The sequence below is a fragment of the Amycolatopsis sp. NBC_01488 genome (genome assembly GCF_036227105.1).
Classification (GTDB): domain Bacteria; phylum Actinomycetota; class Actinomycetes; order Mycobacteriales; family Pseudonocardiaceae; genus Amycolatopsis.
Window position 1 is genome coordinate 4670975 of the sequence record NZ_CP109434.1, and the last position, 56453, is coordinate 4727427.

Annotated in this window: 52 protein-coding genes (2 of these 52 running past the window's edge); 22 read left to right on the top strand and 30 right to left on the bottom strand. The window is 71.3% G+C overall.

Annotation, left to right across the window (positions count from 1 at the left end; genetic code table 11):
• The 3 genes in view from OG738_RS22665 to OG738_RS22675 are tightly spaced (each overlapping or abutting the next) and all read right to left on the bottom strand, a layout consistent with a single transcriptional unit that may run on beyond the window.
• Positions 1-560, bottom strand: partial view of an SDR family NAD(P)-dependent oxidoreductase gene (locus OG738_RS22665; protein WP_329056400.1) — the 5' portion only. Its footprint begins 133 nt before the window's first position; the window shows 560 of its 693 coding nt (coding positions 1-560); it begins with the start codon at positions 558-560; its stop codon lies beyond the left edge, outside the window.
• Entirely contained in the window at positions 557-2071 is a 1515-nt protein-coding gene (locus OG738_RS22670; RefSeq protein WP_329056402.1) for a benzoate-CoA ligase family protein, read from the bottom strand. The genes OG738_RS22665 and OG738_RS22670 overlap by 4 nt, the downstream gene beginning before the upstream one ends.
• On the bottom strand, positions 2064-2816 hold the full coding sequence (locus tag OG738_RS22675; protein WP_329056403.1) for a creatininase family protein: 753 nt from the start codon (positions 2814-2816) through the stop codon (positions 2064-2066). Before OG738_RS22675 ends, OG738_RS22670 begins: the two co-directional genes overlap by 8 nt.
• A 48-nt stretch (positions 2817-2864) precedes the next feature.
• On the opposite strand from OG738_RS22675, the gene OG738_RS22680 reads away from it, so the two are divergent.
• The 5 genes from OG738_RS22680 (at position 2865) to OG738_RS22700 (ending at position 7712) form a co-directional block, all read left to right on the top strand.
• Positions 2865-3680 (top strand): PaaX family transcriptional regulator, encoded by an 816-nt coding sequence (locus tag OG738_RS22680; protein ID WP_329056405.1) that lies wholly within the window; start codon positions 2865-2867, stop codon positions 3678-3680.
• Positions 3677-4471: a tryptophan 2,3-dioxygenase gene (locus tag OG738_RS22685; RefSeq protein ID WP_329056406.1), complete on the top strand. Its 795-nt coding sequence runs from the start codon at positions 3677-3679 to the stop codon at positions 4469-4471. Before OG738_RS22680 ends, OG738_RS22685 begins: the two co-directional genes overlap by 4 nt.
• Positions 4468-5661: a kynureninase gene (locus OG738_RS22690; protein ID WP_329056407.1), complete on the top strand. Its 1194-nt coding sequence runs from the start codon at positions 4468-4470 to the stop codon at positions 5659-5661. The genes OG738_RS22685 and OG738_RS22690 overlap by 4 nt, the downstream gene beginning before the upstream one ends.
• Before the next feature lie 171 nt (positions 5662-5832).
• Positions 5833-6906 (top strand): Glu/Leu/Phe/Val dehydrogenase dimerization domain-containing protein, encoded by a 1074-nt coding sequence (locus tag OG738_RS22695; RefSeq protein ID WP_329056408.1) that lies wholly within the window; start codon positions 5833-5835, stop codon positions 6904-6906.
• Positions 6903-7712, top strand: a complete 810-nt coding sequence (locus tag OG738_RS22700) for a serine hydrolase (RefSeq protein ID WP_329056409.1) — start codon at positions 6903-6905, stop codon at positions 7710-7712. Before OG738_RS22695 ends, OG738_RS22700 begins: the two co-directional genes overlap by 4 nt.
• On the opposite strand, the gene OG738_RS22705 is transcribed toward OG738_RS22700, so the two are convergent.
• Positions 7697-8641 (bottom strand): LysR substrate-binding domain-containing protein, encoded by a 945-nt coding sequence (locus OG738_RS22705; protein ID WP_329056410.1) that lies wholly within the window; start codon positions 8639-8641, stop codon positions 7697-7699. The genes OG738_RS22700 and OG738_RS22705 overlap by 16 nt on opposite strands.
• An 83-nt stretch (positions 8642-8724) precedes the next feature.
• Here OG738_RS22705 and OG738_RS22710 point away from each other — a divergent pair, with 83 nt between their 5' ends.
• Entirely contained in the window at positions 8725-9693 is a 969-nt protein-coding gene (locus OG738_RS22710) for an MBL fold metallo-hydrolase (protein WP_329056411.1), read from the top strand.
• A gap of 51 nt (positions 9694-9744) precedes the next feature.
• Here OG738_RS22710 and OG738_RS22715 read toward each other — a convergent pair whose 3' ends face one another.
• Both OG738_RS22715 and OG738_RS22720 read right to left on the bottom strand, forming a co-directional pair.
• On the bottom strand, positions 9745-9930 hold the full coding sequence (locus OG738_RS22715; RefSeq protein ID WP_329056412.1) for a DUF5302 domain-containing protein: 186 nt from the start codon (positions 9928-9930) through the stop codon (positions 9745-9747).
• An 82-nt stretch (positions 9931-10012) separates the two neighbouring features.
• Positions 10013-10969, bottom strand: coding sequence for a winged helix-turn-helix transcriptional regulator (locus OG738_RS22720; RefSeq protein ID WP_329056413.1), 957 nt, complete (start codon positions 10967-10969; stop codon positions 10013-10015).
• Positions 10970-11109: 140 nt separating this feature from the next.
• Between OG738_RS22720 and OG738_RS22725 the strand changes: the two genes are divergently transcribed.
• From OG738_RS22725 to OG738_RS22745, 5 genes are all read left to right on the top strand, one after another.
• A complete protein-coding gene (locus tag OG738_RS22725) occupies positions 11110-12582 on the top strand; it encodes a carotenoid oxygenase family protein (RefSeq protein WP_329056414.1) in 1473 nt (490 codons plus the stop codon).
• A 74-nt stretch (positions 12583-12656) separates the two neighbouring features.
• A complete protein-coding gene (locus OG738_RS22730) occupies positions 12657-14276 on the top strand; it encodes a class I adenylate-forming enzyme family protein (protein ID WP_442875919.1) in 1620 nt (539 codons plus the stop codon).
• Positions 14277-14280: 4 nt separating this feature from the next.
• Positions 14281-15474: an acetyl-CoA acetyltransferase gene (locus OG738_RS22735; RefSeq protein ID WP_329056417.1), complete on the top strand. Its 1194-nt coding sequence runs from the start codon at positions 14281-14283 to the stop codon at positions 15472-15474.
• Positions 15471-16442: an LLM class F420-dependent oxidoreductase gene (locus tag OG738_RS22740; protein WP_329056419.1), complete on the top strand. Its 972-nt coding sequence runs from the start codon at positions 15471-15473 to the stop codon at positions 16440-16442. Before OG738_RS22735 ends, OG738_RS22740 begins: the two co-directional genes overlap by 4 nt.
• A gap of 309 nt (positions 16443-16751) precedes the next feature.
• The gene (locus OG738_RS22745) at positions 16752-17270 is read left to right on the top strand and encodes a pyridoxamine 5'-phosphate oxidase family protein (RefSeq protein WP_329056420.1); all 519 of its coding nucleotides are present in this window, start codon (positions 16752-16754) and stop codon (positions 17268-17270) included.
• 104 nt (positions 17271-17374) lie between these two features.
• Here the strand turns inward: OG738_RS22745 and OG738_RS22750 are convergent, their stop codons facing one another.
• Entirely contained in the window at positions 17375-18217 is an 843-nt protein-coding gene (locus OG738_RS22750; RefSeq protein ID WP_329056799.1) for an SGNH/GDSL hydrolase family protein, read from the bottom strand.
• A 111-nt stretch (positions 18218-18328) separates the two neighbouring features.
• Here OG738_RS22750 and OG738_RS22755 point away from each other — a divergent pair, with 111 nt between their 5' ends.
• A complete protein-coding gene (locus OG738_RS22755; RefSeq protein ID WP_329056421.1) occupies positions 18329-19564 on the top strand; it encodes a PucR family transcriptional regulator in 1236 nt (411 codons plus the stop codon).
• 140 nt (positions 19565-19704) lie between these two features.
• Here the strand turns inward: OG738_RS22755 and OG738_RS22760 are convergent, their stop codons facing one another.
• The 3 genes from OG738_RS22760 to OG738_RS22770 all read right to left on the bottom strand — a co-directional run bounded on the left by OG738_RS22760 (position 19705) and on the right by OG738_RS22770 (position 22487).
• A complete protein-coding gene (locus tag OG738_RS22760; protein ID WP_329051158.1) occupies positions 19705-21000 on the bottom strand; it encodes an IS256 family transposase in 1296 nt (431 codons plus the stop codon).
• A 118-nt stretch (positions 21001-21118) separates the two neighbouring features.
• The gene (locus tag OG738_RS22765) at positions 21119-21574 is read right to left on the bottom strand and encodes a hypothetical protein (RefSeq protein ID WP_329056422.1); all 456 of its coding nucleotides are present in this window, start codon (positions 21572-21574) and stop codon (positions 21119-21121) included.
• A 46-nt stretch (positions 21575-21620) separates the two neighbouring features.
• Positions 21621-22487 carry an alpha/beta fold hydrolase gene (locus tag OG738_RS22770; RefSeq protein WP_329056423.1) on the bottom strand — a complete coding sequence of 289 codons (867 nt, stop codon included), beginning with the start codon at positions 22485-22487 and terminating at the stop codon, positions 21621-21623.
• A 66-nt stretch (positions 22488-22553) separates the two neighbouring features.
• On the opposite strand from OG738_RS22770, the gene OG738_RS22775 reads away from it, so the two are divergent.
• Positions 22554-23285 carry a TetR/AcrR family transcriptional regulator gene (locus tag OG738_RS22775; RefSeq protein ID WP_329056424.1) on the top strand — a complete coding sequence of 244 codons (732 nt, stop codon included), beginning with the start codon at positions 22554-22556 and terminating at the stop codon, positions 23283-23285.
• 108 nt (positions 23286-23393) lie between these two features.
• On the opposite strand, the gene OG738_RS22780 is transcribed toward OG738_RS22775, so the two are convergent.
• The 10 genes from OG738_RS22780 to OG738_RS22825 form a co-directional block, all read right to left on the bottom strand.
• Entirely contained in the window at positions 23394-24038 is a 645-nt protein-coding gene (locus OG738_RS22780; protein WP_329056425.1) for a TetR/AcrR family transcriptional regulator, read from the bottom strand.
• Between the two features lie 69 nt (positions 24039-24107).
• Positions 24108-25799 carry a flavin monoamine oxidase family protein gene (locus OG738_RS22785; RefSeq protein WP_329056800.1) on the bottom strand — a complete coding sequence of 564 codons (1692 nt, stop codon included), beginning with the start codon at positions 25797-25799 and terminating at the stop codon, positions 24108-24110.
• Between the two features lie 8 nt (positions 25800-25807).
• Positions 25808-26563, bottom strand: coding sequence for a carbon-nitrogen hydrolase family protein (locus tag OG738_RS22790; RefSeq protein WP_329056426.1), 756 nt, complete (start codon positions 26561-26563; stop codon positions 25808-25810).
• A complete protein-coding gene (locus OG738_RS22795) occupies positions 26560-27951 on the bottom strand; it encodes an amino acid permease (protein ID WP_329056427.1) in 1392 nt (463 codons plus the stop codon). Before OG738_RS22795 ends, OG738_RS22790 begins: the two co-directional genes overlap by 4 nt.
• Positions 27952-28206: 255 nt before the next feature.
• Positions 28207-29496, bottom strand: coding sequence for a sensor histidine kinase (locus OG738_RS22800; RefSeq protein ID WP_329056429.1), 1290 nt, complete (start codon positions 29494-29496; stop codon positions 28207-28209).
• Between the two features lie 2 nt (positions 29497-29498).
• Positions 29499-30209 carry a response regulator transcription factor gene (locus tag OG738_RS22805; protein ID WP_329056430.1) on the bottom strand — a complete coding sequence of 237 codons (711 nt, stop codon included), beginning with the start codon at positions 30207-30209 and terminating at the stop codon, positions 29499-29501.
• Between the two features lie 16 nt (positions 30210-30225).
• Positions 30226-30888, bottom strand: a complete 663-nt coding sequence (locus OG738_RS22810) for an IclR family transcriptional regulator (protein WP_329056431.1) — start codon at positions 30886-30888, stop codon at positions 30226-30228.
• 46 nt (positions 30889-30934) lie between these two features.
• Positions 30935-31747 carry a sugar phosphate isomerase/epimerase family protein gene (locus tag OG738_RS22815; RefSeq protein ID WP_329056432.1) on the bottom strand — a complete coding sequence of 271 codons (813 nt, stop codon included), beginning with the start codon at positions 31745-31747 and terminating at the stop codon, positions 30935-30937.
• Positions 31747-32880, bottom strand: coding sequence for a DUF993 family protein (locus OG738_RS22820; RefSeq protein ID WP_329056433.1), 1134 nt, complete (start codon positions 32878-32880; stop codon positions 31747-31749). The genes OG738_RS22815 and OG738_RS22820 overlap by 1 nt, the downstream gene beginning before the upstream one ends.
• 81 nt (positions 32881-32961) lie before the next feature.
• Positions 32962-34002 (bottom strand): LacI family DNA-binding transcriptional regulator, encoded by a 1041-nt coding sequence (locus OG738_RS22825; RefSeq protein ID WP_329056434.1) that lies wholly within the window; start codon positions 34000-34002, stop codon positions 32962-32964.
• A 217-nt stretch (positions 34003-34219) separates the two neighbouring features.
• On the opposite strand from OG738_RS22825, the gene OG738_RS22830 reads away from it, so the two are divergent.
• The 3 genes from OG738_RS22830 to lpdA are packed head-to-tail and all read left to right on the top strand — an operon-like array spanning position 34220 to position 36890.
• Positions 34220-34624 (top strand): nitroreductase family deazaflavin-dependent oxidoreductase, encoded by a 405-nt coding sequence (locus OG738_RS22830; RefSeq protein WP_329056435.1) that lies wholly within the window; start codon positions 34220-34222, stop codon positions 34622-34624.
• 54 nt (positions 34625-34678) lie between these two features.
• Complete coding sequence (locus OG738_RS22835; protein WP_329056436.1) at positions 34679-35449, top strand: lysophospholipid acyltransferase family protein; 771 nt, start codon at positions 34679-34681, stop codon at positions 35447-35449.
• 49 nt (positions 35450-35498) lie between these two features.
• Positions 35499-36890: a dihydrolipoyl dehydrogenase gene (lpdA, locus tag OG738_RS22840; RefSeq protein WP_329056438.1), complete on the top strand. Its 1392-nt coding sequence runs from the start codon at positions 35499-35501 to the stop codon at positions 36888-36890.
• Here the strand turns inward: lpdA and OG738_RS22845 are convergent.
• Positions 36880-37332, bottom strand: a complete 453-nt coding sequence (locus OG738_RS22845; protein ID WP_329056439.1) for a GNAT family N-acetyltransferase — start codon at positions 37330-37332, stop codon at positions 36880-36882. The genes lpdA and OG738_RS22845 overlap by 11 nt on opposite strands.
• Positions 37333-37355: 23 nt before the next feature.
• Here OG738_RS22845 and OG738_RS22850 point away from each other — a divergent pair, with 23 nt between their 5' ends.
• From OG738_RS22850 to OG738_RS22865, 4 genes are all read left to right on the top strand, one after another.
• Positions 37356-37928 (top strand): nucleotidyltransferase family protein, encoded by a 573-nt coding sequence (locus tag OG738_RS22850; RefSeq protein WP_329056441.1) that lies wholly within the window; start codon positions 37356-37358, stop codon positions 37926-37928.
• Positions 37929-38096: 168 nt separating this feature from the next.
• Positions 38097-40016: a S8 family serine peptidase gene (locus tag OG738_RS22855; RefSeq protein WP_329056442.1), complete on the top strand. Its 1920-nt coding sequence runs from the start codon at positions 38097-38099 to the stop codon at positions 40014-40016.
• 287 nt (positions 40017-40303) lie between these two features.
• Positions 40304-41038 carry an SDR family oxidoreductase gene (locus OG738_RS22860; protein WP_329056443.1) on the top strand — a complete coding sequence of 245 codons (735 nt, stop codon included), beginning with the start codon at positions 40304-40306 and terminating at the stop codon, positions 41036-41038.
• Positions 41039-41139: 101 nt separating this feature from the next.
• On the top strand, positions 41140-44130 hold the full coding sequence (locus OG738_RS22865; protein WP_329056445.1) for an NACHT domain-containing protein: 2991 nt from the start codon (positions 41140-41142) through the stop codon (positions 44128-44130).
• On the opposite strand, the gene OG738_RS22870 is transcribed toward OG738_RS22865, so the two are convergent.
• Positions 44127-45131: an SDR family oxidoreductase gene (locus OG738_RS22870; protein ID WP_329056446.1), complete on the bottom strand. Its 1005-nt coding sequence runs from the start codon at positions 45129-45131 to the stop codon at positions 44127-44129. The genes OG738_RS22865 and OG738_RS22870 overlap by 4 nt on opposite strands.
• 70 nt (positions 45132-45201) lie before the next feature.
• Here OG738_RS22870 and OG738_RS22875 point away from each other — a divergent pair, with 70 nt between their 5' ends.
• Positions 45202-46080: a LysR family transcriptional regulator gene (locus OG738_RS22875; RefSeq protein ID WP_329056449.1), complete on the top strand. Its 879-nt coding sequence runs from the start codon at positions 45202-45204 to the stop codon at positions 46078-46080.
• Here the strand turns inward: OG738_RS22875 and OG738_RS22880 are convergent.
• Positions 46077-46658, bottom strand: coding sequence for a nucleotidyltransferase domain-containing protein (locus tag OG738_RS22880; protein WP_329056451.1), 582 nt, complete (start codon positions 46656-46658; stop codon positions 46077-46079). The two genes, OG738_RS22875 and OG738_RS22880, sit on opposite strands and share 4 nt — an antisense overlap.
• Positions 46655-48109 carry a peptide ABC transporter substrate-binding protein gene (locus tag OG738_RS22885; RefSeq protein ID WP_329056453.1) on the bottom strand — a complete coding sequence of 485 codons (1455 nt, stop codon included), beginning with the start codon at positions 48107-48109 and terminating at the stop codon, positions 46655-46657. Before OG738_RS22885 ends, OG738_RS22880 begins: the two co-directional genes overlap by 4 nt.
• Positions 48110-48213: 104 nt before the next feature.
• Between OG738_RS22885 and OG738_RS22890 the strand changes: the two genes are divergently transcribed.
• Entirely contained in the window at positions 48214-49548 is a 1335-nt protein-coding gene (locus OG738_RS22890) for an LVIVD repeat-containing protein (RefSeq protein ID WP_329056455.1), read from the top strand.
• Positions 49549-49606: 58 nt separating this feature from the next.
• On the opposite strand, the gene OG738_RS22895 is transcribed toward OG738_RS22890, so the two are convergent.
• From OG738_RS22895 to OG738_RS22920, 6 genes are all read right to left on the bottom strand, one after another.
• Positions 49607-51211 (bottom strand): glycoside hydrolase family 13 protein, encoded by a 1605-nt coding sequence (locus OG738_RS22895; RefSeq protein ID WP_329056457.1) that lies wholly within the window; start codon positions 51209-51211, stop codon positions 49607-49609.
• 41 nt (positions 51212-51252) lie between these two features.
• Positions 51253-52122, bottom strand: a complete 870-nt coding sequence (locus OG738_RS22900; RefSeq protein WP_329056459.1) for a carbohydrate ABC transporter permease — start codon at positions 52120-52122, stop codon at positions 51253-51255.
• The gene (locus tag OG738_RS22905) at positions 52119-53093 is read right to left on the bottom strand and encodes a carbohydrate ABC transporter permease (RefSeq protein ID WP_329056461.1); all 975 of its coding nucleotides are present in this window, start codon (positions 53091-53093) and stop codon (positions 52119-52121) included. Before OG738_RS22905 ends, OG738_RS22900 begins: the two co-directional genes overlap by 4 nt.
• A complete protein-coding gene (locus tag OG738_RS22910) occupies positions 53071-54447 on the bottom strand; it encodes an ABC transporter substrate-binding protein (RefSeq protein WP_329056463.1) in 1377 nt (458 codons plus the stop codon). Before OG738_RS22910 ends, OG738_RS22905 begins: the two co-directional genes overlap by 23 nt.
• Positions 54448-54791: 344 nt before the next feature.
• Entirely contained in the window at positions 54792-55799 is a 1008-nt protein-coding gene (locus OG738_RS22915; RefSeq protein ID WP_329056465.1) for a LacI family DNA-binding transcriptional regulator, read from the bottom strand.
• A gap of 87 nt (positions 55800-55886) precedes the next feature.
• A protein-coding gene (locus OG738_RS22920) for a discoidin domain-containing protein (protein WP_329056801.1) crosses the window boundary here: on the bottom strand, positions 55887-56453 show its 3' end. 1623 nt of this gene lie beyond the right edge of the window; only the last 567 of its 2190 coding nucleotides appear in the window; its start codon lies off the right edge, out of view; the stop codon is at positions 55887-55889.

Here is a 56453-nt window from a genome sequence, read left to right on the forward strand (position 1 = left end):
GCCAGCGCGGACTCGGCGTCGCCGACAGAGCGTCCCGTCCGTTCCTGGATGCGCGCCACCGAGGTCGCCGTCATGTCGGTGCGGACGAACGCCGGGCAGACCGCGTTCGCCGTGACGCCGGTGCCCGCCAGCTCCGCCGCGACCGCGCGCATCAGCCCGGCCGCCGCGTGCTTCGACGCCGTGTACCCGGCCGTGTACCGGTAGCCGACGTGCGACGCCGTCGACGCCACCGTGACGATCCGGCCGCGGTCGCGCTCGCGCATCCCTGGCAGCACCGCCCGGGTGCACAGGAACGCGCCGGTCGCGTTGACCTCGATCTGCGACCGCCAGTCGTCGAGCGGAGTCTTCGAAAGCGGTGCGCTGGACGAGATCCCGGCGTTGTTCACCAGCACGTCCACCGGCCCGGCGGACGCGAAGTAGGCGGCGACGGCGTCCTCGTCGGTGACGTCGCACTCGGCACGACCCGGCGCGAGCACCTCGTCTCCGGCGGCGCGGAAGCGCGAGGCGATCGCCGCGCCGATGCCGCGGGTGCCGCCGGTGACCACGACCAGGCGGCTCATGCCCGGCCCGCCAGGGCGCGCCGGTCGAGCTTTCCGTTGGCAGTGCGGGGAAGTTCCGTCATGAACACCACTTCGCGGGGGTACTTGTGCTTGGCCAGGTGGGCTTTCGCGTGGTCCTTGAGCTCGTCCGCGGACACCGGGGCGCGCACCACGACGTACGCGCGCGGCACGACCAAGCCGTCGACCTCCTGGCCGACCACCGCGCAGTCGATCACGGACGGGTGCCCGAGCAGGCAGTCCTCGATCTCGCCGGGCGCGACGAACACCCCGCCGACCTTCAGCAGCGCGTCGGCACGCCCGTGATGGCGGAAGAAGCCGTCCGAGTCGCGGCTGAAGAGGTCACTCGACGTCAGCGTGTCGCCGTCGAACGTCTTCGCGGACTTTTCGGCATCCCCGAAGTACTCCAGCGCGATCGTCGGCCCGGTGACCCGCAGCGGCCCGATTTCCCCGTCGGGCAACGGGTTTCCCAGCTCGTCGACGACCTGAGCGTGGTAGCCGGGCACCTCGGTGCCGAGCGTGCCGATCCGCGCCGCACCCGGCCGGTTCGACAGGTAGATGTGGTAGGCCTCGGACGAGCCGATCCCGTCCACCACCGGCACGCCGAACATCGCGTCCCACTTGCGGTGCAGCTCCGAGGGCAGCGCTTCGCCCGCGGACGTCGTCATCCGCAGGCAGCTCAGGTCCTGCTCGGCGGCGGCCGGGTGCGCGACCATCGCGCTCATCATCGTCGGCACGTTGACCAGGACGGTCGGGCGGTGGCGTGCGATCAACTCGAACATCAGGTCCGCCGTGCTGCGCTCGGGGAACGCGATCCCGGCCGCGCCGACGCCGAACGGGAACAGGGCCACCAGGTCGCGCGCGTAGCCGAAGAACAGCTTGGGCACGGCGAGCACGCGGTCGTCCTCCCGCAGCCCGAGCACCTGGACGGCGTACCGCTCGAAGCTCTCTTTCGGACTGCGCAAGGGGTGCACGCACGCCTTGGGCGCGCCGGTGCTGCCGGTGGTGAACTTCCAGATCCCGGTGTCGTCCACTGTGGTCGGTGCGGCGTCGAGGGTGTCCGGTGCGGCGTCGACGAGTGTCCGGAATGGACGCTCGCCGGGCCGTAGCTCGCTTTCCGGCACGCCGGTGACCAGCAGCCTGGTAGCGTCCGCCGTGCGCAACGCGGGCAGCGTGACGGCGTCGGCGACGACCGCGACGGCTTCGGTGTAGCCGAGGTAGTACGCGTAGTCCTTGGGCTGCAGGAACGGGTAGACCTCGGCGGTGACCGCGCCGATCTTCTGCGCGCCGTACCAGGTCGCGACGAACTCGTCGCCGTCGCTCAGCGCCAGCAGCACGCGCTGTCCTCTTCGGACTCCGGCATCGAGCAGCACGTTTCCGACGCGGTTGGCCAGCCGCGCCAGCTCGTCGTAGGTGACCGTGCGGTCCCCGGCGAACAGGGCGATCCGGTCGCCGCGGCCCGAAGCCACGTGCCGGTCGAGGAAGTGCGTGGCGAGGTTGAACGGCTCACTCACGGGCCAGCTCCCGGATCGCTTCCACCAGCAGGTCGGTCAACGTCGAGAACGTCTCGGCGCCTTCTTCCGCGGTCGCCTCGGCGGGCGCGCCGCAGTACGCGTCGGTCATCCCCAGCTCGAGAAAGCCATCTTCGGAAGGCGCCGAAGCCAAGCTGACCGGCACGTGCGGCAACGTCCGCATCAGCGGCTGGTCGACCAGCTCCGGCCGGTCGGCGAGCACGAGCGACGTCTCGTACCGCCCCGCGTGGCATTCGCCGGACCGGAACTCGTCCGTCAACCGCTGCGCGTGCCGCCGCCGGACCAGGTCGAGCAGCGCGACCCGGCCGTCGTAGGCGAAGTTCAACGTCTCCACCGCGCGCCGCAGCGTGACCAGGTGCGCGGGCTCGAAGTGGTTGTTGACCAGCAGGATCCGGCCGAGTCGTTGAGCGATCAGCGCCGAGCCGATGTCGACGAGCAGGGAGTGCAGCGTCTCCTCGCCGATGTGCACGCCGCCGGCGAACCCGGCCGCGAAGCGCGTCACGCCGTAGGGCACCTCGGGCAGCACCAGGACGTGGACGTCCTCATCGGCGGCCAGCCGGTCGGCCGCGCGCTCGCACATCCCGCGTGAGATCAGCGGGTCGGTGCCCAGCGGCGCGTGCGGGCCGTGCGGCTCGATCGCGCCCAGCGGGAGCAGCAGCACGGGGACGCGTGAGCCGTCCGCCAGGGCCGCGACCTGCCGCGAGCTGAGGTCCGCGAAGTACGTCACGCAAATCAAGCTACACCGCAGCGGCCTGGGGTGTATAGAGTTGCGGGCATGCCCGCCGACGCGTTCGAAGCCAGCCCTCAGGAGCTGGTCGTGACGTTGCTGGGCAGCTACGTGCACCCGCGCGAGACCCGGCGGGTGTGGTCGGGCGGCCTGGTCGCGGCGCTCGCCGAGCTGGGCTTTTCCGACGGCGCGGCCCGGATCGCGCTCACCCGCGTCGTGCGCCGCGGCCTCCTCCAGCGTCACCGCGAGGGCCGCACCGTGCACTACTCGCTGACGCGCCGCACCATCGCGCTGCTCGCCGACGGCGATCACCGGATCTTCTCCCTCGGCCGCCGCGAACGCGCCGCCGGCGAGTGGACCGTGCTCTGGCAGAGCATCCCGGAGAGCCGCCGCCAGGCGCGGGAACGCCTGGTCAGGCGGTTGAGGTTCCTCGGGTTCGGGCCGTACCAGGACGGCACCTGGATCGCCCCGCACGACCGCGAGGCCGAGGTCGTCGCCCTGCTCGCCGAGCTGGACGTCACCGAGCACGCCGGCTTGCTGCTGGGCCGGCCGTCGGCCGCGCTCGACGTCCGCCGCTTCGCCGGCCGGGCCTGGGACCTCGACGACCTGGCCGCGCGCTACACCGCGTTCGCCGGCCAGTTCGGCGGGTACGCGGGGAAGGACCTGCCGGACGCCGAAGCCTTCGACGTCCGGACCCGCCTGGTGCACACCTTCCGCGCGTTCCCGTCGCTGGACCCCGAACTGCCCGCCGACCTGGTGCGCGCACCGGAGCACCGGGCGGCCGCGGTCGAGCTGTTCCACGATATGTACGCCGCGCTCGCGAAACCCGCTCAGCGCCATTTCGACGAGGTGACCCGAGGATGACCGAACCCAGCCAAGCCACGCAGGAAGCCCTGAGCTACACCTCGTACCTCGCGCTGGACGAGGTGCTGAACGCCCAGCGGACGCGGTCGGACGAGCACGACGAGCTGCTGTTCATCGTGATCCACCAGGTGTACGAGCTGTGGTTCAAGCAGATCCTGCACGAAGCCGAGTTCCTCCAGGAGAACCTCGCCGCGGGCAACACCGCGCACTCGATCCGGATCCTGCGCCGGATCCTGACGATCCTCAAGGTCGCCGTCGCGCAGATCGACGTCCTGGAAACCATGACCCCCAGCCAGTTCACGAGCTTCCGCACCCGTTTGGACGCTTCGAGCGGCTTCCAGTCGGCCCAGTTCCGCGAGCTGGAGGCGGTGCTGGGGCGGCGTGACGAGCGCGTCTTCGCGCACTACCCCGAAGGCGGCGAGCAGCGGAAACGCATTGCCGAAGCGATGGCGCGACCATCCTTGTTCGACTCTTTTCTCGCGTACCTCAAGGCTTCTGGCTATTCCGTGGAGTGTGACCGAGACGTCACTCGACCGGTGGAGCCGTCCCCGGCCTTGCAGGCGATATTGCTGGACGTGTACAGCGACGACGGCGGACCGTCGGTCGTCGCGGAATGTCTGGTGGATCTCGACGAAGGGATGCAGGAGTGGCGCTACCGGCACGTGAAGATGGTCGAACGCACCATCGGCGACAAGACCGGGACGGGGGGATCGTCCGGCGCGACCTACCTGCGTACCACGCTCTTCCAGCCGATGTTCCCGGATCTCTGGGCCGTACGGAGCCAACTGTGACCACTTTGGACGACCTGCGAGCCGACCACAACGCGCTCGCCCCGCACTACTCCCGCTTCGGGGTCGCCGAACGCCTGCTGCTGTCCGGGCACTCCCACCAGGCGTGGCCCGACGTCGCGGAGGAAGGCTTGCGGGAGTCCTTCGCGGACGCCGCCCGCGACGTCGACGAGAAGTGGGAGCGTGCCTTCGCGAAGGCCGACGAGGTGCGCGCGGGGTTCCGCCTGCTGCTCGGCGACCCGCACGGCGAGTACGCGCTCGGCGCGTCCACGCACGACCTCGTGCTGCGCTTCCTCTCGGCGATGGAGCTGCCGCGAAGACCGCGCCTGGTCACCACCGACGGCGAGTTCCACACGCTGCGCCGCCAGCTCACCCGCCTCGAGGAGGAGGGCGTCGAGGTCGTGCGGGTGCCGCTGGACCCGGTGACGACGCTCGCCGAGCGCGTCGCCGCCGAGGTCGACGACCACACCGCCGCGGTGCTCGTGTCGGCCGTGCTGTTCGAGACGTCCCGGCTGGTGCCGGGGCTCGCGCACCTGGCCGACTCCTGCCGCGCCCGGTCGATCGAGCTGGTCGTCGACGCCTACCACGCGCTCGGCGTCGTGCCGGTCGCGCTGCACGACCTCGGGCTCACCAACGCCTGGGTGCTCGGCGGCGGGTACAAGTACCTGCAGCTCGGCGAGGGCAACTGCTTCCTGCGGCTGCCCGCGCACGCCCAGGAGCTGCGCCCGGTGATCACCGGCTGGTACGCCGAATTCGGCGCGCTCGCCGACGAGCGCCACCCGGGCGCGGTGCCGTACGCCACCGGCGGCGACCGCTTCGCCGGCGCCACCTACGACCCGGCCAGCCACTACCGCGGCGTCCGGGTCCAGCGGTTCTTCGCCGAACAGGGCCTCACGCCGGAATTCCTGCGCGAGGTTTCGCAGCACCAGGTGGGGCTGCTCGCGTCGGTGTTCGACTCGCTCGACCTGCCGGAAGACGTCGTCACGCGGGATCGTTCGGTGGAGCTGGACCGGATCGGCGGATTCCTCTCGCTGCGCTGCGCCGACGCCGCCGGGCTGCAGGCGGCGCTGGCCGCCCAGGGCGTCCGGACCGACAGCCGGGGGCACCACCTGCGCTTCGGGCCCGCGCCGTACCTCTCCGACACCCAGCTCGAGACGGCGATGGCCGTCCTCGGCAAGGTGGTCCGCGGCTGATCTCCGCGTTACCCGTCCGTATCCCGGGACCTCCACTGGTCCGGTGTCCGGAGGGGATCTAGGTTGGTGCCGGGAACCCACGTCGCGGACGACCTCCGCACGCGGCTCCCGCCACCCCGTGAAGCGCGTCCCGGCCACGAACCGGGCGCGGGAGACAAAGGAGTCACCACCGTGACCGAAGGAGTGTTCGCCCGGGGCACCGGGCACGAACAGGTCGTGTACTGCCACGACGAAGCCAGTGGCCTGAAGGCCATCATCGGCATCTACTCCACCGCGCTCGGACCCGCTTTGGGCGGGACGCGCTTCCACCCCTACGCCACCGAAGCGGACGCGCTCGACGACGTGCTCGCGCTGTCCAAGGGCATGGCGTACAAGAACGCGCTGGCCGGGCTCGACCTCGGCGGCGGCAAGGCCGTGATCATCGGCGACCCGAAGACGCTCAAGTCCGAAGCGCTCCTGCGCGCGTACGGGCGCTTCGTGCAGTCCCTCGGCGGCCGCTACATCACGGCGTGCGACGTGGGCACGTACGTGCAGGACATGGACGTCGTGGCCCGGGAATCCCGGTACGTCACCGGCCGCTCGCCGGAAGACGGCGGGGCCGGCGACTCGTCCGTGCTCACGGCGTTCGGCGTCTTCCAGGGCATGCGGGCCTCGGCCGAGCACCTCTGGGGCAGCCCGGACCTGGCGGGCAGGCGCGTCGGCGTGGCCGGCGTCGGCAAGGTCGGGCACATCCTCGTCGGGCACCTCGTGGACGCCGGCGCGCAGGTGACGATCACCGACGTCTACGCGCCCGCGATCTCACGCACGCTCGAGAGCTACCCGAACGTCCAGGTCGTGTCCGATGTGGACACCCTGCTGCGCACCGAGCTGGACGTCTTCGCGCCGTGCGCGCTGGGTGGCGTGCTGAACGACGAGACGGTGCCGGTGCTCGGCGCGCGCGTCGTCTGCGGCGCGGCCAACAACCAGCTCGCGCACGCCGGCATCGACAAGCAGCTCGCCGACCGCGGGGTGCTGTACGCGCCGGACTACCTGGTCAACGCGGGCGGCGTGATCCAGGTCGACGACGAGCGCCACGGCTTCGACTTCGCGCGCGCCAAGCGCAAGACGACGGCCATCTTCGACACGACGAAGGCGGTGTTCGCCCTGGCGGACGCCGACGGCGTGCCCCCGGCGACGGCGGCCGACCGCCTGGCCGAGCGCCGGATGGCGGAGGTCGGGCGGCTGCGGTCCATCATGACGGGGTGAGCCTTCCTCCCGAAGAGATCTTTCTCGCGGCGGGCGTGCGGGGTTTCCTGCACGCCCGCCGTCTCGGTTCCGCAGGCGAGCTGGGCGTCGACGCCGACGCGCCCGTCGTGCTGGCGTCGGTGGTGAAGGTGCCGCTGGCTTTCGAGTTCGCCAGGCAGGTGGCGGCGGGCCAGCTCGACCCGGCGGACCGCGTCCGCGCCACGGCGGCCGACCGGCTCGGCGGCAGCGGTTCGTCGGGTTTCGCCGACGACGTTTCCTACAGCCTGCGGGATGCGGCGCTGCTCGCCCTGTCGGTGTCGGACAACACGGCCGCGGACCTGCTGTTCGACCGGGTCGGGGTGGAGAACGTGCGGTCTCTGCTGCTCGAGCTGGGGCTGACGCGCACCACCGTCATCGGCGCCCCGCGCGACCTGCTGCGCACGATCATCGACGACACCGCGGCCGGGCTTCCGTTGCGTGCCTTGGATCCCTTGCGGACTTCCGCGACCACCCCGCGCGAGATGACCTCTTTGCTGTCGGCGGTGGCGAACGACCCCGGGCCCGGCGCTCAGGTCCTGGAGTGGATGTCGGCGCAGGTGAGCTGGCACCGGCTGACCGCGGGGTTCCCACCGGAGGTCGCGGTGGCGGCCAAGACGGGCACGATGCCGGGGATCCGCAACGAGATCGGGATCGTGACGTACCCGGACGGGGACGCGTACGCGGTGGCGGTGTTCACGGTGGGTGGAGCGGAGACGCTGCGCCGTCCGGACATCGACCGCGCGATCGGCGCCGCGGCCCGGGCGGCGGTGGATCAGCTCCGGTCGTAGAACACGTCCCACGGCCGGGCCCCGCGCGGCTCCGTCACGAGCCGCGAAACGCCGTCGTCGCGCAGGACCTCCGCCGCGATCTCCGCCAGCTTCGCCGCCTGCGGGTGTGGGTCCGACGACGGCCAGGCGAACGCCGTCCGCGCCCGCAGCACCTCGCCTTCCAGCGGTCGCCACACCACTCGCGGTTCCTTGCGGGGCCGCGCCTCGAACGCCACGCCGTGCCCCGCCAAGACCAAGCCCAGCACGAACTCCGGGTTGCGCGCGTGCCGGATCGAAGCCGGGCGGAAGCCGTGGTCCCAGCACGTGCGCAGCAACGCGTCGTAGCTCCCCGGCGCCGCCGCGCGCGGTGCGTGCACCAGGCCTTCGCCGGCGAGGTCGGCCAGCGCCAGCGAAGCGCGGCGGGCCAGTGGCGAGTCGCGGGGGAGGACCACGCCCAGCGGCGTGTCGACGGCCGGGCCGAGGTCGAGGCCCACGACGTCCACCGGGAGCTGGAGGAGTCCCGCGTCCAGTGACCGGTCGGCCAGCAGCCGGGCCTGCTCGGCGGTGGTCAGCTCCTGCAGGTCCAGCCGGACGGCCGGGTGCTGCGCGGCGAAGGCCGTCAGGATCCCGGCGAGCACCCGGCCGGGCAGCTCCGGCGGCACGCCCGCGCGCAGGGCGTCCACCTCGCCGCGCTCGGCCTTCGCGACCAGCGCCGTCATCCGCTCCCAGCGGCTCAGCAGGTCCCGGGCTTCGGCGCGGAGCACCTCACCGGCTTCGGTGAGCGTGACGCGCCGGCCGCGGTCGAACAGCGTCGCGCCTAGCTCGGCTTCAAGCCGCTTCACGCGCTGGCTCAACGGCGGCTGCGCGATGCCGAGCCGGTCGGCGGCGCGACCGAAGTGCAGTTCGTCGGCGACGACCAGGAAGTACCGCAGCGAACGGAGGTGGTCCACGCTGTGACGATACCCATCCGCATATCGACATGCCGACGTCCCGATCTTGGACAGAGCGGCGTGCTTCGTGGTCTGGTGCCGAGATGAACACAGGACTCAGCAGACGCGGGCTGTTCGGCGCGGGCGCGGCGGCGGCCTCGGTCCTCGCCGGCGTCTCCGCGGCCTCGGCGGCCTCGGCGGCCTCGGCGGCCTCGGCGGCCCCGGCGACGCGGGGGACGTCGCAGATGACCTTGCGGTGGTGGGGAAACAACGGCTGGGAGATCCGCGTCGGGACGAAGACGGTCCTGATCGACCCGTGGCTGACCCGCTTCAAGACCGGCACGTACACCCCGGCGGGCGCGGACCCGAAGACACCGCTGTCGGTGAACGAGGCCCTGATCGACGGCTACCTCGACCGCGGCGAGCTGCGCGCGGACCACATCCTGGTCACCCACGGCCACTACGACCACCTCACCGACGTCCCGTACCTGGCCCGACGCACCGGCGCAACGGTCTTCGGGAGCGAGACTCATTTGAGTCTCATGGCGGCGCTGGGTGCCCCGGAGGACCAGCTGGCGATCGCGAGCGGCGGCGAGGACCTGACGTTCGACGGCTACTCGATTCGCATCCTGAGGTCCCTGCACTCGGCGACCGGCACCCGGGCGCGAGTGCCGTTCCCGGGCTCGCGGACGCTGTCCCGCCGCGACCGCCCGCGGGTGATCGAGGACCTGGTCGAGGGCGGCACACTGGCGTACGCCGTCTCGGGTGGCGGCGCGAGCGTGCTGAACTTCGGCGGCTCGAACTACGTCGAGTCCGAGTTGGCGGGCCTCCACCCGGACGTGGTGCTGCTACCGGTGGGCGGCGCGAAGGTGACGCAGTACGTGCCGCGCCTGCTGCGCACGCTGGGCAACCCGAGGTATGTGGCGGCGACGCACTGGGATGACTTCGACCTGCCGCTGGGTCAGGCACACGACCCGAACGGAGGCTTGGAGATCCTGCGCAAGGCAGTGGCGGCGGCGAGTCCGGCCAGCGAGTTCGTGGTCCTGGACCACCTGGGCTCGTTCGTCCCGTAGCCAAGCCGAAGGCCCCCACCGACCGCGGTGGGGGCCTCCGGCGGGAACAGGTCAGCCGCTCTTGCGGCGGAACGTCCGCTTGTTGGCCGCGGGCCCGTGGGCGTGCTGGTTCTTGCCCCCGCCGTTCTCGTGGGCCGCACCCGAGCGCGCGTGGGCCTGCTTGCGCTCCAGCGCCTCCCGGAACTTGCGCTTGACGTCGTCCTCCTCGCCGCTGGGCGACGGGTTCGGTTCACTCATGCCTACCTCCGGAACTGACGACGTGTGACCGCTCCAGCCTGGCACCACTCAAACCGCTTGGCGAGTCGATTACGCCACACCGTCAGCGTTGGGGCGACGGCACTCCGCCGAACTGGACCGACTTCCGCGTCAGCGGGCGGCCGCAGTGGTCGCACAGCAGGATCGGCCGCAGCCGGTTGCCGCATTCGACGTGGTGGAGTGTGATGTCGGGCTCCTGGCCCGCGACCTCGAAGCCGCGCGACCACTCCGCGATGAACGCCAGCGCCGGGAAGAACGCCAGCCCCTTCGCCGTCATCCGGTAGTCGCGCGCGTCCGTGCGCGTGGCCGCCGTGCCGGTGCGCAGCACGCCGACCTCGACCAGCTTGCTCAGCCGGGCCGACAGGACGCTCGGCCCGATGCCCAGCTCGCGCTCGAACTCCGAGAAGTGCCGGCAGCCGAGCAGCGCCGACACCAGCAGGCCCGTCGACCAGCGGTCGCCCAGCAGCTCCATCGTGTCGGGGAAGAACATCATCGGGTCGCCGGCCAGCGACTCCGCGTCCTTGCGGCGGAACCGCTTGGACGCCGTCGCGGCGGCGACGCCGGTGCTGTCCAGCCGCGACGCTCGCACGTCACGCGCGTCGACGCGGCGGCCGCAGGCGCCGCAGCCGAGGGGCGCTGATGTAGCCAGCTCACAGTCGAGGTGGATCAGCGTCGGCAGCACCTCGCGGCGGCCGTCGACCCACTCGCGCTCCCACGCCCAGATCGAGATCAGCAGCGGCCACAGCTCCAGGCCGCGCTCGGTGAGCCGGTACTCGTGCCGCGTGCGGCGCGCGTCCCGGTACGGCTCGCGCGTGAGCATGCCCGCGTCCACCATGTCGCGCAGGCGCCCGGACAGCGCCGTCGGCGAAATCCCCAGCCGCAGGCGCAGCTCCTCGTACCGCCGGAAGCGCAGGAACAGGCTCTGCAGGATGAGCAATGTCCACTGGTCGCCGACCAGCTCGAGCGCCCGGCGGAGCGGATCCCCCGCAGGCCGGATTCGCTGTGCCGTCGCTTCGGTCACCGTCTGTCCCCCTTGTTGCTGAGCGGCCTCAGCGTAGCACCTGACTACAGCTAAAGAAGCCTATTGACACCTGGGTACACAAATCATAGTCTCATCCCCATCAGCCAGCGCGGTGAGCCCGACAGTCAGGGAGCAGCCCGATGACCAGCACCTCCGAACAGCCGCTGATGGTGGCCCGGACGGCGGACACCGGCGAGGCCAACCCCTACCTGCTCGGCGTCTACGCCCCGGTCGGCACCGAGATCGACGCGGAAGACCTGCAGGTCATCGGCGAGATCCCCAAGGACCTCAACGGCGTCTACCTGCGCAACGGCCCCAACCCGCGGTTCGCCCCGGAAGGCCGCTACCACTGGTTCGACGGCGACGGCATGATCCACGCCGTCCACCTGGAGAACGGCAAGGCGCGCTACCGCAACCGCTGGATCCGCACGAAAGCCTTCGAGGCCGAGTCCGCGGCCGGCCGGGCGCTCTGGACCGGCGTCATGGAGAACCCGGCGGGCAACCCGTTCGGCAACACCCATGGCCTCGGGCTCAAGGACAACGCCAACACCGACGTGATCTTCCACCGCGGCCGCGTCCTCGCGACCTGGTACCTGTGCGGCTCGCCGTACGCGGTCGACCCGCTCTCGCTGGAGACGCTGGGCGCCGAGGACTTCCTCGGCACGCTGGTCGGCGACATGATGGCCCACCCCAAGGTGGACGAGGCCACCGGCGAGCTGTTCTGGTTCGACTACGGGCCCCGCCCGCCGTACCTGCGCTACGGCGTCATCAGCGCGGACGGCCGGGTCGTGCACACCACCGAGATCGAGCTGCCCGGCCCGCGCCTGCCGCACGACATGGCCATCACCGAGCACCACGCGGTGCTGATGGATCTGCCGCTGGTCCAGGACGTCGAAGCCGCGAAGCTGGGCCGGCACAAGCTGCACTTCGACCGCTCGATGCCGAGCCGCTTCGGTGTCCTGCCACGCTACGGAGACGGTAGCCAGATCAAGTGGTTCGAAGCGAGCCCGTGCTACATCTACCACGTCGTCAACGCCTGGGAGCAGGGCGAAGAGGTCGTCCTCGACGTCTGCCGGGTGCGCAAGCCCCAGCCGCGCGCCGACGCCCACACGCCGCTCGCGAAGATGCTCTCCTACCTGCGGCTCGACGCCCAGCTGCATCGCTACCGCTTCAACCTGCGGACCGGCGTGTGCCGCGAGGCCCCGCTCGACGACGCCAACACCGAGTTCCCGACCGTCGACTCCCGTGGGGTCGGCCGGGCGAACCGGTACTCCTACGCGGTGCACATCTCGCCCGAGTCGACGCTGAAGTTCGACGGGCTCGTGCGCTACGACAATCTTGCCGGCTCCAAGACCGAATACCGGTTCGGTCCCGGCCGGTGGGGCAGTGAGGCTCCGTTCGCACCCCGCGAAGGAGCGGCCGCCGATTCGGCGGACGGTCATCTGGTGACGTTCGTGCAGGACGAGCGCGAGGGACGCTCGGAACTGGACATCTTCGACGCCGCCGAGCTCGCTGCCGGACCCGTGGCCAGGGTCCTGTTGCCCCAGCGGGTTCCGCTCGGTTTTCACGCGACCTGGGTCCGGGCGGACCAGCTGGAAAACCTCCGTTCATGAGATGCCATCGAGAGGGTCGCGCCCGGGGCTTCCGGGCGCGGGGATGGTGGAGTGCGGAGACGATCGACCGGCTCGTGAAGGAGCGGGTCAGTGCCGACCCGGAGGGTCTCGCGCTGGTCGATCCACCGAACACCACCGCACTGGTCGGACGCGACCCGGTGCGGTGGGCCTGGAACCGGCTCGACGAACGCGTCGACGTCCTGGCCGCGTTCCTGCTCGCCAGAGGGGTGCGAGCAGGTGACGTCGTGGCCGTGCAGCTGCCGAACTGCGCGGCCCTGGTCCAGGCGTTCCTCGCGATCGTGCGGATCGGCGCGATCGTCACCCCGTTCCCGGTGTCCTACCGGGAGCACGAACTCGGCCCGATGTGCCGGCGCACCGGGTCCGTCGGGGTGGTGACCGCATCCAGATACGGCGAGCACGCGCTCGCCGGGGCGGCCCTTGGGCTAATCGGCGCTTCGGCGCCGTCGGTCCGGTTCGTCGTCGCCCGGGGGGACGACGAGCCGGCCGGCGCCCTGGCCTGGCCCGAGGCTCCACTGTCCGAAGCGGAGCGATCCGCTCTGGACTCGTATTTGTCCACTTTGGACACCGACGTCGACGACTGCGTGACGATCTGCTGGACGTCCGGCACCGAAGCCGAGCCGAAGGCGGTCCCGCGCTGCCACGGCGACTGGCTCGCGACGGCCGCGGGCTGCGCCCAGGCAGCGGGCCTCACCTCCGAAGACGTGCTGCTCTCGCCGTTCCCGATGACGAACATGGCCGGCATCGGCGGGATGTTCCTGCCGTGGCTGCTGACCGGCGCGGTGTTCGTGCCCCACCACCCGTTCGACCTGACGGTGTTCCTGGGGCAGCTCGCGGCCGAACGCGTGACGTACACGCTCGCGCCGCCCGCGTTGCTGACCATGCTGCTGCACAACGAAAAGATCCTGTCCGGGGTGGACATCTCGAGCGTCCGCAAGATCGGCTCCGGCTCGGCGCCGCTTTCGCCGTGGCTCGTGCGCACCTGGGCCGAGCGGCACGGCATCGACATCATCAACTTCTTCGGCTCCAACGAGGGCACCGCGCTGCTGTCCGCGCCGATCGACCTGCCGGACCCGGAGCAGCGCGCGAGCTACTTCCCGAACTACGCCTCCGACGTCACCTGGTCGACGCCGGTTGCCGGCTGGACGTCGGTGCGGCTGCACGACCCCGTCACCGGCGAGCACGTGACCGAACCCGGGCGGCCCGGCGAACTGCGCATCGCCGGGCCGACGGTGTTCGCCGGCTACCTCACGTCGATGGGCGAGCCGCTGGACACTTCGGCGTTCGACGGCGACGGCCACTTCCGCACCGGCGACGTCTTCGAGATCGCCGGCGAACGCGGCGAGTTCCTGCGGTACGTCGACCGGAGGAAGGACCTGGTCATCCGCGGCGGGATGAACATCTCGCCGGCCGAGGTCGAGGGCCTGCTGGCCGGGCACCCGGACGTCGCCGACGTCGGCGTCATCGGCGTGCCCGACGACGTCATGGGCGAACGCGTGTGCGCGGTCGTCGTGCCCGGCGCGCGGAAGCCGTCTCTGGAAGAGCTGGTCGCCTACCTGCGTGAGAAGAAGGTGGCCGCGTTCAAGCTGCCGGAACGGCTCGAGTACGCCGACGCCTTGCCGCGCAACCCGGTGGGGAAGATCCTGAAGCGGCAGCTGCGGGAAAGTCTGGAGTGAGGCCATGACCGTGTTCGTGCTGGGCGGGGCGCAGACCGACTTCGCACGTAACTACGCGAAGGAGGGGCGCGGGATCCTCGAGCTGTTCGCCGAGGTCGTGCCCGCTGCGCTCGCGGATGCGGGGGTCAGCGCCTCGGACGTGGGCGTCGCACACGTCGGCAACCTCGCGGCGGAGCTGTTCACCGGCCAGGCCCAGCTCGGCGGGCTGCTGGTGGCGGCCGTGCCGGAGCTGGACGGGGTGCCGTCGACCCGGCACGAGGCCGCGTGCGCGTCCGGCAGCACCGCCGTGCTCGCCGCGTGCGCCGATCTCGAGTCCGGCCGCTACGACCTGGCGCTGGTCGTCGGCGTCGAGCTGATGCGGGGCGTCGACGGGCAGCGGGCCGCCGAGCACCTCGGGTCCGCCGCGTGGGCCGGGCACGAAGCCGTCAACGCGAAGTTCCCGTGGCCCGCGCTCTTCGCCGACGTCGCTTCCGCGTACGACGAGCGGTACGGGCTCGATCCCGCCCACCTCGGGCAGTTCGCTTCGCACGCTTTCGACCGCGCGGCAAGGAATCCGCTCGCCCAGGCCCGCGACTGGCATTTCCCGGCCGGCGCGTTCGGAGCCGACGACGCACTGAACCCGGTCATCGAAGGCCGTCTGCGCAAGCAGGACTGCGGCCGGATCACCGACGGCGCCGCGGCGGTCCTGCTGGCCGCACCCGCGTTCGCCGAACGGCTGGGCGGTGGTTTCCCGCGCATCGCGGGCTTCGGCCACCGCACCGCGCACATCGGCCTCGCCGACAAGATCGCGTCCGGCGGCGAGTACCTGTTCCCGCACCTGCGCGGCGCGGTCGTCGACGCCTACGACCGCGCGGGCGTGCCCGGGCCGGACGCGCTCGACGTCGTCGAACTGCACGACTGCTTCACGATCACCGGGCTGGTCGCGCTGGAGCACCTCGGCGCCGCACCGCCGGGTGACGGCGGCCGGTTCGTCGCCGACGGCGGGCTGGACGCGGCCGGGATCAACCCCGGTGGCGGCCTGCTCGGCCTCGGGCACCCGGTCGGCGCGACCGGCGTCCGCATGCTGCACGACGTCGCCCGGCAGGTGACCGGGACCGCGGGTGAGACGCAGGTCGAGGGCGCGCGGACGGCGCTGACGCTCAACGTCGGCGGCTCGTTCACCACGGTGGTCACCGTGATCGTGCAGGCGTCCGCATGAGGCTTTCGGTGTCGCTGGGGCTGTGGCAGGACCGCCGGCCGGAGGAGGCCCTCGAAACCGCGCGCGCCGCCGAGGCCGCCGGGTATCCGGAGCTGTGGATCGGCGAGATGGCGACGTGGGACGCGTTCGCCTTGGGGACGGCGATCGGTGCGGCGACTTCGTCTCTGTCGCTGACGTTCGGGCCGCTCGCGGTGACCGTGCGGGACCCGGCGACGATCGCGATGGGCGTCGCGTCGGTCGCCGCCCTGACTGGGCGGACGACCGGGGTCGCGCTGGGCACGTCCAGCGACGTCGTGGTGCGCGGCTGGCACGGCCGGTCGCGTGCGCGTTCCGCGACGGCACTGGAAGAGTCGGCGATCGCCGTGCGGCAGCTGGTGTCCGGCGAGAAGTCCACTGTGGACGGATCGGTGGTGGGCTCCCGGGGCTACCGGTTGCGGTTGGCCGCCCCGAAGTCGCCGTTGACGATCGCGGCGTTCGGCCCGCGCGCCCTCGACGTCGCCGCGCGGCACGCCGACCGGATGGTGGTCAACCTGGTCAGCCCCGCGGCGGCGGCGACGCTGGTCCGCGGCGTGCGGGAAGCGGCTGCGCGGGCCGGGGCCGAGGCGCCGCCGGTGGCCGCGTGGGTGGTCGCCGCGGTCGACCCGCGACCGGCCGAGATCGAGCAGCTGCGCCGAGGCGTGGTCGGCTACCTGGCGGCGCCGGGCTACGGCGAGATGTTCCGCGCGGCGGGCTTCGGCGAGCTGGTCGACTTCGCGCGCACTCGCCCGCACCCGCGTGAGCTGCTGGCGGCGGTGCCCGCCGAGGCGATCGCGGTGGTCGGGTTGCTGGGGTCACGCGAGGTGGTCGCTGCGAAGGCGGCCGAGTACGCGGAGGCGGGGATCGACGAGCTGGCGATCGTCCCCGCGACCAGCGATGACGACCCCGGAGGCGCGAAAACCCTCGCGGCAGTGGCTGCGGCGCTCAGCTGATCGCGTCCGGGGCGTTCAGTTCGGCGTGGGCGCTGGTGGCTGTGCTCCGCCTCGGTGGTGCGGAGGCTCTTGCGGTGGTGTCCGCGGGCTTGGCTGATCGCGTCCGGGGCGTTCGGCTCGGCGAGGGCGCTGGTGGCTTGCTCCGCCTCGATGGCGCGGAGGCTCTTGCGGTGGTGTCCGCGGGGTTTGGCTGCTCGTGCGGGGCGTGTGCGTTCAGCTCGGCGAGGGCGCTTGCCGCCATACTCCGCCTCGGTGGCGCGAAACCCTCGCCGCGTGTCGATCCGCGGTCGTCCCGTTCGACGCGTAGGTATGACCGAGCCGACGCACACCGAGAACCTCGACCAGAACGGGTCCGCGGCGCTGCCGTGGAGCAGGGCGCGCGACCTCCTCGCCACCCAGACCCCGCACGAGACCCTGACGTTCTTCGTCGGAACCGTCCGCCCCGACGGCCGCCCGCACGCCGCGGGTGTCGGCGCCGTCTGGGTGGACGGCGCGCTGTACTTCAAGGGCGGCCCGGGCACGCGCCGGTCCCGCAACCTCGCGGCGAACCCGGCGTGCAGCGTGTCGGTGCGCCTGAACGGGCTGGACCTCACGATGGAGGGCGAGGCCCACCGCGTCACCGATGCACCGACCCTGGAGCGGGTCGCCGCCGTCTACCGCGAGGGTGGCTGGCCCGCCACGGTCGTCGGCGACGGGCTGACGGCCCCGTTCACCGCGCCGAGCGCCGGACCCCCGCCGTGGAACCTGTACCGGCTCACGCTGCACCGCGCGGTCGGCGTCGCCGGCGCCGAACCGCACGGCGCCAGCCGCTGGGACTTCAGCCGCTGACCGCCGCGGATGAGCCCACGTGGTGTCAACCGGCGCCCGTGGCGCCGTCGCGCGGTGCCGCCCCAGGGGGACGGCACCTCGATCGGACGGCGCCGAGGCCGGGCTCAGCCGCCGATCGACGCCGCTACGAGTGCTCCGATGTGGCGCATGCCGTCCGCGTTCGGGTGCAGTGGGGCCGCCACCGAGGTCGGGATCACGCTCTCGAACCACTTCACCCCGGGCAGCTTGCACACGTCGTGTCCGATCGACGCCGTCCGGACGTCGACGTACCGTGCGTTGTGCGCGGCCGCCTGGCGGGCGAGTGCCGCGTTCGTCTTGTCGATGCTGCCCTGGATGTAGTTCGCGTCGCGCGGGGTCAGGGGCGCGACCGGCCAGCACCCGTTGTGCGGCAGGTACGTGCCGTACCCGGCGACGAATACGGCCGCGTTCGGGGCATGAGCGTGGATCGCGTCCAGCAGCGCGCCCCACGTCGGTTCGAACGCCGCGATCTTCTCGGCCAGCTGGTCGTGACCGCCGGCCGTGTAGCGGTCGACGCAGTCCGGGTTGATGCCGGGTAGCAGGTTGATGCAGCCGGTCGCCGCCCCGACCAGGCCGACGTCGTTGCCGCCGATGGTCACCGTGACGGTCTTCGTGGTCGCGCCGAGCGCGTCGAGCTGCGGCGGGACCGCGCCGGTCTCCGTCGACTGCGGTGCGTACATGTCCGCGGTCGTCGCGCTGGAGCAGGTGACGTCCTGGAGCGGGACGCCGAGCCGCTTCGCGGCGACGTGCGGGTAGTTCGCGAGCGACCGCAGGCAGCCCGGGGAGGAGAGGTCCGGGGGCAGGATCAGCGGGCCGGCCGCCGCCGAGTCGCCCAGGGCCACGTACTCCCCGGTGGTGCTCGCCTCCGCCGTACCCGCCGTCGTCGCCAGTGCCGCGACCAGGACCGTGATGAACGCCGTTGTCCTCACTCGCACGCCGTCCTCCTTGACGCTGTGCTGATGGTTGGCTTCCGTGACACCATCGGCACCGAGGGTGGCCGGATTGACTGGGAATCCGGGCAGAGAACGAGGGGATCGGTTGTGACGGAGCACAAGCCCGGCGGGGACCTGGCCCTCGGCGGGCAGCGCGTCCACGAGCGGCTCACCCAGGAGGAGCCGCAGCTGATCGCGCGGGTGCTGGCGCGCATCCAGGAGCAGGTCGCCGACTACCGGCGGCTGCCGGTGGAGGAGCTCGCCGGCGACATCGCGCGGATCACCCAGCAGGCGGTGCGCGCGTTCGCCCGCAGCCTGCGCGAAGACCGGCAGCTCAACGACGCCGAGCTGCGGCAGATCGGCTCGTCCGCGGTCCGCCGGGCTGAAGAGGGCTTTCCGCTGGAGGCCGTGCTGACCGCGTACCACGTCGGCGCGCGGGAGATCTTCGCCGTCGGCTCGGCCGACGCGGGCCGCGGCGACGTCGCCGACCTCCTCGACGTCGCCGACCGGGTGCTCGCGTTCGTCGGCACCGTCACCGGCGCGGTCACGCGGGGGTACCTGGAGGAACTGCGCACGAAGGTCGGGCAGGAGCACACCGCGCGCCGCACGCTGCTCTCGGTGCTGGCCGACGGCGGTCCCGTCGACGTCGTCGCCCGCAGCGCCGGGATCACGCTGCCGGCGCGGTACTTGGTGCTGAGCGTCGAGCTGGGGCCGCACGCCGACGAGGCGTCCCCCGGCGTCGACGCGGACATCGCGATCCGGCGGAAGCTGCGCCGGTTCCTGGCGGCGTTCGAGCAGTCCTGCGGCGACGGCGTGCTGGCGTCGCTGGACGGCCCGGGCGGGCTCGTCCTGTTGCCGCTGGTGGGCCGGTTGTCGACCGTCTCGGAGTGGGGTTCGCTGCTGGCCGCGGCCGGGCGCGCGGCGGGCGTGGACGTGCTGGCGGCGGCCGACACGGCGGCGCCGTCGGAAGTTCGGGAAGTGGCGGGGCGGACAGGTGAGGTGCTGGACGTGCTGCGCTGGTTCGGCCGTCCGCCGGGGCTGTACCGCCTCGACGACGTGCTGGTGGAGTACCAGCTGACCCGCCCGGGCGAGGCCCGCGACCGGCTCGCGGCCGCGCTCGCACCGCTGGACGCGCACCCGGAGCTGGTCGAAACGCTGTCGACGTACCTGGAGCTGGACACGAACCGCCGTCGCACGGCGGCTCGCCTGCACGTCCACCCCAACACGGTCGACTACCGCCTGCGCCGCGTCCGCGACCTGACGGACATCGACCCCCTCCACCCGGCCGGCCTCCCGCGCATCATCGCGGCCCTGGCGGCCCGCCGGGCTGCACCCCCACGCTGACGTGTCGTCCCGTCAATCACACGAGATGCCCCTCCAATCACGCGAGTTCCGCCTCTGATCACGCGAGATACGGGCCGGATCACGCGAGTTCGGTGGACCGGAAGGGTCTATCCCGTGATCGGTGTTTCCGGCGTTGTTGTTCAGTAGGTCTCGGCTCCCGGCCAGCGGTCACCGAAGGTGATGGCGAACGCGTTGATCACTGGTTTCCAGCGCATCGTCCATCGGGCGCGGCCTGTCCCGGTCGGGTCCAGGCTGCGGGTCACAAGATACAGACACTTCATCGCGGCCTGCTCGGTCGGGAAATGCCCCCGCGCACGAATCGCCCGCCGATAACGGGCATTCAATGATTCGATCGCGTTCGTCGAGCAGATCATCGTCCGGATCTCGACGTCGTAATCGAGGAACGGAATGAACTCCTCCCAGGCGTTGCGCCAGAGCCGGATCATTGCCCCGTACTTCTTCCTCCATTTCTCCTCGAGTTCGTCCATCGCGATAGCCGCGGCATCCGGACTGGGTGCAGTGTAGACGGGTTTGATGTCCCGCTTCACCGCGTCCCAATCCCGACTCGAAACCAACCGGAAGGTGTTCCGGATCAAGTGGACAATGCAGGTTTGAACAATAGTTTTCGGCCAGACGTTCGCCACCGTATCGGGAAGCCCTTTGAGGCCGTCACAGACGAGGAAGAACACGTCGGCCACGCCGCGGTTCTTCAGGTCGATCAGCACGCTCATCCAGAACTTTGCCCCCTCGCCACCGGCGCCCATCCACAGGCCCAGGACGTCCTTGCGGCCATCCACGGTGACCCCGATGGCAGCGTAGACGGGCCGGTTGGCGACCTGCCCGTCGCGGACCTTGACGTGGATTGCGTCGATGAACACCGCCGCGTACACGGCGTCGAGCGGGCGGTTGGCCCAGTCGTTCATTTCGGCGACAACCTTGTCGGTGATCCGCGAGATCGTCTCCTTGCTGACCGAAGCTCCGTAGATTTCGGCGAAATGCGCGGATATGTCGCCGGTGGTCATCCCTTTCGCATACAGCGACAGCACGATTTCGTCCACATCTGTGAGCCGCCGTTGCCGTTTCTTCACGATCTGCGGCTCGAACGTGCTCTCCCGGTCCCGCGGAACCTCGATCTGAACTTCGCCGGCGGCATCCGAGATCACCGTTTTCGGCCGTGCACCGTTGCGCACGTTCGTCGACTCACGGCCCGGGTCGGCCTGGTTCTTCTCGTGCCCGAGGTGCTCGGTCATCTCTTCGTTGAGGGCGGTTTCCAGCACGTTCTTGGTGAACAGCTTCAGCAGGCCGTCCGGGCCGGTCAGTGCCAGCCCGCGAGCCTTCGCCTCGGCCACCATCGCCGCCGCGGCGGCCTGCTCCGGCGACAGCTCCCGCGCCGGCTCGGACTCACGCTTACGTGGACTCACAAGCTCCGATGTCATCACTCACAGTGCCCATCCCGCCAGACCTCAGCCCGGCGTGTCGGGCCGGAAACACCGATCTTGGAACAGTCCCGTCCGGAACGGTCGGCTCGCGTACTGGGAAAGTCGGTTCGGGTGATCAGGTTCGGGATTCGCGTGACTGGAGGCGGAACTCGCGTGATTGGAGAGCGATCTCGCGTGATCGGGGGGTCGACACGGGACGGCGGGGCGCCGGGATTCGCACGGGAGGGCGGGCGGCGAGGCGGGCGAGGAGGCCCAGCGCGAGAAGCGCGAAGAGCGTCAGCGCCGCGAAGGCCGACGCGGGGGAGAACGTGAGTTCGCCGGCCCGGCCGAGCACGAATCCCGAGTCCAGCGCCCAGGCCACCACCGCGACCCCGAACCCGGCGGCGAGCGGACTCCAGAACGCGGTCAGCAAGACGACCACACCGAGCGTGACCAGCGCGTACCACGGATGGCCCGTCGCCCCGCAGACCTCCGCCACCAGCGCCGCGACCACCGCGGCCACACAGCCGAACGGGAATCCGAAGCCACCACTCATGCCGTCCAGCAAAGCCCCGGGACCACCGGCGAGCATGAGCCAGGACACATTCCGTACGGCCGGCCCCGAGAATCTTGACGCGCTATTGACCCGTCACGCGCTCTATCGCGTCGGCCAGCGTGGGCCACACCGCGCGCGGCAGGTTGTGGCCCATGCCCGGGATCACCAGCAGCTCCGCGCCCGGGATCGCCTCCGCGGTCGCCTTGCCGCCGCTGACGTCGATCAGCGGGTCGGCGTCGCCGTGCACGACCAGCGCCGGCAGCCGCACCGAACGCAGTCCCGACGTGCGGTCGCCGGATGCCAGCACCGCCGCCGCGTGGCGCAGCGTGCCCACCGGGTGGCGGGCGCGGTCGTAGTGCAGCGTCGCCTTGGCCAGCAGGAACGCCTCGTCGTCGGGATAGCCGGGGGAGCCGAGCTGCCGGTAGCCGTCGACGCTGTCGGCCAGCGCCTGCTCGCGGGTCGACGCCGGCGGCCGCGTCAGCAGCGCCAGCGCCCACGGCTGGGCCTGCCCGACCGCCGGATCCCCGGTGGTCGACATGATCGACGTGACCGACCGCAGCCGGTCCGGGTGGTCGATGGCCAGCTGCTGCACGATCATCCCGCCCATCGACGCGCCGACGACGTGCGCCCGCGCGATGCCGAGCGCGTCGAACAGCCCGACGGCGTCGTCGGCCAGGTCCGACAGGCGGTACGGCGCCGTCGTCAGGTCGCCGCCCGCCAGCGCGGCCAGGTCCGGCGCGGGCAGCTCGTCGAGCCAGGTGGAGAGCCCGACGTCGCGGTTGTCGTAGCGCACCACGAAGAACCCGCGGCCGGCGAGCAGCTCGCAGAACGCGTCCTCCCAGGTGATCATCTGGGCGCCGAGGCCCATCACCAGCACCAGCGGCGGATTGTCCGGATCGCCGAAGGTGTCGTATTCGAGCTCGAGACCGTTGGCCTGTGCGCGTGGCATGCCTCGATCCTGCCGTACCCGCGTGGAGCTGGCACGGTCCCACTCGTGCGGTTACCGTTACGCCCCATGCCGACCTCATCCTCGGGTACCGGACAGCGCCCACGGTCACGGGCCGCGGCGGGACTCCCGGCGCTCACGGCCGACCGGATCATCAGCGCGGCGACGACCCTGACCGGCGAACGCGGCCTCGACAACTGGACGCTGCGGGAGCTCGCCCGCGCCGTGGAGGCCTACCCCGCGGTGATCTACCACCACGTCGGCGACCGGGACGCGGTGGTCAACGCCGTCGTCGACCGGGTGGTCGGCCTGCTGGAGCTGCCCGAGGAGCACCTGCCGTGGCAGGACTGGTTCACCGAGCTGCTCGCCGGGCTGCGCGCGCTGCTGCGCGGCTACCCGGGTTGCGCGCGCCGGCTCGCGCTGTTCGGCCCGTCCGTCCAAGCGGCCACGCGCAGCATCGACGCGGGCGTCGGCGTGCTGCTGAGGGCGGGCTTCGGCCGGGAAAGCGTGCTGGCCTACAACCTGCTGCTGATGACCGCGTGCCAGTTCGTCGCGATGGAGGACGACCGCGACGGCGCGCTGGCGCTGCGGATCGACAACACCGAGGAGTACGCGACCTACCGCGAGCGGGCCGACCTGCCGGGGATGGCCGAGCTCGGCGCCGCGATGCACGACCTGATGGGTGATCCCGACCTCGCCGCGGGCTACTACGCGCAGCTGTACGACTACGCGGTCCGGCGGTGCCTCGACGGGCTCGCGCACCGGCTCGAAGAGCTCCGCGAACCGGACGCGACGGGTTGACAGCGACTTGACAGCGCCCGGGCGTACCGTGGGCGTGCGTCGGTGGTCCGTCCGCCGACCCGGAGCCCCTGGCGCCCTCCTCCCCCTCGTGGCGCCGGGGGCTTCGGTCTATTCGCGACCGGCCGGACGCGGCGGTTCCGCCTGGATCGCCGGGAAGATCTCGCCGACGAGCGTGACGAGCGACTTGGACAGCAGCAGGTGCACCTGGGCGCGGGTCAGGGATCCGCGCACGAGCCATTCGCGGCCGGCGGACTTCACCATCCCGCCGAACGCCCGCACGAGCGCGTTGAGCTCGGGGCCGTGTTCGCTTTCGCTGGACAGCCCGACGGCTTCGAGCACGCGGTCGGCCGATTCGCGGTCCGCCTCCTCGAGAATCCGCTCCACCTCGAGGTCGCGGCCGATGCCCTCGGGGGCGATCGCGGCCAGCCACATCCGCTCCTGGCTGGTGACCATGTCCAGGAACCACTCGATGGCGACGTCGGCGCGCAGTTCGAGCGGCCCGTCCGGCAGGATTTCCACCGCGAGGCGCGGCACGGTCAGCGCGCGGCGGATGATTTCCAGGTACAGCTCGCGTTTCGTGCCGAAGTAGTGGTTGATCAGCCCCCGCGCGACGCCGGCCGCCGCGGCGATGTCCGAAGTGGACACTTCGGAGTAGGGCCGGTCACCGAACAGCCGCGCCGCGCAAGCGTAGATCTGTTCCTTTCGTTCGTCCGGTTCCAGTCTTCGCCATCTCGGCGCCGGCTCGGTGTTCATGGTTCCATCGTCGCATGACCGGTGGTCCCGGGCAGCTCGGTCACCCGGGGTGGCACGATCGGGGCACGCTCAGTCCGGCAGCGTGATCGGGGCGAGGTCCGCGAAACTGTCGCCGGGGCCCGGGTTCGCGGGGTGCGTCTCGCCGCCGAAGTGGTGCAGCACGCCCCAAACCGCGTTGAGTGCGGTCTGGACCGCGCCCTCGGCCCAGCCCGCCGTCCACGAGACGTCGTCACCCGCCAGGAAGAGGCCGCGGTGACGCTCCGCCAGCGCGTCCTGCATGAAATGCGTGAAGAGCCGGTGCTGGTAGCGGTAGTGCCCGGGCAGGTTCGCCTTGAACGCGCCCATGAAGTGCGGTTCCGCCTCCCACGACACGGTCACCGGGTCGCCGATGATGTGCCGCCGGACGTCGACGCCCGGGTAGATCTCGCGCAGCGACTGGAGCATCACCTCGACGCGCTCGGTCACCGAAAGCGGTAGCCACTTCGACGAGTCGTCGGCCCACGTGTAGGACAGGCAGATCACCGCCGGTGCGGACGGGTCGTCGCCGAGCAGGTAGGTGCCGCGCGGCATCCGGTCGGTGAGCGTCATGCTCATCGTGTCGCGGCCGGTCGCCGGGTCGGGGTCGAGCCAGAACGGCCGGTCGACCGGCACGAACACCTTCGACGACTCCATGTAGTGCGTGCGCTCGATCGCCGTCCAGTGGTCGATCGGGAACAGCGCTTCGTCGCATTCGATCTGGGACAGCAGCATCCAGCTCTGGGCGGTGAACACCGCCGCCGGGAACGTCCGGATGTGCCCGGACGCGTCGGTCACCGTGATGTTGTTGGGCGCCGTCCGGTGCAGTCTCGTGACGCCCGGGCGCGGCCCGCCTTCGTGCAAGGAAGCCAACGACGTTCCGGCGGGCCAGAAAGCGAGGTCCGTCGGCGCGTGCTCCCACAGCCGCAGCGGGAGCTGCCTGCTGCCGCCGACGATGCTGCGGTGCTCGTCGTCGGCGCCGGTGTAGACGACGCGCAGGATTTCCAGGATGGAGTTGGGGAAGTCGGTGTCCCAGCCGCCGGTGCCGAAGCCGACCTGCCCGAAGATCTCGCGGTGGCGGAAGGAGGCGAACGCGGGGGAGTCGCAGAGGAAGCCGTAGAACGTCTGGTTGTCCAGCTTCGGGACGAGCTCGTTCCACAGCCGCTTGATCGTCTTCGCGTCGCGGTCGCGGATCGCGGTCTGCATCTCGGCGAACGACGCGTGCTCGGCGAGCGTCCGGTCCCACGCGGCGGCGACGTCGGCGAACACCTGCGGCAGATCGGCCGGTGTCCGCGCGTAGTGGCTCTGTCCCTTGAGGTCGACGACCGTGCTCGGCGTCCCCGGCGCGAGCGGGTTGGGGAACGGCGTCGTCTCCAAGCCGACCTTGTCGATGTAGTGGAACAACGCGGTCGACGCGGGTGGGAAGCGCATCGCGCCCATCTCGGCGACGACGTCGTCCGGGCAGCCGGGGAACCGCACGGTGCGCAGCCGGCCGCCGATCTCCGCGATCTCGTAGACCACCGGCCGGAGGCCGAGCTTCAGCAGCTCGTACGCGGTGACGATGCCGGAGAGGCCGCCGCCGATCACCGCCACCTCGGTGCCGTGCCGGTGGGCCGGGACCGAGCCGAGCCCGGCGGGGTGGGCGAGGTAGTCGTCGTAGGCGAACGGGAAGTCGGGGCCGAACATCGTGATCGGGCGGCCCGCCGGCTCGTCCCGGGGGATCGCAGTCGGGATCGCGGTCGGCAAAGCGGAGGTCATGCGGTGGTTCCTCGGTACAGTTCGGGCCGCCGGTCGGCCAGGTGGGTGTTCTCCAGGCGCGACGCGGCGAGCGCGTCGCGAGTGACTTCCGCGGTGAGCAACGCGGGATCCGCCCCGGCGCGGGCCAGCACCTCGCCGGTCGGGGCGACGACGCAGGAGCGCCCGCAGTAGGTCAGTTCCCGTTCGACGTCACAACGGTTGGCGTAGGCAACGAACAGCTGGCTCTCGTAGGCCCGCGCCGGTACCAGCGTGTCGGCGACCAGCTCGTACGGGCTCATCAACGCCGTCGGGACGAGCAGCAGCTCGGTGCCGGCCAGCGCGTGCGCCCGGACCAGCTCGGGGAACTCGACGTCGTAGCAGATCAGCAGCCCGACGCGGACACCGGCGACGTCGGCCTGCACGACCGGCTCGTCGCCCGGGGTGAACCACGCCTGGTCGAGGTCGCCGAACAGGTGCGTCTTGCGGTAGTTCGCCCGCCGCTGCCCGGAGGCGTCGATGAGCTGGACGCTGTTGTAGACGTCGCCACCGTCGGCTTCCGGGTAGCCGTACGCCAGTGCGACGCCGGTTTCCCCGGCCAGCGCGGACATCCGCGCCGCGGTGGGGCCGTCGGCCGGTTCGGCGAGTTCGTGCGTCCGGGCGCCGATGTGGTAGCCGGTGGTGCTCATCTCGGCCGTGACGACGAGGTCGGCGCCGGACGCGGCCACGGCGTCGGGCAGCGCGTCGGCCGGGCCCTGGTGGATCGCGACCCTCATGCCAGCCTCGACCGCCGGATCCCGTAGCCGAAGTAGATCAGCAGGCCGAGCGCCATCCAGGCGCCGAAGACCGCCCAGGTGGCGCCGTCGAGGCTGAACATCATGTAGCCGCAGCACAGCACGCCCAGCAGCGGTGTCACCGGCGAGAGCGGCACGCGGAACGTACGCGGCCGGTCGGGCTGGCGCCGCCGCAGCAGCAGGACGGCGATGTTGACCAGCAGGAACGCGAACAGCGTCCCGATGCTGGTGGCGTCGGCGAGCTTGCCCAGCGGGATGAACGCGGCCAGCGCGGCGACGAAGGCCGAGACCACGAGCGTGTTGAGCCGCGGCGAGCCGGTCTTCGGGTCCACTTTGGACAAGGACTTCGGGACGAGGCCGTCGCGGGACATCGCGAACAGGATGCGCGTCTGTCCGTAGAGGACCGTCAGCACGACGCTGGAGATCGCCACGATCGCGCCGACGGCGAGCAGGCCGGCCCAGAACGGGTTGCCCGAGATGACGGAGAGGACGTGCGACAGCGCGGCTTCCTGGCCGTCGAACTCCTGCCACGGCAGCGCGCCGACCGCGGCCACGGCGACCAGGCAGTACAGGACCGTGACGATGCCGAGCGAGAGCAGGATCGCCCGGGGCAGGTCGCGCTGCGGGTTCTTGGCCTCCTCGCCGGCGGTCGACGCCGCGTCGAACCCGATGTAGGAGAAGAACAGCTTGGCGCCGCCCGCGCTCATCCCGGCCAGCCCGAGCGGCAGGAAGGGCGTGAAGTTCCGCGCCTTCACCGCGGTGAACGCGATCGCGCAGAACAGCACCAGCGTGCCGATCTTCACCGCGACCATGATCGTGTTGGCCCGCGCGCTCTCCTTCGCGCCGGACAGCAGCAGGAGCATCGCGAGCAGCACGACGACGATGGCGGGCACGTTGACGATGCCGCCCGAGCCCGGCGGCTGGCTGAGCGCGTCCGGGATGGCGAAGCCGAACGCCAGCCGCAGCAGTTCGTTGAGGTACTGCCCCCAGCCGACCGCGACCGACGCCACCGACACGCCGTATTCGAGGACCAGGCACCAGCCGCACACCCACGCGACCAGCTCGCCGAGCGTGGCGTAGGCGTAGGAGTAGGACGAACCGGACAGCGGGATCATGCCGGCGAGTTCGGCGTAGGACAGCGCGGAGAAGAGCGCGGTGACGCCGGCGAGCACGAACGACAGGACCACGGCCGGCCCGGCCACCGGCACGGCTTCGCCGAGCACGACGAAGATCCCGCTGCCCAGCGTCGCGCCGATGCTCAGGGTGGTCAGCTGCCCGAGTCCGAGCGACCGCTTCAACGTGCCGTGATCACTTTCGGCGACCAGGTCGGCGACCGGTTTCCGCCGCACCGTCGCGGCTCGCAGATTCATGCCGACGACGGTATCGGCCGTCCCCGGCACGCAAAACAGGAGAACATTGCGCGTACAGACGAATCACAGGTGATTCATTGCACACGGCGCACGAATCATGGCGAATCGTTCCGCGTGCGGTAAGAGGCATCTCACGTGCTTGCGAGGGCATCACGCGTGATCAGGGGGGCATCACGGCTGATGCCCCTCCAGACACCCGTGATGCCTCCCTGATCACGCCCGATGCCCCTCCGGACACGGGTGCTGCCCCGGGAGTCACGTCGGGGTGGGTGGTTCGGCGGCCGGGAGGAGCAGGGTGAATGTCGGCGGGTCGGGGCGGCTCAGGCGTAGCCGGCCGCCCTCGGCCTCGGCGAGGCTGCGCGCCAGCGGCAGGCCGATCCCGTGCCCGGCGGCCGCCGTCGCGAACGGGTCCGTTTCGCCCAGGTCGGGGCCCTCGTCGGCGACGTCGATGGCCAGGGCGTCCCCGGCGTCGCGGGCGACCAGCGTCACCGTGCCGCGGCCGTGCGTCGCCGCGTTGTCCAGCAGCACGCCGAGCACCTGCCGGACCGCGGCGGCCGCCACCCGCGCCGTCGGCGGGTCCTCGCGGATGATCCGCAGCGTCCGGCCGTGCGGGGCCAGCAGTGCTTCGCCCGCCTGGCGGACCTCCTCCAGCAGGGCCTCGAGATCGAGCTCGGCGCGCGGTGCCCGGCGTTCGCGGCCCAGCGCCAGGAGGTCCTCGATGGTGCGTTCCAGGCGGTCGGCGGACGCGATCCCGGCGCGGATCGCCGCGTGCGGGTCCGCGTCCGGCGTCTCCAGCGCGGCCTCCAGCTGCAGGCGCAGCCCGGTCAGCGGGTTGCGCAGCTGGTGCGACGCCTCCGCCGAGAACGCGCGTTCGCGTTCGAGGGTCTCGCCGATCCGGGTGGCGGTGGCGTCCAGCGCTTCGCCGACGCGGTCGATCTCGGTGATCCCGGCGCGCGGGCCGCGGGCGGTGAAGTCGCCGTCGCCGAGCCGTCCGGCCGCGGCGGCCAGCTCCTCCAGGGGCCGGACCAGCCGCGTCGTGACCCGGCGGGCCAGCAGCCAGCTGACCCCGATCGCCGCGATCGCGAGCCCGGCCATGCCGAGCCAGGTCAGCGCGACTCGCAGGCGCAGCTCCGACATCGGCAGCGCGGCGCGGACCACCCCGGTCACCCGGGAACCGCTGATCACCGGGACCGCCAGGACCACTTCGTCGGCTTCGCGGCCGAGGACGACGTCGACCGTGGCGCTCGCCGCCTGCCGCTCGACCGAGCCGCCGACGGCGGGACCGTGCCCGGCGAGCAGCCGTACGTCCGGGCCGTAGATCCCGGTCTCGGCCTCGGCTTCGTCGTCGAGCCGCGGCACGGCCGGCGTCCGGCCGGCGGTCAGCTCGTCGGAGACGGCGAGCGCGACGGCGTCCGCGGCCCGCTCCAGCTCCGACTTCGTGTCGTCGCGGTAGTACTGCATCGCCGCGATGAACAGCGGCAGCGCGAACAGCACGGTCGCGACCAGGGCGGCCAGCACCGTCAGGGAGATGATCCGGCGGCGCACGGCTAGCCTTCGGCGAGGGACCGGGAGGGGTCCTCCAGCCGGTACCCGTGACCGCGCAGGGTGGCGATCCGGGGCACCTCGGCGCCGGGCTCGGCGGCCGACGCGAGCTTGCGGCGCACCGCCGCGATGTGCACGTCCAGGGTCTTCGTCGAGCCGTACCAGTGCGCGTCCCAGACCTCGGCCATCAGCGTCTCGCGGCTGACGGCGACCCCGGGCTGCTCGGCCAGCCGCGCCAGCAGGTCGAACTCCTTGGCCCGCAGCACGACCTCGCGCCCGCCGAGGGTGGCGCGGCGGCCGGCGATGTCGACGGTCAGCCCGCCGACGGTCACCGGGGGGCGGGCACCGGCCGGCGCGCCGCGGCGCAGGTGCGCGCGCACCCGGGCCAGCAGCTCACCCAGCCGGATCGGCTTGGTGAGGTAGTCGTCGGCGCCCGCGTCGAGGCCGACGACGACGTCCATCTCCTCCTGCCGCGCGGTGAGGATCACCAGCACCGTCGCGGGCAGCGCGGTCCGCAGCCGCCGGCAGACCTCGACGCCGTCGAGATCGGGCAGGCCCAGGTCGAGCAGCACCAGGTCGAAGTCGCCGGACGCGGTGGCCTGCAGCGCGGTACGGCCGTCGCGGCGCCAGCACACCTGGTAACCGTGCAGTCGCAGGGTCGATTCGAGCACGCTGCCGATCGCCGCGTCGTCTTCCACCACCAGCAGGTTCGGCATGCGGGGAGCCTACGTTCTACTCCGGCCGCGCACCGAAACCGATCCGCGAAATACGGCGTGAGGCATCCGTCACTCCCGCGCCGAGCCGCGCCACCGCGTCCGCCGTGAAGCGCGTGGTCGGGCCGGTGACGGCCAGCGCGGCCAGCAGCCGCCCGTCGGCGTCGAGCACCGGGGCGGCGACGCTGGACGCGCCCGGCTCCGGCTCGCCGTGGCTGACGGCCGTGCCCTCGCCGCCGGCGAGCACCTGCCCGGCGGCCCCGCACCCGAGCGGCAGTTCGTCCCCGACACGGCCGACGTGCCGGATGGCCCGCGAGCCCTCCTGCTGGGCCACGCAGACGAGCGCTTCGGTGCTGCGGACGTACAGGTTGACCGTTTCGCCGTGTTCCTCCGCGAGTTCGCGCAGGATCTGCCGGACCGGCTCGGGCAGCTGCCACGCCGTGTTCGCGAGCTGCGCCCAGCGCAGCATCCCCGGCCCGACGGTGACCCGCCCGTCCGGCCGCGTCCAGAGCAGGCCGCGCTGCTCGCACGTGGCGACCAGCCGCAGCACGGTCGTCTTCGCGAGGCCGCTCGCGGCGGTGAGGTCCTTGACCGCCCACGTCCGGCGGCGTTCGGTGAAGAGGGCGAGCAGGTCGAACGCGCGCAGCACGCTCCGGACCGCTCCGTCGTCTTCCGCCATCATCGAGCGCCCCCGTCCGCCTGACGGGCCCAGCCTACCGGCGGACGGCTCAGGCCACGTGGCGCTCGAAGGCCGCGACGGTCTCGGCGAGCACCTCGGCGCCCGGCCGCGCCCACACCTCGGCGTTGAACACCTCGACCTCGATCGGGCCGGTGTAGCCCGCGGCTTCGACGGCCGCGCGCAGGTGGCGGTGGTCGATCGGGCCGTCACCCGGCAGCGCGCGGCCCAGCAGCGGGTCGGGCAGCGGCACCAGCACGTCGCACACGTGGAACCCGGCGATCCGGCCGGCGGCCGCGGCGATCGACTCCTCGATCCGCGGGTCCCACCAGACGTGGAACTCGTCGACGATCACCCCGACCTGTGCGGCCGGGTGCTCGACGGCGATCGCCAGCGCCTGGTCCACAGTGGACAACACCGACCGGTCCGCGCACTGCATCGGGTGCAGCGGCTCCAGGCCGAGCCGGACGCCGCGCTCCCCGGCGTACGGCGCGAGCTCGCCCACGGCGTCCGCGACGCGCTGCCGGGACGCGGCGAGGTCGTTGCCCGCGATCCCGCCGACGACCAGCACGAGCACGCCGGCGCCGAGTGCGGCGGCCTCGTCGATCGCCTCCCGCGTCTGCGCCACACCGTCCACAGGGGACCCGTCCGGTGTCACGCCGGTGAAGAACCCGCCGCGGCACAACGACGAAACCCGCACCCCGTGCTCCTCGAGCAGGCGCGCGGCCTCGTCGACGCCGGTTTCCGCGACCTTGTCGCGCCACAGCCCGATCCAGCCGACGCCGGCCGCGGCGCACCCGGCCACCGCTTCCGGCAGCGACCAGGCCTTGGTGGTGATCTGGTTGAGGCTGAACCGCGGGTCCATCACGCCACCCCCGCGACCCGCAGCAGCGGCCGCATCCGGGCGAGCGCCAGGTCGGGGTCGGCGAGCACGCCGGCCTCGTCGGCGAGCCGCAGCAGCGTCGCGAGGTGGGTGATCGTGCGCGCCGACTCGCTCCCGGCCAGCATCCGGAAGTGGTCTTGATGGCCGTTCAAGTAGGCCAGGAACACGACGCCGGTCTTGTAGTGCCGGGTCGGGGCGCGGAAGATCTCGCGCGCCAGCGGCACGGTCGGGTCGAGCAGGGCGTGGAACCCGGCCCGGTCGCCGTCGTCGAGACGAGCCAGCGCGGCCGCGGCGACCGGCGCGATCGGGTCGAAGATGCCGAGCAGGGCCTCGCTGTGGCCGTGGTCGTCGCCCGCGATGAGCCGCGGGTAGTGGAAGTCGTCGCCGGTGTAGCAGGCGACGCCGGCGGCCAGCGCGCGCCGGAACTCGGTCTCGACGTCGGCGTCGAGCACCGAGACCTTCACCCCGGCGACGGTGCCCGCGTGCTCGGCGCACAGGGCCGCCAGCTCGCGGGCCGCGGCGCGGACGTCGTCGTGGCCCCAGTAGCCGGCCAGCGCGGGGTCGAACTGCTCGCCCAGCCAGTGCAGCAGGACCGGCCCGCTCGCTTCGGACAGCAGCTTGCCGTAGGCCGCGTGGTAGTCGCCGGGGCCGTGCGCCGTCGCGGCCAGTGCCCGGCTCGCCATGACGACGGGGACCGCGCCCGCGCCGCCGACCAGGTCCAGCTGCTCGCGCCAGGCGTCCACAATGGACGCCGAGGTGGCCGGCCCGGCGGGGAGCTGGTCGGTGCCGACGCCGGCGCACCACCGGCGGCCGGCGGCGATCGCCCCGGTACGCGTGACCAGTTCCTTCGTCGTGGCCCAGTCGAGTCCCATGCCGCGCTGCGCGGTGTCCATGGCCTCCGCGACGCCGAGCCCGTGCGCCCAGAGGTGCTCGCGGAAGGCCAGCGTGGTGTCCCAGTCGACGGCGCCGGGTTCGTCGGCGAGCGCGTCCGCGACGACGTGCACGGCGGCGTAGGCGATCCGCGACGACGGCGGTGTGCCGGGTGGTCCGGGGAGCGGTGGGCCGGACGGTGACCAGTCCACGAGGCCGCCGCCGGGGACCGGAAGCTGGAGCATCGGAAGACCTCCGGGAGTGAGAAAGCGCTTTCTGGATTCCACGGTAGGGCCTCTGGCGGGGCACGACAAGGCCCGACCGGGTCAGCGCTTGGGGCGTCCGGTGCTCTCGCGCAGGACGACCTCGCCGGACAGCTTGACGGTCCGCGCGCGGGTGCCCCCGGCCCCGTTGATCGCCAGGTCCATCGCCCGCTCGCCCAGCTCTTCCAGCGGCAGCCGGACGGTGGTCAGGGCCGGGGCGAGGTCGCGGACCACCGGGATGTCGTCGAAGCCGGCGACCGAAATGTCGCCCGGCACGGACAGGCCCTCCTCGCGCAACGCCGTGAGGGCGCCGATCGCCATCACGTCGGTGACGGCGAAGACGCAGGTCGGCAGCTTGCGCTTGCGGCCGGCGAGCAGCCGCTTGGTCGCCTCGTAGCCGCCGTCGCGGGTGAAGGCGGCTTCGACGACGTCGTCCTCGTGCAGGGTGATGCCGTGCTCGGCGAGCGCGTCGGTGAACCCGGCCAGCCGGTCGATGACCGTGCTCAGCCGCCGCGGCCCGGCGAGCACGGCGAACCGCTTGTGCCCGAGGCCGACCAGCGCGTTCGCCAGCTCCGCGGCGCCGCCCTTGTTGTCCGGCTGCACGGTGTCGATCTTGAGGCCGCGGTGGCGGCTGACCGCCGCGACCTGGCCGCCGCCGCGGCGGTACGGCTCCAGCTCGGCCGCCATCGCGCGTTCCCACGCGCGGTCCTCGAACGCCGAGCCGATCAGCAGGATCGCCGCGGCCCGCTGCGCGCGCAGCGTCGAGACGTAGGCGACCTCGCGGTCCGGGTCGCGGAAGGTACCGGCCAGCATCACGAGCAGCCCGTTGTCGGTCGCCACCCGCATCACCCCGCCGGCGATCGCCGCGAAGTACGGGTCGCTGACGTCGTGGCAGATCACGCCGACCGTGCGGTGGGTGCCCCCGGCGAGCGCCTGGGCGTGCGCGTTGGGGGCGTAGGCCAATTCGGCCGCGGCGGCGGACACCCGCTCCCGCAGGTCGGCGCGGACGGACGCGGTGCCGTTGAGCACCCGCGATGCCGTCGCGAGGGAGACGTTCGCGCTGCGTGCCACGTCTTCGAGTGTCACGTGCGGCCGGGCCTTCATGGCTGGCTCCTCCAGGGTCGGTCTCGAGTGTCTCCGCGTGCTCGGTCGGTGCAATCTACTGGGCGGGGGGTGGGCCGGGAGAAGCCGCTGGCCGGGGGACCTGACCCGTTCGAGTGAATCCCGCCGGGAAGATCGGTGGCCGCGCGTGCGTTGGAAACAAGGAGAACCTTCAAGTGGTGAGTACGCCACTGCAGATCGACCTGGAAAGGAACCACGCATGCTGTTCGGTGACGAGCACGTCCGCCGCTACGAGGAGACCGACGGCGAGGTCGGCCACGACTGGAAGGATGGCGTCCCGACGCTGGTGCTGACCACCAAGGGCCGCAAGACCGGGCAGGAGCGCAAGTTCGCCCTGATCTACCAGGAAGTCGACGGCAACCCGGTGATCGTGGCCTCCAAGGGCGGCGCGCCGAACCACCCCGGCTGGTACCTCAACCTCCTGGAGACCCCTGAGGTCGGCGTCCAGGTGAAAGCGGACAAGTTCAAGGCCCGCGCGCGGACGGCCGAAGGCGAGGAGCGCGCGAAGCTGTGGGAGAAGCTCGCCGCCGTCTGGCCGGACTACAACAACTACGCGAAGAAGACGGACCGCGAGATTCCCGTGGTGGTTCTCGAGCGACTGTGATCTGCGACGCGTTCGGCGCGCGCCGGGGCCGATCCGGCCGGTAGTCGGCTACGAATGACGGTCATGGACCGCTGGACCGCCCTGGACACCGAGGGTGCGCTGCTCACCCGACGCCAGATGATCGCCTACGGCCGGCGCTTCGTCCGCGCCGGCCGGGGCGCCTGGTACAGCTTCGCGATCGAGGTGGTCTGGCAGTTCCTCGTCCAGACGACCCGGTTCCGGGTGCGCGGCTCGCACCACATCCCGAAGTCCGGGGGCGTGCTGGTGGCGTCCAACCACCTGTCGTTCGCCGACCCGACGACGCTGACGGCGTTCTGCCTCGCCGCCGGCCGCGTGCCGCGGTACCTGGCGAAGGCCTCGCTGTGGCAGCTGCCCGTCGTGGGCCGCGTGATGCGCTCGGGGCGGCACATCCCGGTGTACCGCGGCGCGGCCACGGCGGCGGAGGCCTACCGCGACCTGGTCGCCTCGGTGCGGGACGGCGAGTGCGTCGCGGTCTTCCCCGAAGGCACGTTCTCGACGGACCCGGACGGCTGGCCGATGCGCGGCAAGACCGGCATCGTGCGCGCGGCCCTGGAGACCGGCGCGCCGGTGATCCCGGTGGCCAACTGGGGCACCCACCACCTGCTGCCCTCGACGGCGTGGTTCCCCCGCGGGCTCCCGCGCAAGACGGTCGACCTGGTGGCGGGGCCGCCGGTGGACCTCTCCGACCTGCGCGATCGCCCGCTCACCCGCGAGGTGCTGGAAGAGGCGACGGCCCGGATCATGGCGGCGGTGACGGCGCTGCTCGAGACGATCCGCGGCGAAGAGCGGCCGGTCGCCGCCTGAGGCCCGGGTCACCCCGTCCGGGGAGGCTCGGAAGGGTAGTTTCGGGTGTATGAGTGCACAACACTTTGATGTCGTCGTGCTGGGGGCCGGAGTGGGCGGCTACGTCGCGGCGATCCGCGCGTCCCAGCTGGGGCTGAGCGCCGCGGTGGTCGAGGAGAAGTACTGGGGCGGGGTCTGCCTGAACGTCGGGTGCATCCCGTCGAAGGCCCTGCTGCGCAACGCCGAGCTGGCGCACGTCGTGACGCAGGAGGCCAAGGCGTTCGGCATCTCGTCCGACAGCCCGATCCGCATGGACTACACGGCCGCCTACGAGCGGAGCCGGAAGGTCGCCGACGGGCGCGTCAAGGGCGTGCACTTCCTCATGAAGAAGAACAAGATCACCGAGTTCGACGGGCACGGCACGTTCGTCGACGACCACACCCTCGAGGTGAACGGCTCGCGGATCACGTTCGACCACTGCATCATCGCGACGGGCGCGACGACGCGGCTGCTGCCGGGCACCTCGCGGAGTTCGCGGGTCGTCACCTACGAAGAGCAGATCCTGTCGGCCGAGCTGCCGTCGAGCATCGTGATCGCCGGCGCGGGCGCGATCGGCGTCGAGTTCGCCTACGTGCTGCACAACTACGGCGTCGACGTCACCATCGTCGAGTTCCTCGACCGGATGGTGCCGCTGGAGGACGCCGAGGTGTCGGCGGAGCTCTTCCGGCGCTACCGCAAGCTCGGCATCAAGGTGCTGACCTCGACGCGGGTGGAGTCGATCGACGACGCCGGCTCGTCGGTCGAGGTGACGGTGTCCTCGGAGAAGAACGGGCAGCAGGTCCTCACCGCCGACAAGGTGCTGCAGGCCATCGGCTTCCAGCCGCGCGTCGAGGGCTACGGCCTGGAGAAGACGGGCGTCGCGCTCACGGACCGGGGCGCGATCGCCGTCGACGGCCGCGGCCGCACGAACGTCGGCCACATCTTCGCGATCGGCGACGTGACGGCGAAGCTGATGCTGGCGCACGCGTCCGAGTCGATGGGCGTGGTGGCGGCGGAGACGATCGCGGGCGCGGAGACGATGGAGCTCGACTTCCCGATGATCCCGCGCGCGACGTTCTGCCAGCCCCAGATCGCGAGCTTCGGGTGGACCGAGGAGCAGGCGCGTGAGAAGGGGTTCGACGTGCGCGTCGCGAAGTTCCCGTTCACCGCCAACGGAAAGGCCCAAGGACTCGGCGACGCGGGCGGGTTCGTGAAGCTGATCAGCGACGCGAAGTACGGGGAGCTGATCGGCGGTCACCTGATCGGGCCGGACGTGACGGAGCTGCTCCCGGAGCTGACTTTGGCGCAGCAGTGGGATTTGACGGTGCACGAGGTTTCGCGGAACGTCCACGCGCACCCGACGCTGGGTGAAGCGGTGAAGGAAGCCGTCCACGGCCTCGCCGGTCACATGATCAACCTGTAGGGACGTCGAAGCGGAGCTCCGGCCGTTCCCAGCGGACCTTCGGCGGGTTCGGCGGGATCGTGCCGGTGCGCCGCGCACCCATGCGCAGGTAGAACGGCAACGCGGGCGGGTGCGAGACGACGCGGACGCGGGTGATCCCGCGTGCGCGGGCTTCGCCCAGCATGTGCCCGACCAGGCGCGCGCCGAGGCCGAGCCCCTGCGCGGCGTCCGCCACGAAGAGGATGTCGAGTTCCGGCGGATCCTCCAGCAGGGCATAGAAGCCGAGGAGCTCACCGCCGGTCGTCGCGGTGAACGTCGGATGGGTTTCCACGTAGCCGGGCGTGACCACGTACCCATCGAGGATGGACGCGTAGTCGCCTTGGTACGCCGACGAAGCGTGCATCAGGGCGGTCAAGGCGCCCGACTGGGCGGGCGTGGCGCGGAGGATTTCGGGCTGCCCCATGTACGACAGCCTACGGTGGTCCCATGGCGGACTTCGATCGGCTCCGGAACGTCTTGTCGCGCAACCAGATCCTCGTCGAGGTGCTGCACCGCGCCCGCGACGTCGGCCTGCCGGGCTGGTACCTCGCGGCCGGGTGCGTCGTGCAGACCGTGTGGAACTTCCTGGACGGACGCGCTGCCGCACAGGGGATCAAGGACTACGACCTCGTCTACCACGACGCGGCCGATCTCGGCTGGGACGCGGAAGACCGCGTGATCCGGGCCGTGGCGACCAGGTGCGAAGACCTGCCCGTCGAGGTGGAGGTGCGCAACGAAGCCCGGGTGCACCTCTGGTACGAAGCCAAGTTCGGCATCCCGTGCTGCCCCTACGCGAGCACCGAGGCGGCGATCGACGCGTTTCCCGCGATCTGCTCGTGCGTCGGCGTCCGGCTCGGCGACGACGGGACTTGGCGGTTCCACGCGCCGCACGGGCTCGGTGACCTGTTCGCGATGGTCGTGCGACCGAACCCGGTGCTCGCGCCGCGCGAGGTGTACGAGACCAAGGCGGCCCGGTGGCTGACGCAGTGGCCGCGTCTGCGGGTGCTGCCGTGGCCGTGACTTCGCCGGGCGGGGACGAAATGTTCTCACGTTTCCCGGATCGTTCCAGCATGTGGGCAAGCCGACGTTCCCGACTTTGGTCGCTGGATCCGGGCCCGGTCACTCCTTAGATTCTCCCCATTACACCCGGTTGGGTGTCATACGGCCGAGTGCCTCAGGGAGAATTCGATGGTGAGATTCAGCCGGGTCGCCGCGCACGCGGTTCCGCTGACGGTCGGCGCCTTGCTGCTGACGACGGGGGTCTCGGTGGCGCAGCCGTCCACGGTGGACGCCGCCGCCGCGCGCACCGAGGCGGGCATCAACGCGCTGCAGGGCATCAAGAAGAGCCTGACCCCCGCCGAGCGCAAGCAATCGAGCCAACTGGTCGTCGAGAAGCGGTTGCGGGCCGACCGGTCGCTGGCCGCGAAGCTGCCCGACTACCGCTCGGGCGTCGGCGTCAGCGCCACGGGAACCGTCTCGGTCGACATCGCCGTCTCCCGCGACCAAGCCGTCGCGAGCGCGGTCAAGGCCGCCGGTGGCACGGTCCGCTACGCCGCGGGCGGCGCCGTCCGCGCCGACCTCCCGCTGTCCGCTTTGGACGCGATCGCCGGCCGCGCCGACGTCGCCGAGGTCAAGCCCGCCGCGCAGGCGACGACGTGGAGCGAGCCGGCCAACCGGGACTTCCGCGCGGCCGCGACCGCGCAGGCCGCGACCGCGCAGGCCGCCGCCGCGACCCAGGTGTCCGAAGGCGACAAGGCGCACGGCGCCGACACCGCCCGCGCGACCTACGGCGTCAGCGGCTCCGGCGTCAAGGTCTGCGTGCTCTCCGACGGCGTCGACTCCCTGGCGAAGTCGCAGACCGCCGGCGAACTGCCCGCGGTGGACGTCCTGTCCGGCCAGCAGGGCAGCGGCGACGAAGGCACCGCGATGCTGGAGATCGTCCACGACCTCGCGCCGGACGCCGCGCTCGGCTTCGCGACCGCGTTCACCAGCGAGGCGAGCTTCGCCGCGAACATCCGCGCGCTGCGCACCACCGGCCACTGCACGATCATCGTCGACGACGTCTCCTACTACGACGAGTCGCCGTTCCAGGACACCCAGGTCGCGCAGGCGGTCAACGACGTCACCGCGGCCGGCGTCCTGTACTTCTCCTCGGCCGGCAACTCGGGCAACGCGACCGACGGCACCAGCGGCTACTACGAAGGCGACTTCCGCGCCTCGGCGTCGAAGATCAGCGGCGTCACCGGCACCCCGCACGACTTCGACCCGAGCGGCACGACGCAGAACTTCGACGCGCTTTCGGCGGGCTCGCTCGGCAAGCCGGTGACGCTGTTCTGGTCCGACCCGTGGGGCAAGTCCGCCAACGACTACGACCTGTTCATCCTGAACTCGGCAGGCAGCGTCGTGGCCTCCAGCGAGAACGGGCAGTCCGGCGCGCAGAACCCGTACGAGATCGCGACCGTGCCGTCGACGGGCTCCGGCTACAAGGTCGCGGTCGTCAAGTACAGCGGCGCGGACCGGTTCATCGCGCTGAACGTCGTCCGCGGCCGGTTCGTGGCTTCGGGTTCGCTCAAGGCGTTCAGCACCAACGGCGTCACGAACGGCCACTCGGCGGCGGCCAGCGCGTTCAGCGTCGCGGCGGCCCCGGCCGGCCCGGCGTTCGGCCGGCCGCTGGAGACCGGCGACCCGGCCAACCCGGCGGGCCCGTACCCGGGCCAGTTCACGGCGGCGAGCAAGTGGGAACGCTTCTCCTCCGACGGCAAGCGTCACCTGTTCTACAACGCGGACGGGTCGGCGATCACGCCGGGCAACGTGTCCTCGACGGGCGGCACGACCCGCAGCAAGCCGGACATCACGGCGGCGGACGGCGTCGCGACGTCGGTGCCGGGCTTCCAGCCGTTCTTCGGGACGTCGGCGGCGGCCCCGCACGCGGCGGCGATCGCGGCGCTGCTGCTGTCGGGCAAGCCGACGGCCACGGCGGCGCAGATCCGGTCGGCGCTGGTGTCGTCGGCCATCGACCTGGGCGCGCCCGGGTTCGACACGGTGACGGGCAACGGCGTGATCATGGCCGGCCCGGCGCTCGCCGCACTGGGCGTGGCGGCCAAGTAGGTTCCGCTCACGAAGAGGGCCCGGCGATCGCCGGGCCCTCTTCGCGCGTGGCCAGCAAGTGGAAGCCGAGGCCGCGGTGGGCGAATCGCTCGTGCCTTGGCGGGCTCGGCCCGGCCGCGGTCAGCGCCGCCGCCAGGGCCGGCTGCGGAAGCCCGCGGAACGTGGCGCGGCCCGGTTGAGCATCGCCCCGACGATCCGGGCTCCGCAGGCCGTAGGGTGGCCGAGTTGCCGGCGAGACCGGCCTGGAAACGCTCGCGAAGACCCAGGCGGGCAGTGGAGGAGGCGTGATGGCGAAGACCGCGGTGGTCACGGGCGCCGGATCGGGCATCGGGCGGGCGGTGGCGCGGGCCCTCCTCGGCGACGGCTGGTCCGTCGCCTTGGCCGGGCGGCGCGCTTCCGCTCTCGAGGAGACCGCCGAGGGCTTCGAAGGGGCGCTCGTCGTGCCCACCGACGTCTCCGCCGAAGACTCCGTCGCCGCGTTGTTCGCGGCGGTCCGCGAGCGGTGGGGGCGGCTCGACCTGCTCGTCAACAACGCCGGGATCGGCGCGGCCGGGACGGTGGCCGACCTGTCCGTCGAGGACTGGAAGCGGACCGTCGACGTCAACCTCACCGGGATGTTCCTCTGCGCCCGGGAGGCCGTCCGCCTCATGCGGGACCAGGACCCGCGTGGCGGCCGGATCGTCAACAACGGCTCCATTTCCGCGCACGTCCCGCGGCCCGCGAGCGTCGCCTACACCGCGACCAAGCACGCGATCACCGGCCTCACGCGGTCCATCTCGCTCGACGGCCGAGCGTGGAACGTCGCCTGCGGCCAGATCGACATCGGCAACGCCGCCACCGAGATGACCGAGCGGATGGCGGCGGGCATCCCGCAGGCCGACGGCCGCGTCGTCGCCGAGCCGACGTTCGACGTCCGGCATGTGGCCGACGCGGTGCGCTACATGGCGGGCTTGCCGCTCGACACGAACGTCCAGTTCCTCACCGTCACGGCGACCACCATGCCCTTCATCGGCCGCGGCTGAAGGCTCCGACATTCAGGTGAACTCGGTATCCGGCGGTCGACGGCCGGGCGGACCGGTTGGTAAACCGGAAACCCGCAGAAACCGAGCACAAGGGCCGAGCTGTGCCGACGCAATGGACTTTAGCCGCCGTTCTGGCAATATTTTTCGCTGTCGCCGCATTCTTGGCAAAGCAATTTCTCGGTGAAGGGGCGAAACACCTCGGCCAGCGGTTCTGGCCCGCCGTGCTCCGCAGTCACCGCCGGACCCTGGGAAAACGTGACCTGCGGCGGTACGCGAGCGGCGTCGCGCGGTCCTACAACAACCACGCCCTCGGTTTCCTCGCCAACACCAAGATCACGGTCAGCGATGTCTACGTTCCGCTCCAGCACGAGGTCGACGGGCGCCGCGAGGACATCTACGGCAGCATCCGCACCCAGACCAGGATGGTCGTGCTCGGCGCCGCCGGGGCCGGCAAGTCCATGCTGCTGAAGAACTCCATGGTGAAATGGGCGAAGGAGCCAGGAGCGTTCGACCGCGTTCCGGTCTTCGTCGAGCTCTTCCGCCGCAATCGCGGGGACGACTCGCTCCTCGACCTCATCTCCGACGCGTTCACGCGGGGTGGGGTGAAGAAGCCGGAACGGTTCCTCGAGCGGGCGCTGGCGGACGGCCTCCTGAGCGTCTTCTTCGACGGCTTTGACGAAATCGTGACGGACCGCAAAGCGGAAGTGTCGCAACAGCTGAAGCAGTTCGCCGAAAAGTGGCCGAAGTGCCAGATCGTCGTCACCTGCCGCGACGCGGTCTACGATTTCGACCTGCAGCCGGACTTCGACCAGGACGTCCGGGTGGCCGGATTCGACGACGCGGCCATCCGCCGGTTCCTGGGCCTCTGGTTCAAGTCGAAGCACCTGGACGACGCGCGGTACGAGGTCGAGCAGATGATGTCGGGCCTGCGGGCCAGCCCGGCCATCATGCGGCTGGCCAGGACACCGTTGCTGCTCACCATGATCGCGTCGCTGCACGACGCGGACCCCGGGCTCGGCCCGATGCTGCCGAACTCGCGCACCGAGTTCTACGAGATGGCCGTGATGCACCTGCTCCGGCGCGATTCCCAGCTCGGCCGCAGCCGGGAGCTCGCGATCTACAAGGCCGGGCACAAGCTCATGGCGTTGCGGGCCATCGCGGTCCAGGCGCAGGGCACCATCGCGCCGGGGACGGACCGCCGGACCGTGTCCGAAAGCGAGCTCCTCACGAACATCACGCGGGTGCTCGGCCGGTTCAACCTGGAGGCGAAGCACGCCGCCGGCATGCTCGAGGAGATCGTCGACCGCAGTGGCCTGCTGGTCAAGGTGGACGAGGGCAACCTGCTCTACGAGTTCCCGCACCTGACGTTGCAGGAGTACCTCGCCGCGATGGAGCTGGCCGACAGCCCGGAGCGGCTGTTGCACCTCTACGCCGGCAACCCGCACCGCTGGCGCGAGACGGTGAAGCTGTGGTGCGGTGGCGCGAACCGCGACTGCACGCCGGTCGTCGAGCAGATCTTCGCCGGAGACGACCGTGACAAGCTCCTGGCCCTCGAATGCCTGGCGGAGGCCCGTCAGATCGACGAGGGCCTCGCCGGCAAGGTGCTGGACCACTTCGAGGCGGCGCTCGGGCAGGGCGAGGCCGCCGACCACCTGGTGGTGGCGGCGCTGGGCACGGTCGCGGCCGATCCCGGGCCTCGGGGCACGGCGCTGCTGGCCCGGCTCACCCGCGCGGCGCGGGAGCACGACGAATTGGCGATCGAGGCGCTGGCCGCGTCCCGGTTGCGTTCTGCGGTCGAGACGCTCAGCGATCTGGCCGACGACGTCCCCGCGGCTCGGATGGCGTTGCGTTCGACCGGCGAGCTGGCGATCCCGGTGCTCGCCGAGCGGGCGAAGACGGGATCGACTGTCGCGGTAGACGACATCGCCGTGGTGGGCACCGCGGCGGCGGCTCTGGCGCTCGTCGACCTGCTGGGCGACCGGACCCCGGTGTCCTTCACCGCTGCTTGGCGGTTGGCGGCGCTGGTGAACAACCCGGACATCGAGGAGGAGCTGTTTCGCGCCGAGCCGGGAGCAGCGCTGGAACCACGCTACGACTGGCTTTGGGCGCCGTTCAACCGGGAAAGTCCCCAAGCCATCAACGAAATCATGGGCCGGGTCGGCTTCCTGATCGACAAATCGTTTCCGTACCAGGCAATGCCGCCCGATCTCGGCCGGATCGATCCACGACTGGCGCTGCCGATCGGCGTGCTCGGCGCGTCGCGGAACTACAGTCCGGTCGACCAGGACTGGCTCCATCGGCGCATCCGGGAAACTGCGAACGGGCTCGATTTCCCCCTTCGGAACCAGCCGAGCAGCCGAAACGTGCTCAGCAGGTTGTACCTGAGCTTTCCGGACGACGCGCGGAAGGCGGCCGACCTCGTCCTCGACGAGGTTCAAATACCCCGGAGCTACCGTGCTCTGCTGGACACCTTGCCCGGCCCGATCGTCGTGGATCTGGCGCATCGGTTCAGTCAGGACAGTTTCCGCATCACGGAAAACCAGTGGAAGGCGGTGACCGAGGACCCGCATGAGCCGGTCGTCCTCCGGCCCTCGGCCTGGACCGCCCTCACGATCCTCCTGCTCGGACCGTACGTGGTCGGGGTGAGCAGGGCGACCGGAACTGCGTTCAGATGGTGGCCGTGGGGGCCGCAGTGGCTCGGGTGGGTCACGACGATCGCCGTTGCGGTCGCCATCGCCGGTCTCGGATTGTCCTTGCTGGCGGAGAACATGATCCAGCTTGAGAACCTGCTCGATTTTCTGTCCCCGAACGGTGATGGGGACGAAGTGGCGATGTGGACGTTCAGTGCCGGCCTCGCGCTTTCGATTCCGGGCGCCGCGGTGCTGGCCGTGATGACTCTCCTCGGCTGGATCGGCTTGCCGATGCTGCTCACGGCGGTGGGCACCTTGACTGTGGTCACCGCTGTGCTCCACTGGATCGTCGTGCGACGCGACCGGAAGATCGCCAATCCGTTCCGTGAACTGCGGAAGCTCGACGAAAGCATCATCCGCGTCCGGTCGACGGTGATCTCCGGCCGGGACGTGGCCGGCTAGGGGATCACCCGCGCCTTCCGGAACTCGTCGAACAAGCGGTAGAACATCTGCTCCGTCTCGACGTACGTGTGGAACCCCGCCCGGCGCGACTTCGACGTGTCCGCGAACATGTCGTAGTCCCAGCCGAACACGAAGTCGCCGAATGCCCACGAGGACGACACGTCCGCATAGGACGCCGCCAGGTCGTGGCGAGCGGCCATGGCTGTCCACAGGGGAGCTTTGTCGGCCATGACGTCCACCAGGGACATCCGAAGGGGAGGTGCGGCTTCGAGGCCGAAGTACGCCGCCAGCTTCGGCCACAGCTCGCGCCACCGGAACAAATCGCCGTTCGCGATGTTGAAGGCACCCTCCTGGCCCGTTGCCCAGACCGTGGCCGAAGCCAGCAAGCCCGCGTCCGTCATCTCCAGCAGGCTGTCGTACGCGCCCGGCTTGCCCGGGAACCGCAGCGGCAGGCCGAGTTCCTTCGAGATCGACGCGTACACCGCGATCACCAGCGCCAGGTTCATCGGGTTGCCCAACGCCGTGCCGCCGACCACCGACGGCCGGATCGCCGACCACGTCCACGGGCCCGCGCGGTGCTCGAGGAACCGCTGCTGGTCGACGTTGAACTCCGGCGGCATGTGCCCGGCGTCGGTCTCGCGGGCCGGCGTCTTGAACGGGCCGAGGTGCGCGCCGTAGACCTTGTACCCCTGCATCAGGCTGACGTGCTCGAGAGCGGCCGGGTCCAGCGCTTCGACCAGGTTCGTCAGCATCGCCAGGTTCGGCGGGACCAGCTCGGCCCACGTCGGGCGGTCCTGGTAGGCCGCGTAGAACAGGTGCGTGACGCCGGTCAGCGCGCCGACCTTCGCCCGGGTGTCCGCCCGGTCGAGCAGATCGACGGTGAGGCCGTCGCGGCGCGAGAGGCCGATGACGTCCCAGCCGCCGTCCGCCCGCAGGTGCTCGACGAGCTTCCGGCCGATGATCCCGTTCGCCCCGGCGACCAGGGCTGTCTTGCGTTCCATGACTCCAGGCTGGACGCGCCGATCTGATAAGTCCAAGGCTTAGAACTCACCAAGTCGATAAACTGAGTTCATGACAAGTCTCCGGCAGCTCGAGTACCTGGTCACGGTGGTCGACACCGGCTCGTTCACGCGCGCGGCCGAGCAGCTGCACGTGACGCAGCCCGCGTTGTCGCACCAGATGCGGGCCCTCGAACAGAGCCTCGGCGGGCCGCTGCTGGAGCGCCTGCCGCGCACGGTGCGGCCGACGCCGATGGGCCGGGCGATGCTGCCGCACGCGCGGGCCGCGCTGGCCGACGCCGAACGCGCCCGCTGCGCCGCCCGGCTCGCCTCCGGCACGACGGCGGGGGAGCTGCAGGTCGCGACCGTGTACTCGATGAGCCTCGGCGTGCTGCCGCCCGCGTTGCGGGTGTGGCGGCGCGACCGGCCGGACGTCGACGTCCGGCTGATCGAGTTCCGGCACGCCGACGAGCTGCGCGACGCGATGGCCGCGGGCGAGGCCGACGTCGCGCTCGGCCCGCCGCCGCCGGCCTGGCCGGGCCCGGTGCGGCCGCTGGGGGTCGAGGAGTTCGTGGTCGTGCTCCCGGCGGATGGCGCTTCGGAGGACGACGCGACGGGCGTCGTCGACCTCGCGACGCTCGCCGACTGCGCGTGGGTGCACTACGCGCCGGGCAACGGCCTCGCCGAGCTGGTCGACGCGACGTGCGCGACGGCCGGGTTCCGCCCGCGCGCCGCGGTCCGCACCGAGCAGACGGCGGCGGCGCCGATCCTCGCGGCGGCAGGCCTCGGCCCGGCGTTGGTCCCGGCGAACGTCCTGCCGGCGCGCTTCGACGGCCGGGTCCTGCGGCCGTCGGTGCCGGTGCGCCGCACGGTGGCCGCGTACACGCGTGCCGCGCCGGATCCGCTGACCACGGCGTTCATCGAGACGCTGGCGGACCACGCCGCGGTCTAGAGGCGGTCGAGCCAGTGGTGCTCGCCGTACGTCTCCTGTAGTGCGTTCGCGAGCCATGCCCGCTGCAAGGAATCCAGCACCGGCAGTGCGGCGGCGAAGTCCTGCTCGTCCTTGGGACGCGTGCCGCGGGCCTTGGCTAACAGTTGTACTTCCGCTGCCAGGTAAGGGATTCCGGCCACCGAGACGCCGCCGAGATCCGCGACCGCACGCCGCACGGCGGGGTTCCGGCGCGACACCCACTCGTCACCCAGCGTCTCGTCGAGCATCACCTGGATCCGCCACGGCGCGGACGCCGACGGGCGGCACCAGACGTCGTCGACGCCTTCGGGCAGCAGCTCACCGGGCCGCCAGGGACGCAGCGTGCCGGGCGGGTCCGCCGCCCACCACTCCCAGTCCGGCAGCGCCTCCTGGATCGCGAGCTGGTCGCGCCGGAGCACCAGGACGTCGACGTCGGCGTGCTCGCGGAACGCGTGGCCCACGGCGAGTTCGATCGCGTAGCCGCCGGCGACCCACCAGGGCGTTCGAACGCGCGAGAACAGTTCGGCCACTTCGGACAGTGACGCGGGCTCCCAGGTCACGAGACCCCGATCCCCGCCGGCACCGGGCCGGTGAACGGCGTCGTCAGGACGTCGTGGACGCGCGGCGACCAGACCGCGTGGCCGTGGCCGGACCACAGCGGGGCCACCGGGAGGTCGCGCAGCAGCTGGTTCTCGGCCAGGCGGTACAGCTCGCCCGCCTCCTCCGGCGTCGCCGCGGCGTCCGCGAGGTCGAGGTTCTGGCGGAACACTTCGTCCGCGTAACCCGATTCCGACGCCAGCGTCGAGAGCAGCTCGTATGGACTCGCGGTAACCAGCGAAACGTCCAATGTGGATGGTCCGTCGACCGAACCGGACGCGGGTTTCGCCTGGGCCGTCACCGAAACGTCCAGTGCCTTGTGCAGCCCGACGACCAAGGTCCGCGTCCACGCCTCGGTGGAAGGTCCGAAGTAGACGGTCGCGCCGCCGGGGAACGCCGCCTGCTTCAGCAGGGCCTTGCCCGCCGCCGCGTCGAAACTGCAGGGCCGGCAGGTGCCCGTTCGCTCGCCGGGGGCGTCCGCGGGTGGCAGCAAGGCCTTCGCCGGGTCGGCCTGGTGGGCCAGCGGGCCGGCTTCGAGGGCTGCGCGGTCGACGCCGAGTGCGAAGCCGTGGCGGACCGTCGCGTCGGCGAACCGCGGGTTCCCCACCGGGAACGCCAGGTAGCCTGCCTGCGGCAACGCCCACGTCGCGTGGTGGTCGTCGCCGAAGTCGCCGTGCATCGCGTCGTGCTTCTCGCCGGGAACTTCGGTGGCGAGGTCGAGCGTGCCCGACTTCACCTCGTCGTACTGGGCGGCCGGGTCGCCGACGCGCAGGTCGATCTCCGTCGCCTTGCCGACGCCCTCGCCGACGCGCTTCAGCGTGCCGCCCGAGCCGGGCCGCCACGCGCCGTCGAGCCGGTACGGGCCGTTGCCGATCGGCGCCTTCGCGAAGCCCGCCCAGTCACGCGAGGCGAGCACCGACGCGGGCAGCGGCACCAGTCCCGGCGCCGAGAGCAGCGCGGGAACCTGGCCGGACGGGCGGTCGAGCGTCAGCGCGATCGTGTCCGGAGTGGACGCGGTGATCTCCCGAGCGCGCAACAACTTCGTGAGCACCGGCGCCGCAGCCCAGTGCGAAGCGGCGACCGCCTGCCACGTGTCCACATAGGACTGGGCGGTGACCGGCGAGCCGTCGTGGAACTTCGCCGGCCGCAGCTTGACCGTCCAGTGCACCCGGTCGGTGCTCTCGATCGACTCGGCCGCGCGCGGCGTGAGCTTGCCGGTCGCCGCGTCGTAGTCGGCGAGCGGCGTCCACAGCGCGCCGGTCACCAGCCGGCCGGCCTGGTCGGCGACGTCGGCGGGCAGCAGCGTCGCGGGTTCCCGGATGCCGGCGGACAGGACACCCGGGCGGCCCGGGGCGGGATCGGAACAGCCCGTGACGGCGAGGGCCACGACGGCGAGCACGGCGAGCAGGCGCATGGGCCAGTCCTACCAGTCAGGAGGCAACCAAAGGTGGTTGTGTCCGGTTGATCTCCGTCGTACCGTTCGGTTGGTCACGGTTCTGGCGTTCTGGGAGGTTTCGCGTGCGCACCTGGTTGCGGTCGTGCTTCGCCGCCGTCACCGTCAGCGCCACGCTGGTCGCGACCGGGCTGCCGGCCGCCGCCTGCGGCGAAGACGACAAACCCGCTGTTCCCGCCACCCGCACGCTGGGCGATCCGGGGGCGATCAAGAACGTCAAGGCCGTCGGCAGCGTGCCCGACGCCGCCGGTGCCATCTCGGTCAACTTCCTCGACTACGGCCACCGCGACGTCATGGTCGTGTCCGGCGAGTTCGGGCTGAAGGTGTACGACCTGACGCAGAACCCGGCCGCGCCGAAGCTGGTCGGGCAGGTCAGCCTGCCGGGGCTGTGGGAGACCGAGGACACCGAGGTCGACCAGAACCACAAGCTGGTGTTCCTTTCGCGCGACCCGCGCGCGTTCGGCGGCACCACGCACACCGGCGAGTCCGGCATCTACGTCGTCGACGTCTCGAAGCCCGAGGCCCCGGCGATCCTGAGCTACACGAAGGTGCCGGCCGGGCACACCACCAGCTGCGTCGACGGCTGCCGCTACCTCTGGACCGGCGGCCCGGCGAAGGCCGACGACCAGCCCGCAGACTGGGGCGGGCGCCCGATCTGGGTCACCGACGTGCGCGACCCGCGGCACCCGAAGGTGAACCCGCAGCCGATCGAGCTGGCCCGCAACGACGGCAAGACCGACTACGTGCACGACGTCCAGGTGGACGGCGACGGCGTGGCCTGGGTGTCCGGCCGCGGCGGCGTCCGCGGCTACTGGACGAACGGCGTGCACCGCGACCCGGTGACGAACAAGATCCGCCGCGCGACGGCGCACGAGCCGGTGCCCTACGCCGGCGGCGGCATCGCCGAGACGGCCGCACCGTCGCGGTTCATGCACAACAGCTTCCACCCGGCCGGCCACCGCATCGGCGACGGCGCGTGGCGCGGCCAGGACCTGATCTACGCGACGGAGGAGAACTTCGTCGACGGCTGCGCGGGCGACGGCGTCCTGACGATCTCGTCGCTCGCCGGTTCGTACCACGGCGAAGGCTGGCGTTCGACGCCTTCGCAGCCGTTCCGGTTGCAGAGCGTGGGCACGTGGAGCGTCAACGGCCAGGAGGGCAGCGACCCGGCGTCGGACGACTGCTCGGCGCACTACTTCGACGTCCGCGGCAAGATCCTGGTGCAGTCGTTCTACTCGCAGGGCACACGGTTCCTCGACGTCAGCGACCCGACGAACCCGCGGCAGATCGCCTACTTCCGCCCTGGTGACGCGAGCGCGTGGGCGCCGTACTGGCACGGGAAGTACGTGTATGTGGCGGACAACGTCCGCGGCGTGGACATCCTGCAGCTGACCAAGTAGGTAGTCCATGAGGGGCATCTTCATGGCTCTAAGTCCATGAAGGTGCCCCTCATGGCTTTCAGGACCGGAGCCAGACCGCGGTGTCGGTCGGCAGGGAGCCGTCGAGAGAGCCGCTGGCCAGCAGCACCTCGCCGGCGGGCAGCGGGACCGGCGAGGCCGAGAAGTTCAGCGCGAACGTGAACTCCGGCCCGAGCCGGAACGCCAGCACGCCGTCGCCCAGCGAAAGCCATTCCAGCTCACCCGGGGGAAGGTCGCGCCGCTGTCGCAGTCCGGAGCGGTACAGCGACAGCATCGACGTCGGGTCCGCGGCCTCGGTTTCGGCCGTGAACGCCTTCCACTCGGAAGGCTGCGGCAGCCACGCGCTGCCGCTGCCGAAGCCGAACGGCGGCTCGTCGCCGGACCACGGGATCGGGACGCGGCAGCCGTCACGTCCGGGGTCGGCGCCGTTCGTGCGCGCCCACACCGGGTCCTGGCGCAGCTCGTCCGGGATGTCCAGGACTTCCCACAGGCCCAGCTCTTCACCCTGGTACACGTACAGCCCGCCGGGCAGCGCCAGCGTCAGCAGGGCCGCCGCCCGGGCTCGGCGGGTGCCCAGCTCGCGGTCGACCGGCAGCTCGTGCAGCCGGTTCGCGAACGAGAAGCCCGTGTCGCCCTGGCGGCCGTACCGCGTGACGTGCCGGGTGACGTCGTGGTTCGACAGCACCCACGCCGCCGGCGCGCCGACCTCGTCGTGCGCGCGCAACGTCCGGTCGATGACGTCCCGGAAGCGCGCGGAATCCCACGGGCAGACCAGGAAGTCGAAGTTGAACGCCGAGTGCAGCTCGTCGCGGCGCAGGTAGCGCGCCGCGCGGGACATGTCCGGCAGCCACATCTCGCCGACCAGCACGCGCTCGCCCGGGTAGCTGTCGACGATCTTGCGCCACGAGCGGTAGATCTCGTGCAGGCCCTCCTGGTCGGAGAACGGCGTCTCGTCGCCCTCTTCGACGTCGGGCAGGGCCGGGTCCTTCACCAGGCCGTCGGCGACGTCGATGCGGAAACCGTCGACGCCGCGGTCGAACCAGAACCGCAGGACGTCCTCGAACTCCGTGCGGATTTCGGGGTTGTCCCAGTTGAAGTCGGGCTGGCGCGAGCTGTAGAGGTGCAGGTACCACTCGCCGTCCGGCACGCGCGTCCACGCGGACCCGCCGAAGCGCGACTTCCAGTTGTTCGGCGGCTCGGCGCCGTCCGGCCCGCGGCCGGGCCGGAACCAGAACCGTTGCCGCTCCGGCGATCCCGGGCCCGCGGCGAGCGCGGCCTGGAACCACCGGTGCTCGTCGGAACAGTGGTTGGGCACGATGTCGATGATCACCCGGATGTCCCGGGCGTGCGCCTCGGCGATCAGGTCCTCCGCCTCGGCGAGCGTGCCGAAGAGTGGTTCGATGTCGCGGAAGTCGGCGACGTCGTAGCCGCCGTCGTCCATCGGCGACGGATACCAGGGGGTGAACCAGATCGCGTCGATCCCCAGGTCGGCCAGGTGGTCCAGCCGGGCGCGGACGCCGGCGAGGTCGCCGACGCCGTCGCCGTTGCCGTCCGCGAAGCTGCGGATGTAGACCTGGTAGATCGCCGCGCTGCGCCACCAGCCGGTTTTGTCGGCGGTCGACGCGGACTGCGCATCAGCGGTCACGGAAGTGCCCTCCTAGTCGTTGTGGAAACCCCGGGTGCGGCTCAGCCCTTGACGGCGCCGGCGGTCAGCCCGGCGAGGATCTGCCGCTGGAACGCCAGGAACAGCGCCACCATCGGCAGGCTGGCCAGCACCATCCCGGCGACGAGCACGTTGAGCGGCATGTCGATCGCCACCCGCTGCAGCATCACCGAGAGCGTCTGCTTTTCGGTGTCCGGGAACACCAGCAGCGGCCAGATGAAGTCCTTCCACGCGGTGACCACCGCGAGGATCGACACCACGGCCAGGATCGGCCGCGAGATCGGCAGGATGATCCGCCAGAGCGTGCGCACCGGCCCGGCGCCGTCGATGCGCGCGGCCTCGATCAGCTCGTCCGGGATCTGGTCGAAGAACCGCTTGAGCAGGTAGATGTTGAACGCGTTCGCCGCCGCGGGCAGCCAGACCGCGGTCGGCGAGTTGATCAGGTTGAGGTGCAGCAGCGGCAGGTCCGTCACCGTCACGTACGTCGGGACGAGCAGGGCCGTCGCGGGCAGCATCAGCGTGGCCAGCATCAGGCCCAGCACGACGTTGCCGAACTTCGGGCGCAGCTTCGACAGCGCGAACGCGGCCGGGACGTCGATGGCCAGCTGCGCCAGCCACGCGCCGCCGGCGACGACGAGCGTGTTGAGGAAGTACTTGCCCAGGCTCAGCTGGTCCCAGGCCTCGGCGAAGGTCTCCGGGTGCCATTCGTGCGGGACGAGCGTCGCCGGCGTCTGCGCGAGTTCCTGCGGAGACTTCAGCGCGCCGGTGACCGCCCAGTAGAGCGGGAACATGAAGGCCAGCACGAACACCACGAGCGTGCAGGCGAAGATCACGCCGTAGACGGCCTTGCCGCGCGGGCTCCGCAACGCGCTGGGCGAGACGAGGGTCCTCATGTCTGGTCCGCCTTCCGCGTCAGCCGGACGTACCACGCCGAGAACACGCCCAGCGCCACGAACAGCAGCAGGCTCATCGCGCTCGCCGAGCCGAAGTCGTTGTAGACGAAGGCGTAGCGGTAGAGCAGCAGGAGCACGGTGACGGTCGAGTCGTCCGGCCCGCCGCCGGTCATCACGTACGGCTCGGTGAACACCTGCATGGTCGCGACGATCTGCAGCAGCAGGAGCACCAGCAGGACGAACCGCGTCTGCGGGAACGTGACGTGCCGCAGCCGCTTCCACAGCCCGGCGCCGTCCAGTTCGGCGGCTTCGTACAGCTCGCCGGGGATCGTGCCGAGCGCGGCCAGGTAGATGAGCGTGGTGCTGCCCATGTTGGCCCACGTCGAGACGAAGACCAGCGACAGCATCGCCGTGCCGCTCGAGTCGAGCCACTGGCCGCCGGGCAGGCCGACCGCGCCGAGCGCGGAGTTGAACAGGCCGGGACCCGGGTCGTAGAACCACTTCCACATCAACGCCGTCACGACCGGCGGCAGCATCACCGGCAGGTAGACGGCGAGCCGGAAGAACGCCTTCGCGTGCCGGATCTCGTTGAGCAGCACCGCCGTCAGGAACGGGACGGCGAAGCCGAAGACCAGCGCCAGCCCGGTGAACAGCAGCGTGTTGCGCCAGGCGACGCCGAACAGCGGGTCGGCGAAGAGCCGCTTGAAGTTGTCGAACCCGACCCACGTCGGCGCGTTGACGAAGTCGACCTGCTGGAAGCTCAGGAGAACGCCGCGCACGATCGGGTACCAGGAGAAGAGCGCGAACACCACGAGCGCGGCGCAGAGCAGCCCGTACGCGGTGAGGTTCTCCTTCAGCTTGCGCCTGAGCCGGGTCCGGCGGCGATCTTCCGGCGAGACGGCCGGGCGCCCGGCCCGCGACGAGGACGTCGCGGGCCAGGCGAGCAGGCTACTTGACCTGGGCGAGGACACTGTTGACCTTCGACGACGCGGACGACAGCTGCTGGTCGATGTTCGCGTTCTGGTCGGTGAGCACCGCCTGCATGACGCTGTCGAGCGCGGCGTAGATCTGCTGCGCGTTCGGCGGCTCGATGCTGCCCTTGATCTTGCCGGTCGTGTCCACGTAGGACTGGTAGTTCTGCGCGGGCACGTTGGCGTACTTGGCCTTCAGCGCCAGCTGCTGGTCGCGCACCGAACCCTGCCAGACGTCCGGAGTCGGCTCGGCGGGCAGGCCGACCGGCTGCTTGCCGTCGACGTACTGCTGGATGTGCTTCTCGAAGCGGTCCGGGTTGAGGTACTTCCACTGGATCCACTCGAGGCCGGCCTTGATCTTGTCCGGCGAGGCCTTCGGGTTGATCATGTAGCCCTCGCCGCCGAGCAGCGTGCCCTGCCCGCCGGGCATGCCGGCGATGCCGTAGTCGTCGTACTTGCCGTTGAACTGCTTGACGAGCACGGGCACGTTGTCCGGGGCGGCCATGTACATGCCGAGCTGGCCGGCGCCCATCATCCGCTGGACGTCGGTGGCTTCGAGGAGCTGCTTGGCGCCCATCGAGTTGTCGGTCCAGCGCATGTCGTGCAGGTACTGCAGGGCCTGCTTGCCCTTCTCGTTGTCGAAGTCGGCGACCCACTTGTCGCCGTCCTTGCGGGCGATGTCGCCGCCCATCGAGTACAGCCAGCCGGTCATGTGCCAGCCGCCCTGGTTGTTCTTGCTGTAGTCGGCGTACCCGACGGTGCCGTTGCCCAGCGCGGCGATCTTCTTCGCGTCGGCGCGGACCTCGTCCCAGGTCGTCGGCGGCTTGTCGGGGTCGAGCCCGGCCTTCTGGAACAGCGGGCGGCTGTAGAGCAGGCCCATCGTGTAGTTCATCGTCGGCAGGCCGTAGAGCTTGCCGTTCGCGTCGCGGAAGTTGTCCAGGAGTTCCGGCTTGATGTCGTTGATGTGCGGAACGCTCTTCGCGGCTTCCGTGATGTCGGCGGCTTGGTGCCGCGCGATGATCTGCGCCGGGTCGGTGAAGTAGACGTAGTAGACGTCTTCGAGCTGCCCGCCGGCCAGCTTCGCGGAGAACGTCTTCGGGTCCATGAACCCCTCGTGGGGCTGGATCTGGATGTTCGGGTGGGAAGCCTCGAACTCCTTGACGTCGGCGTCGAACACGCTGCGCTCGAACGGCTGGCTGGTCGGCGGCTGGCCGGTGACCGTGATCGTCACCTTGCCCCCGGGCGCGGCGGCGTTGCCGTCGTCACCGCAGGCGGCCACCCCCAGGGTGAGGCCGCCTGCGGCCAGCAGGCAGAACATCCGGCGGGGCAAGGATCGGGACCAGGGACTGCTCATCTCAAGCCTCTTCTCGGGTCGCGACGGCTGTCACGTGATTGCGGTCACTCTAAAGTGCAAGAGCAGATCGACGCAATAAGGCGACGAGAAGTTGCAAGTTACGAACAGGACGCGGGCGGCTGGTGTCCGGGAGGGCAAGGGGCCGCGCAAGCGACGTGCCTGGAGGGTCGACACGCGTGTTTGGGCGGACGACACGGCTCGCCGGCGTCTCGTCCACCTGCGCGCGAGCCGACTGTCTGGGTGCGTGGGCCGACTGTCTGGGAAGTTCCCGTGGATGGATCTTGGCGCTCGGGTACGCGAAAAGGCGCGACGGCTCGTGAGCCGTCGCGCCGGGGGCGTGAGAGCTAGGCCGTGCGGCGGGCGGTGGACCCGCGGACCACCAGCTCCGGGGCGAACAGCAGCTCCTCCGCGGCCACCTCGCCGCCGTTGATGCGCTTCACCAGCAGCTCCACCACCGCGCGGCCCATCGCCTCGATCGGCTGGCGGGTGGTCGTCAGGGGCGGGTCGGTGCAGTTCATCAGGGCCGAGTCGTCGTAGCCCACCACCGAGATGTCCTCCGGCACCGACAGCCCCTGCCGCCGGGCCGCGCGGACCGCGCCCAGCGCCAGCAGGTCACTCGCGCACAGCACCGCCGTCGCGCCGCGGGGGTACAACCGCGCCGCCGCCGCGTGGCCGCCTTCGATGGAGAACATGCCGTGCTCGACCAGCTCGTCCAGCACCGGCAGCCCGAGCTTCGCCGCGTACGCCTGGAACGCTTCGAGCTTGCGCTTCGACGGCACGTGGTCGGTCGGCCCGAGCACCAGGCCGATCTTCTCGTGCCCCAGTGAGCTCAGGTGCCCGACGACCTGCTCGACGGCCACCGCGTCGTCGCACGACACCTGCGGCAGCCCGAGGTGGTCGACCGCCGCGTTGATCAGCACGGTCGGGAGTCGCCGCTCGACGAGGTGGTGGTAGTGCGAGTGCACCGCGTCCGCCTGCGCGTACAGCCCGCCGGCGAACACCACGCCGGACACCTGCTGCTGCAGGAGCAGCTCGACGTACTCCGCTTCCGACACCCCGCCCGCGGTCCGCGTGCACAGCACCGGCGTGAAGCCCTGCTGCGCGAGGGCGTTGCCCATGATCTCGGCCAGTGCGGGGAAGATGGGGTTCTGCAGCTCCGGCAGCACCAGCCCGACCAGGCGGGCCCGCTCGCCGCGCAGCTGGGTGGGGCGTTCGTAGCCCATCACGTCCAGCGCGGTGAGCACGGCGGCCCGGGTGCTGGCGGACACCCCGGACCGGCCGTTGAGCACCCGGCTGACCGTGGCTTCGCTGACCCCGACCTGGCGGGCGACTTCGGCAAGACGACGCGTCATGAGTGAAACTTTACAGCAACTGGGCGCAAAACTGTGACAAGCCCGTACCGGTCCCGGGGACCGGTACGGGCTTGCCGGAGGGCCGGGCTACGAAGCCGCCACCTCGAACTCGGACACCTGGCCCGCGGGCCAGCCGGTGTTGCCGGTGAACGTCAGCCGCACGAACCGCTGGGACGTCGCCGCGAACGACACCGACGCCGTGTTGCCGGTGGCCGGGTCGAACGTGTAGCCGCGCGAACCCACCAGCGTCGTGTACGAGCCGCCGTCCTGGCTGCCCGAGATCGTCACCGTCTGGGTGCGCGCACCCCACGCCGACGACGGCGGCAGCTTGAGCGTCACCTTGTTGATCGACGAAGCGGCGCCGAGGTCCACCGTCAGCGTCTGCGGGAACGCGTTGTTCGCGCTCTCCCAGTACGAGTTCGCGTTCCCGTCGTTGGCGTTCGACGGCGGGAACCCGCCCTGCGACGCCGACGCGCTGATCGCCTTGCCCTTCGCGATGTTGCTACCGGACGTAGGCGGCTGCGGCGGCCCCGAGTTCGGCGCGGGCCACGTCGAGCAGTCGCTCCAGGTGCCGGTCCAGCCGCTGTTGCCGGACCCGCTGAAGGTCATCTTCGGGATCGACGTCGGGTACGGGCAGTTGTACGTGCCGGTCAC

Excerpts from the sequence above, each read along its gene's own strand:
- OG738_RS22680 (WP_329056405.1), top strand. The coding sequence starts at position 2,865 with ATGCCCGCCGACGCGTTCGAAGCCAGCCCTCAGGAGCTGGTCGTGACG.
- OG738_RS22685 (WP_329056406.1), top strand. The coding sequence starts at position 3,677 with ATGACCGAACCCAGCCAAGCCACGCAGGAAGCCCTGAGCTACACCTCG.
- OG738_RS22710 (WP_329056411.1), top strand. The coding sequence starts at position 8,725 with ATGAACACAGGACTCAGCAGACGCGGGCTGTTCGGCGCGGGCGCGGCG.
- OG738_RS22715 (WP_329056412.1), bottom strand. The coding sequence starts at position 9,930 with ATGAGTGAACCGAACCCGTCGCCCAGCGGCGAGGAGGACGACGTCAAG.
- OG738_RS22725 (WP_329056414.1), top strand. The coding sequence starts at position 11,110 with ATGACCAGCACCTCCGAACAGCCGCTGATGGTGGCCCGGACGGCGGAC.
- OG738_RS22735 (WP_329056417.1), top strand. The coding sequence starts at position 14,281 with ATGACCGTGTTCGTGCTGGGCGGGGCGCAGACCGACTTCGCACGTAAC.
- OG738_RS22740 (WP_329056419.1), top strand. The coding sequence starts at position 15,471 with ATGAGGCTTTCGGTGTCGCTGGGGCTGTGGCAGGACCGCCGGCCGGAG.
- OG738_RS22745 (WP_329056420.1), top strand. The coding sequence starts at position 16,752 with ATGACCGAGCCGACGCACACCGAGAACCTCGACCAGAACGGGTCCGCG.
- OG738_RS22760 (WP_329051158.1), bottom strand. The coding sequence starts at position 21,000 with ATGACATCGGAGCTTGTGAGTCCACGTAAGCGTGAGTCCGAGCCGGCG.
- OG738_RS22765 (WP_329056422.1), bottom strand. The coding sequence starts at position 21,574 with ATGCTCGCCGGTGGTCCCGGGGCTTTGCTGGACGGCATGAGTGGTGGC.
- OG738_RS22770 (WP_329056423.1), bottom strand. The coding sequence starts at position 22,487 with ATGCCACGCGCACAGGCCAACGGTCTCGAGCTCGAATACGACACCTTC.
- OG738_RS22775 (WP_329056424.1), top strand. The coding sequence starts at position 22,554 with ATGCCGACCTCATCCTCGGGTACCGGACAGCGCCCACGGTCACGGGCC.
- OG738_RS22780 (WP_329056425.1), bottom strand. The coding sequence starts at position 24,038 with ATGAACACCGAGCCGGCGCCGAGATGGCGAAGACTGGAACCGGACGAA.
- OG738_RS22790 (WP_329056426.1), bottom strand. The coding sequence starts at position 26,563 with ATGAGGGTCGCGATCCACCAGGGCCCGGCCGACGCGCTGCCCGACGCC.
- OG738_RS22795 (WP_329056427.1), bottom strand. The coding sequence starts at position 27,951 with ATGAATCTGCGAGCCGCGACGGTGCGGCGGAAACCGGTCGCCGACCTG.
- OG738_RS22805 (WP_329056430.1), bottom strand. The coding sequence starts at position 30,209 with ATGCCGAACCTGCTGGTGGTGGAAGACGACGCGGCGATCGGCAGCGTG.
- OG738_RS22810 (WP_329056431.1), bottom strand. The coding sequence starts at position 30,888 with ATGATGGCGGAAGACGACGGAGCGGTCCGGAGCGTGCTGCGCGCGTTC.
- OG738_RS22815 (WP_329056432.1), bottom strand. The coding sequence starts at position 31,747 with ATGGACCCGCGGTTCAGCCTCAACCAGATCACCACCAAGGCCTGGTCG.
- OG738_RS22820 (WP_329056433.1), bottom strand. The coding sequence starts at position 32,880 with ATGCTCCAGCTTCCGGTCCCCGGCGGCGGCCTCGTGGACTGGTCACCG.
- OG738_RS22825 (WP_329056434.1), bottom strand. The coding sequence starts at position 34,002 with ATGAAGGCCCGGCCGCACGTGACACTCGAAGACGTGGCACGCAGCGCG.
- OG738_RS22830 (WP_329056435.1), top strand. The coding sequence starts at position 34,220 with ATGCTGTTCGGTGACGAGCACGTCCGCCGCTACGAGGAGACCGACGGC.
- OG738_RS22835 (WP_329056436.1), top strand. The coding sequence starts at position 34,679 with ATGACGGTCATGGACCGCTGGACCGCCCTGGACACCGAGGGTGCGCTG.
- lpdA (WP_329056438.1), top strand. The coding sequence starts at position 35,499 with ATGAGTGCACAACACTTTGATGTCGTCGTGCTGGGGGCCGGAGTGGGC.
- OG738_RS22845 (WP_329056439.1), bottom strand. The coding sequence starts at position 37,332 with ATGGGGCAGCCCGAAATCCTCCGCGCCACGCCCGCCCAGTCGGGCGCC.
- OG738_RS22850 (WP_329056441.1), top strand. The coding sequence starts at position 37,356 with ATGGCGGACTTCGATCGGCTCCGGAACGTCTTGTCGCGCAACCAGATC.
- OG738_RS22855 (WP_329056442.1), top strand. The coding sequence starts at position 38,097 with ATGGTGAGATTCAGCCGGGTCGCCGCGCACGCGGTTCCGCTGACGGTC.
- OG738_RS22860 (WP_329056443.1), top strand. The coding sequence starts at position 40,304 with ATGGCGAAGACCGCGGTGGTCACGGGCGCCGGATCGGGCATCGGGCGG.
- OG738_RS22870 (WP_329056446.1), bottom strand. The coding sequence starts at position 45,131 with ATGGAACGCAAGACAGCCCTGGTCGCCGGGGCGAACGGGATCATCGGC.
- OG738_RS22875 (WP_329056449.1), top strand. The coding sequence starts at position 45,202 with ATGACAAGTCTCCGGCAGCTCGAGTACCTGGTCACGGTGGTCGACACC.
- OG738_RS22885 (WP_329056453.1), bottom strand. The coding sequence starts at position 48,109 with ATGCGCCTGCTCGCCGTGCTCGCCGTCGTGGCCCTCGCCGTCACGGGC.
- OG738_RS22900 (WP_329056459.1), bottom strand. The coding sequence starts at position 52,122 with ATGAGGACCCTCGTCTCGCCCAGCGCGTTGCGGAGCCCGCGCGGCAAG.
- OG738_RS22910 (WP_329056463.1), bottom strand. The coding sequence starts at position 54,447 with ATGAGCAGTCCCTGGTCCCGATCCTTGCCCCGCCGGATGTTCTGCCTG.
- OG738_RS22915 (WP_329056465.1), bottom strand. The coding sequence starts at position 55,799 with ATGACGCGTCGTCTTGCCGAAGTCGCCCGCCAGGTCGGGGTCAGCGAA.